The organism is Paraburkholderia lycopersici, from assembly GCF_900096975.1.
In the GTDB taxonomy this organism is placed as follows: Bacteria; Pseudomonadota; Gammaproteobacteria; order Burkholderiales; family Burkholderiaceae; genus Paraburkholderia; species Paraburkholderia lycopersici.
Map to the genome: position 1 here is coordinate 56,087 of NZ_FMYQ01000015.1, position 57,212 is coordinate 113,298.

Here is a 57,212-nt window from a genome sequence, read left to right on the forward strand (position 1 = left end):
GCGTCGTGCTGGCCGTCGCGCGCCAGCGTCGCCGCACCGATCGAGAGCAAGGTCCCGCCGAGGCAATATCCGACCGCGTGAACCGCCTCCCCGCAGCGCGCGCGCACGGCTTCGAGCGGCGCGAAGAAGCCGTCGCGCAAGTAGTCGTCGAGGCCGAGATCGCGCGCTTCGGGGCCCGGGTTGCGCCATGAGATCGCGAACACCGTATAGCCCTGTTCGACGAGGAAGCGGATCAGCGAATCGTGCGGCTGCAGATCCAGGATGTAGTACTTCATGATCCACGACGGCACGATCAGGATCGGCTCGCGCGCGACGTCGGGCGTCATGGGCGCGTACTGCAGCAGCTCGCACAGCGCGTTGCGCCACACGACCCTGCCCGGCGTCACTGCAACGTCGCGCCCCGGCACCCAGGGCTGCGCCACGCGCTGGCGCGCGCCGCGCATGGCGTCGCCGATGGTCTTCGCGTCGTCCAGCCAGTTGCGCATGCCCGCCAGGAGGTTGGTGCCGCCGCTGCTCCACGTGGCCTGCAGCACGACCGGATTGGTCGCGATGAAATTGCCGGGCGAACAGGCATCGAGCCACTGACGCGCCGCGAACCCGACCAGCTCCTCGTGATGCCGCTCGACGCCCGGAACGCCGCGGGTGGCATCGCGCCACCAGTGCTGGACCGCCAGAAACGCGTCGCGGTACGCGCAAAAGGGCCAGTTGGACCACGCATCGACGGCAAAACGGGGATCGGCATTGCCGGCGTACACCGTCGTCCCGCCTTCATCCGCGTTGTCGCCGGCACGGGACGATCCGGCCATGAACGAACTCGCAGCAAGCCATGCCTGCGTCGCAAGCTCGAGGCATTTGCCGGGCGAGATCGCGAGATTGCCGCCCCAGTCGATCGTGGCCAGCGCGAGCGCCAGCGGGGAAAGGCCGAATGTCGCCGCGGCCACGCTCGCGCGGGCCGCCAGGTTCCACTGATCGGCTGGCGAGCCGTGCGACCGCGCGCGCGCCGCGGCGCGCGCGGGCACGCCATGATGCGCATGGCTCGCATGCAAGGTTGCGGCATCGCTAACGGCGGAACTAACGGCAGAACTAACGGCAGAACTAACGGCGGTATCGGTCATGATGGACGCGCTCTTCATTCGATACGCCGTCCGTGCGCGGGATGGCCCGGCGGCGGTGTCAACCGCATCACTGTGCGTTGGCGGTACGGGGTCGCCATTGATCTGAGTCAAGCACGGCGGGGGCCTGCTTGTTCGACCGGGACAGCCGGAGGCGCCTTGCCCGCGCGGCTGGATCGGAAGTCGGCACGCACGGCGTCTTCTCCTGCATCCAGGCTCCCGGTGCCGCAAGGCGATGGCCTCGCGTTCAACGCGTCCCCAGTTGCCGTGCCGTGCCGCCTCCGCCCTGCGACTTGCCTCGCCTCGGCGCGAGCGCATCGCGCAGCCCTTCGAGCTCGCGATGCAGCGAGACGATTTCCGCGTGCAGCGTCTTGATGTCCCGATGCATCTCGCGCCTGAGCCGCCGCTCTTCCTTGCCGATGAACCACGCCGCGATCCCGGCGAATGCCAGCGAGAGCAGGCCGTAGCCGAGCAGCACGACGAACACGGCAAAAACGCGCGATGCGGGCGTCGTTGGCGCGATGTCGCCATAGCCGACCGTGGCGCTGCTTTCGAAGGCGAGCCACAGCCCCTCGGCGTAGCTGTGCACGCGCGGCTCCAGCACGTAAAACCCGGCGCCGCCGAGCAGCAGAACGGTCAGGCCCGCGAGCGGCAGCAGCGCGAGCCGGTTAGGCTCGAAATAGACGCGCAGCGCGACGACGATGCGCAGTGCGATCATTCCCATGAACGCGAGCCTGAGCACCCATTCGAGCGAAGACCACGGGTTCGCGCCGCCGATCACGCTGACGAGCGCGCCGCAGGCGATCGCCACATCGAACGCATTGCGGTCCAGAAACCGCGCGGGTTTGCGGCTCGACCAGGCGGTTCGCGCAACGGCGCCCATGCAGGCGACGGCCATGGCGCCATAGAGCGCCCTCGCGATCAGGAGCATCAGGCTCGATGTCGCGAGCAACTCGAGATAGAAGGCGGGGATTGCGATCAGGTACCCCGCCAGCAAGACCCAGCGGGCGCGAGCCCATGCATGCGAGGCGGCGGCTCCGTCATGCGGATCGACGCCACCGAGTCCTGCGTTGTGCCAGCCGATACTCATTTGCCGTACCCGTCATGATGCAAAACCCGGCCGGTCCTGATTTCGCGTTTGCGCGCCAGACCGGATTTGCCTGCAAGTCACGTCTGGAGCGCCGGACCGGGAGACACGCACAGCCTCTCACCCTGGCCGGACCTGGTCATGATTTGGATCAAGCAGGGTCACGGGCAGTGCGCATCGCCCCGGCGTCATGCTGAGGGCGTGAACCGCTTGACCTACGTCAATATGCGACTGACGGCCCGCCCTAGCCTTCTGGCTCATCGACTGCGGAATCGGCGCGCGGTCATCGCACCGCCCTCTTCCCGGCGCCGACCGCAGTCGCCGGAGATATCCCATGACCTACAAGACCGTCATGGTCCACCTGGACACGAGTGCGGGCGCCCATACGCGGCTCTCGTTCGCGCTCAAGCTCGCCCGCAAGTTCGACGCCCACCTGGACGGCGTGTTCGCCATGTTCGATCCGCATCCAGTCGGCTTCTACGCCATGACGGGCGCAGCCGAGCATTACGACGCGCATCGCAAATTTCTCGCGCAAAAGCGTGACGAGGCTGAACGGCTGTTCCGCGCCGAACTGTCTCGCGCGGGGGCGCCCGGCACGTGGGTCGCACCGGAAGGTTACGCCGTCGCCGCCGTCCTGCAGCGCAGTCGCACCGCCGACCTGATCATTCTCGGACAACCCAGGCCGAAAGACCCGGAGTCATTCGTCGCCGACAATTTTCTGGAAACCGTTCTGCTGGGTGCCGGCGGGCCCGTTCTGCTGGTGCCGGAAACCTGTGGTTTCGAGTCGGTCGGCGAACGAGTGCTGGTCGGCTGGAATGGCGGCCGCGAGGCGGCCCGCGCGGTGCACGACGCAATTCCCTTTATCGCGCGGGCGGCGCGTGTCACTATCGCTGCTGTCCCCTCGGCTTTCGCGCCCGGCTCGTCGGCGGCATCGTGCGCAGAGGTTGCAACCATGCTCGAGCGACACGTTACGACCCCAGTAGACGTTTCCCGCTTCGACCACCCCGTAGCCTTGTCGACGGGCGAAACGCTGCTCGAATACGCGACCGATGGCGGATACGACCTCCTGGTCGCGGGTGCTTACGGCCACGCGAGATTTCAAGAGTTCATTCTGGGCGGCGCGACGCGCTCGATTCTTTCTTCGATGACACTGCCGGTCCTGATGTCGCACTGAATGGCGGCGCGCGTCGTGCGCGGCCCCGTTGCGCCCATCATCGAGGTCAATGATGTGGTATGCCCTTGTCGAACAGCAGCGCCAATGGCTGAGCGCCTGGCGCGAGGCGGCGCGGTACGCGCGCGAGGCGTGCGACGCGTGGCCCGCGCCGGCGCTGGTCCGCGCCGCCTCGTCCTGCTACGCGGATCTGTTCGAGCCTCTTCTCGGCCTCGCCACGGCGCCGCCGTCGTTCGCGATCGGCAGCATCGCGAACGGTGGAAGCCCTTGCGGCGTCGACGAGCACATCGTCGCGACTATGCCGTTCTGCAACCTGCGACGCTTTTCCCGCGCCGGCGCGGCGCGCGACGTGCTGCTGTGCGCGCCGCTGGCGGGCCATGCGGCCGTCATGATGCGGGAGACCGTCGAGGCGCTGCTCGCCGACGGCGACGTCTACATCACCGACTGGGTCAACGCGCGCGACGTGTCCCTCGCCGCGGGCCGCTTCGGCCTTGCCGAATACGTGGCGATGCTCGACGGTTTCATCGACAGCCTCGTGCGCGACAAACGCGATGCACGCGGCACACGTCGCAAAAGGCCGTTGCACGTTGTCGCTGTCTGTCAGTCGACCTTTCCCGCGCTCGGCGCGCTGGCGCTGCGCGCGCAACGCGGATGCGCACCGCCCGCGAGCATCACGCTGATCGGCGGCCCGCTCGACGCGCGCATCAATCCGGGCACGCTCGGCCTCGCGGCCGCGTCGCATTCGCTCGACTGGTGCGAGCGCCATCTGATCGACGTCGTGCCGGCCGGATTCGCCGGGCGCGGCCGGCACGTCTTCCCGACGTGGCTGCAGCAAGCCGAGATCGCGATCGTCTATCCCCATCGCTACGTGTCGCTGGTCGAGCGCTATGCACAGGCAAGCTCGCGCGGCGATTGCGGCGCGCTCGCCGAGGCGCGGCGCGCAGTGCTCGAGTACACGGCGCTGCTCGACATGCCGGCCGAGTACTTTCTCGACACCGTCGATATCGTGTTCCAGCGCGTCTCGCTGGCAAACCGCACGTGGCGCGTGAACGGCAAGCTCGTCGAGCCGGCGGCGCTGCGAGACGTCGCGCTGCTGACCGTCGAGGGCACGCGCGATGCCGTCACGGGCGCCGGACAGACGCACGCGGCGCTGGAAATGTGCAGTGGCATAGCGGCGGCCGCGCGGCAGCACCTCGATGTCGACGGCTGCGATCATTACGGGCTGTTTACCGGCGACCGCTGGCGCGGCGAGGTGCATCCGGCGCTGCAGGCAACGTTCACACGCGCCGAAGCGTTCCGCCAGCAAGCGTACGTGCAGCCGCGCAGGTCAGGCGTCGCGTCAGGGTGAGGCGTCCGTCTCGCGAGGCGCACGGGCGGCGCGGCCGGTGCCGGTGCCGGCACATCGTTGAGCCAGATCAACCGGCGCGCAGGGGCGGCTGCCAACATGCAAACACCCCCGTCTTTCACCGCTCGACGCGCCAGGCCGCCATGTCCACTTCCGTCATCGAAACACACGCGCTTTGCCGCCGCTTCGGCGAGGTCACGGCGGTCGATTCGCTGACGCTCACCGTCGACGCCGGCGAAACGTTCGGGTTGCTCGGCCGCAACGGCGCCGGCAAATCGACCGTCATCAAGATGCTCACGACCTTGTTGCCGCCGAGCGGCGGCAGCGCAACCGTCTGCGGTTTCGACGTCGTGCGCGAATCCGCCCGCGTGCGGCAAATGATCGGCTATGTTCCGCAAGCCCTTTCCGCCGATGGCGATCTCACCGGCTACGAGAACCTGCTCGTCTTCGCCCAGCTCTACGACATTCCGCGCGCGGAACGCGCCGAGCGCATCGGCCGTGCCCTCGCTTTCATGGGGCTGAAGGACGCCGCGCACCGGCTCGTGAAAACCTACTCGGGCGGCATGATCCGCCGGCTCGAAATCGCGCAGTCCACGCTGCACCGTCCGCGCGTGCTGTTTCTCGACGAACCCACGGTCGGGCTCGATCCCGTCGCGCGCCAGTCGGTCTGGGAGCAGGTCGAGCGGCTGCAGTCGCGCTTTGACGCCGCGGTGCTGCTCACCACGCATTACCTCGAAGAAGCCGAGCATTTGTGCCAGCGCGTCGCCATCATGAGCCGCGGGCGCGTGGCCGCCATCGGTACGCCTGCCGCGCTGCGCGCGGCGATCGGTCCGGGTGCGAGCTTCGAGGACGTGTTCGAACACTACACACGCGACGAGGCCCCCCTCGCCGGAGCTTACGATGAAGTCTCCCAGACCCGCAGAACCAGTCAACGCCTCGGCTGACGCCGTGCAGGCCGGCATGGGCGGCCCGCGCCGCGCGCCGCTGGTCTCGTTCGTGGCGAAAACCCTGGCGATCGGCGCGATGGAAGTGCGCAAGCTGCGCCACGACCCAACCGAGCTCGCGACGCGCGCCGTACAGCCCGTCCTGTGGCTCCTCGTGTTCGGGCAGGTAATGAGCCGGGGCCGCGTGATCGACACTGGCGGCGCGCCTTATCTCGACTTCCTCACCCCCGGCATCCTCGCGCAAAGCGTGCTGTTCATCGCCATCTTCAACGGCATTTCTGTTATCTGGGAGCGCGATCTCGGCATCGTCCACAAACTGCTCGTGAGCCCCACGCCGCGCTCGGCGCTCGTGCTGGGCAAGTCACTGGGCGGCGGCGTGCGCGCGCTCGTGCAGGCTGCGGTCGTCATGCTGCTCGCGCTCGCGCTCGGCGTGCATCTGCGCATCGACCTGCTTTCGGTTGCAGGCGTCGCGTTCTTCGTGGTGCTGGGGGCGGCCGTCTTTTCGAGCTTTTCGCTGATCATCGCCTGCATCGTGAAGACGCGCGAGCGTTTCATGGGCGTAGGCCAGGTCCTCACCATGCCGCTCTTTTTCGCGAGCAATGCGATTTATCCGACCTCGCTGATGCCGCGCGCGCTGCAGCTCGTGGCCGCAGCGAACCCGCTCACGTATCAGGTGGATGCGTTGCGGCGGTTGCTGCTGCCGGGCTTCGCGAGCGCCGCGAGCCCGGGGCTTGCGCTCGACGCCGCCGTGCTGGCGACCACCCTTGTGGTGCTCGTTGCCGTGTGTGCGCGGCTTTATCCCGATCTGGCCCGATGACGCAGGCAGCCGGGCAACCGGCTGCAATCGTTCGAGTCATGGATTCTGTGCGTCGCGGGCGCCTTGGAAGTCTTTGAGGCGCGCCGCGACGCGTCTCATTCGACGCTCAGAAGATTGACGATCGCATGCACGCCCGGCGTCGATTTCGCCGCGCCGTAGACGAGCCGCCGCTCGGCGTGCGAGGCAACGTTGCCGGTCAGGGTGACCGTGCCGTCGTCGATCCTGATTTCGATGTGCCTCGCCTCGCGCTCACCGTGCCGCGCGATCGCGGCGCGAATCCCGCGAGCAATGTCCTCGGCCGAGGTTTGGCCGCGGATGCGGATCTTGTCGTTCACGCCCGTCACCCCGCGCAAATGCGCGATCGCGCGCCGGGCGGCGTGGCTCTGGTAGCCCCACTCGCACTCGCCGAGCAACGTGACGTAGCCGTTCTCGACCTCCACCTGCACGTCCTGATTGTTGACGCCGACGGTCCACTCGAGGATCGAGCGCGCCGTGTTCGCGATCGCTTCGTCGCTGCGCTCATCGTCTCGTGGCAGACGCACCTCCATCTCCACGACGATTGCGCGTACGCCCGCCACCCGGGCCGCCGCCTTCTGCGCGGCGAGCTTCGCCGGATAGCTCGCCGGATGGCCCGAGAGCGTCACCACGCCGTTCGATACCTCCACGCCGACAGTCGCGGGTTGAATCGACCGGTCGCACGCGAGCTCGGTTTCTACGTCATGTTTCAATTCGATATCGGATTTCATCGCAATCCACTCCTGATTGACGTCCTGCCGGGAACATGCAAAAGCGCCCCGCCGCGGATCCGTCCGGCACCCCCGAGATTCATGCCGCCGGCACCGAAGCGAAATGCCCGCGAACGAACTCGCGCACCCGGGCTAGATTGGCGAAGGCGGTGTCCGCAGGCATGGCCGGACCGACTTCGTCGAAATGCAGGTGCCCGACCAGATCGAAACCGGAGGCGCGGAACACGTGCGTATCCTGCAGCAACTGCATCGCCTGCCACCGGCCGTCGGCGACGAAGGAGGCCAACGGCGCCGCCGAGACGGTCACCACCACGGCGCGGCGTCCCGACAGCAAGCCGTGCACGCCGCCCGGCTGCGTGTCGTACGCGAATCCGCGGCTGAACACGCGGTCGATGTAGCCCTTCATCATCGCGGGCATCGCCATCCACCAGAGCGGATAGACGACCGTCACGACATCGGCCGCGAGCACGTCTTTCTGCGCGATCAACACGTCGGCCATGCGAACGCGCGCGTCGCTTCCCTCGGTCAGTTCCTGCGCGGAGAGCACGGGATCGAAACCCATCCGGTAGAGGTCGTGCACGCGCACGTCATGGCCAATGCGCACCAGTTCCCCAACGTAGGCACGCGTCACGCTCATGGTGAAACTCTCTTCCACCGGATGCGCGACGACGATCAGATGTTTTTGCATGACGCTGGCTCCTTTCCGAAAAACCGCTGCGCGGACAGGATCATCGTGCGCGTGCCCGCAGCCACCCGATTGACACACATCAACGATGCAAGCCTTGCGCTGCCCGTGCGGACAGCTAGTCCCCCGCGCGCTGCGCCGCCTCGCGTCCTGTGGTCAGTTCGACGATTTCCGAGGTGATCTCGTCCTGGCGCGTCGCGCGATACTGCTGCGAGAGGCCTGCCAGCCGCTCCTGCACGTTCGCGCGCGCGGCCAGCATCGCGCGCACGCGTGCTTCGTTTTCGGCGGCGAACGAAAGCATCAGCGCCTCGCACAGCTCGATGAAGACGTAGAGCTCGACGAGCTCCGCCAGCAGCCGCGCGGGGGCCACGTTGACGAGCGGCGGCAGCGCGCGCGGCGTCACGTGAAAGCGTGCGAAATCGAATGGAATGAGCGTGCGCCGCACAATGCGCAGCCGCGACTCGCCGGGCAGCGCGTGGGTGACCGTGACGCGCGTCACGCGCCCGCCGTCGACAAGCCTCGCGTAGAGCGCATCGGTCACGCGGGCGGCGAGATGGGGAACGCCTGCCGGATGCGCGGCCATCGGCGCGGACCATGCGTCGGCCACGCCGCGCTCGGCGCAAGCGCCCGCGAGCCGACCGCCGACCAGCAGCCAATGGCCGGCGCGGGCGCGACCGAGACGCAGCGCCTCGTCCGCGATACGGTCGTTGAGGCCGCCCACGAAACCCTGCTCCGCGCCGATGACGATGCACACCTCGGCGCCGTCGTGCGCGTCCGCCGCGCTTGTCGAAGCGCTCGAGGGGCCGAACGCAAGGATGTCGCCAATCGCGGCGCCGGCGGCCGTTGCGCACGCCCGGATGCCGGCGAGCCGCGCGTGCGCGTCGCGCGAGCGCGCCGCGGCAATCCCTCGCATCGCCCCGACCACGGCTTCGAGCTGATGGGTCGCGGCGATACGCGCTTCGATCTCGCTGAGCTTTCCGCTCATGCCGTTCCCTTTGCGGGCCCGTGGCTCCCGGCGTCCGCCGTGCCGGGCGCGACCGCCGCGATGCACTCGCGCACCCGCTCGCGCAGCGCGGCAACGCGTTGCGGCAGGTCGCCGTGCGAATCGTCGGGCAGCGCCTGCGCGTCGATTTGGGCGAACCGCTCGCGGATCTGCGCAACGGCATGGGCGGGCAGCGCGTCGAACTCGCCGTCGGCGAGCGCGCCGAGCAGCGCGATTTGCCCGGCGGTGCCGAGCGGGCTGAAGCGCGGCTGCGCGAACAAGGCGCGAATGCGCTCGCCGCGCGCGATCTGCGCACTCACGCGCGCATCTGTGAGGCCGCCGAAGCGCGCGAACATCTCCAGTTCGAGGAACTGCGCGTAGTCGATCCTCAACCGCCCCGCGACCTGGCGCAGCGCGCCCGCCTGCGCCTTGCCGCCCACGCGGCTCACGCTCAAGCCCACGTTGACGGCGGGCCGCTGGTTCGACGCGAACAGCGCCGCGTCCATCACGAGCTGGCCGTCGGTGATCGAGATCAGGTTGGTCGGGATGTAGGCGGCGAGATTGCCGGCGTCGGTCTCCGCGATCGGCAGCGCGGTGAGCGAGCCGCCTCCGAGTTCCGGGCTCAGCCGCGCCGCTCGCTCGAGCAGCCGTGCGTGCAGGTAGAAGATGTCGCCGGGATACGCCTCGCGGCCCGGCGGCTCGCCGGTGAGCAGCGCCAGCTCGCGGTGCGTGGCCGCGTGCTTCGAAAGATCGTCGATCACGACGAGCGCGTGCCGGCCACGGTCGCGAAAATACTCGGCGACCGAGAAGCCCGCGAACGGCGCGATCCATTGCATGCCCGGCGAAGCCGACGCAGGCGCCACCACGAATACGCACCGCTGCGGCGCGCCGCGCGTGCGCACGGCGTCGATCACGCGCTGCACCGCCGTGGCGCGTTGGCCCACCGCGACGTACACGCAGACCACGTCGCTCGTGCGCTGGTTGACGATCGCGTCCACGGCGAGCGAGGTCTTGCCCGTCGCCCGGTCGCCGATGATGAGCTCGCGCTGGCCGCGCCCGATCGCGAACAGCGCGTCGACGATCAGCACGCCGGTTTCGAGCGGCTCGCTCACGGCGGCCCGCTCGACGATGGCGGGCGCGGGGCGCTCCACCGGCAACCACGCCTCGGCGGCGGGCGGCTCGCCGCCGTCGAGCGGCCGGCCGAGCGGATCGATCACGCGCCCGAGCAGCCCCTCGCCCACGGGCACCTGGAGCACGGCGCCCGTGCGCTCCACGCGCTCGCCGGCCTCCACGCCCTCCGCGCCGTCCAGCAGCACGACGTTCGCGAGATCGGCGTCGAGCGTACGCACGTAGCCGGTCGCGCCGCTCGCGAAGCGCACCGTTTCGTCGAGCGCGACGTCGGCCAGCCCCGAAATGCGGGCCACGCCGTCGGCCACGCGCTCCACATTGCCGTTGGTCTGGGCGTCGGCGGCGAGGCGCACGCGCGCGAGCGTTTCTTGCGCTCGCGAAAGCCATGGCTGCATATCGGACTCAGCTGCGCACACCGCCATGCTCCAGTAGCGTCTCGCGTATGGCGTCGAGATCGTGACGCAGATGGTTGCGCACCGCCGCGTGCGCCCCCGTGAGTTCGAGCCCGGCGATCAGCGTGGGATCGGTGCGCACCTGCAGCGTGACGTTGCGCCCGAGCGCCGCGTCGAACGCCGCCTCGCAGGCCTGCTGTTCGGCGGCGCTCAGCGCGCGCGGCGCGGCGACCGCAAGCGGCTCGCCGTGCGCGCCGAACCCGGCGCGCGTTTCGGGCGGCAGCGTTGCCAGCGCCTCGGCCGCGCCGCGGATAAAGCCCTGCACGCGCGCCTCCGGCGGCATGCGGTCGAGAAGACGTCCCGCGATCTCGACGGCGAGACGCACGGCGTCGTCCTCGATGGCGCGCGCCTGCTCGGCGCGCTCGCGGGCGATCTCGCTTTCGGCTTGCGCGCGCAATTGCGCGGCTTCGGCCCGCGCGTGCGCGAGCAGCGCGGCCTTGTGCGCCTGCGCGTCCGCTTCGGCGTCCCGTAGCGCCGCCTCGCGCGAGGCCGCGAGCCGCGCGGTTTCGCCGCGCGCGGCGTCCTGCTCGGCCTGCGCCGCGCGGCGGCTCGCCTCGGCATCGCCGAGCAGCGCCTGCGCTGCTTTCTGACGCGCCGCGACGATATCCGCCACGGGCCGGAACAGGAAGCGCGCGAGCAACCAGACCAGCACGAGGGCGTTGACCGTCTGCAGCGCCAGCGTCGACCAGTCGATGTGCATGGCGCCGCCTGCCTACTTGACGAACGGATTGGCGAACAGCAGCAGGAGCGCGATGACGAGGCAGTAGATCGCCATCGTTTCGATCATCGCGAGGCCGACGAACAGCGTGCGCGAGACGGTGCCCGCGGAATCGGGCTGGCGCGCGATGGCGTCCATCGCGGCGGCGACGGCGCGGCCTTCGGCGAGCGCGGGGCCGATGGCGCCGAACGACACCGCGAGCGCGGCGGCCGCGATGCTGACGATTTCGATGAGATTCATGACTGTCCCTGTGCGCGATGGCCGGCGCCCGAGCGCGCGCCGCCCGCTGCGGCGCCGACGAACACCATCGCCAGCACCGCAAAGATATAGGCCTGCACGGCCCCGGTGAGAAGATCGAGCGCCATCAGCGGAATCGGCACGAGCAGCCCCGCGAGCGAGAGCACGATGCCGACCACGAACACGCCGCTCATGACATTGCCGAACAGACGCACGACGAGCGAAAAAGTGCGCGTGAGCTGCTCGACGACGTTCAGCGGGATCATCACCCACGTCGGCTCGGCGAAAGTCGCGAGGTAGCCGCGCAGCCCGCGCGTGCGCAGACCGTGAAAGACCGTTGCGGCGAGCACGATCAGCGCGAGCGCCGCGTCGGTCTCGATATGCGCGGTCGGCGGTTCCACGCCCGGCAGCAGCGACGACCAGTTCGCCGTCAGCACGAACACGAAGAGCGTGCCGATCAGCGCGCGGTACGGGGCGGGGTCGCCTTCGATGGTGTCGCGGATCTGGGCGTCGAGTGTCGTGACGAGCAGCTCCAGCACGGTCTGCGTCTTCGAGGGCGCGAGCGCGAGCCGCCGCGTAAGCAGTACCGCAGCGGCGGCCATGCAGGCCATGATGACCCATGTGACCACGACCGGCGCCGTGATCGAGAGCGGGCCGAGGTGCCAGAGCGGCGTGGTGGCGAGCGGGGACGCTTTCATTGTGTCCGCACCGCGATTCGCAGCGTGGCATGGCGCGCGATCAGCAGCCCGGCCATGCCGGCGAGCAGCGCCGGGCTGCCGGCTCGCGCGAGCGCGAACAACAGCAGCGCGGTCAGCACGCAGCGCACGGTCTGCGCGCCGAGCGCGACCGCCAACCGCCCCGCCGCGAAATACCGGGCGTTCCAGCGCAGCGCGGCGAAGTGAGCGGCTCCGGCCGCCATGCCGGCGGCAAGCCCTGTTGCGCACGTCCGCAAAAGCCAAAGATCAGTCATCCTCATGACTCCGTTCCTGTCGATGCATCCATTTCCACGCGAACCAGAGGCCCGCCGCGGCGCCGAGCATGAGCATCGGCGCCGAAAAGAACACGCGCGTACCGAACGCCCGGTCGAGCAGATGGCCGAGCGCGAGGCCCGCCAGCGTGGGCAGCACGATGGTCCAGCCGAGAATGCCGATCTGCCCGAGCCGGCTGCCGAGCGACGGCTCGGGCTGTGCGCGGCCGCGCGCCTCGCGCGCTGCGGCGTCGCGCGCGGCCCGCGCCACGTGATCGGACTCCCGAGACGGATCGCTCATCGCCCGCGCTCCTGCGCCGCCGGAATCTCCTCGTCGCCGTCCGGCATGACGGGATGGCGCAGATAGCGCAGCATCTGCCGCACCGCCTGCGCATGCAGACGCACGGTTTCGACACGCACGCGCCGTTCGGCGTCGAGCTGGGCCGCGCGCACGCGGGCGACTTCGCGCTCGAGCCGCTCGAGCGAATCGCCGACGATCGCCTCGCGGCAGGCGACGGCCACCGTCCGTCCGCCGGACACGGTCATGACGCCGCCGTCCACGGCGCAATAGCGCCGCGTGCCGTCCGGCGCGACCCAGCGCACCACAGAAGGCGCAAGCATCGTGATGAAGTCCGCGTGACCGGGCCGAATGCCGAACGAACCGCTCTCGTCCTCGGCGCGCAGCGAGCCGGCGGCCTCGTGATTCACCACCATGTCGAGCGGCGTGGCGATCGTCAGGTCGAGCGGCGTGGCAGCCATTCGTGTGCTCCTAAGCGAGTGCGGCCGGCACGGCCGCGGTTGCCGAGGCGCGCTCTTTCTCGCGCGCTTCGTCGAGCGTGCCGACCATGAAGAGCGACTGCTCCTGCCAATCGTCGCACTCGCCGGCGAGTATCGCCTTGCAGCCCGCCAGTGTGTCGGCGATCGAGACCGAGCGGCCCGGCTGTCCCGAGAACGCTTCCGTCACCGCGAACGGCTGCGTGAGAAAGCGCTGCAGGCGGCGCGCGCGCGCCACGAGCAGGCGGTCCTCGGCGCCCAGCTCCTCGACGCCGAGCAGCGCGATCACGTCCTGCAGTTCACGGTGATGCTCGATCAGCCGGCGCACTTCGATCGCCACCGCCGCGTGCTCCGCGCCCACCACGAGCGGATCGAGCAGCACCGACGACGAAGCGATCGGGTCGATGGCCGGATACATGCCCTCGGCCGCCATGCCGCGCGAGAGCACGACCATGCTGTCCACGTGCGCCGCGATGGTCGTCACGGCGGGATCGGTGAAATCGTCGGCGGGCACGTAGACGGCCTCGACCGCCGTCACGGCCGCGTCGCCCACCGAGACGATGCGCTCCTGCAGCGCGGCCACTTCGCTCGCGAGCGTCGGCTGATAGCCGACCCGCGACGGCATGCGCCCGAGCGACGCCGAGACTTCCGCGCCCGCCTGCACGAAGCGAAATACGTTGTCGATCATCAGCAGCACGTTTTGGTGCTTTTCGTCGCGAAAGTACTCGGCGATCGTGAGCGCGGTGAGCGGCACGCGCCAGCGCGCGCCCGGCGGCTCGTTCATCTGGCCGTACACGAGCACCGTGCGTGCGAGGACGTCCGAGCCGCGCATGTCCGAGAGCATTTCGTGCCCCTCGCGCGAACGCTCGCCCACCCCCGCGAAAACCGAAATGCCCTGGTAGCGCTCGACCGTCGCATGAATCAGCTCCATCACGAGCACGGTCTTGCCGACGCCGGCGCCGCCGAACATGGCGGCCTTGCCGCCCTGCGCGAGCGGCGCGAGCAGATCGATTGCCTTGATGCCGGTCGTGAAGATCTCGGTGGAGCCGCGCAACGCCGCGAGCGGCGGCGCCGCGCGATGAATGGGGCGGCGCGGGGCGCCGGCGTCCAGCGGCGCTCCGCCGTCACGCGCCGTGCCGCTCACGTCGAGCAGCCGGCCGAGCACCGCGTCGCCCACCGGCACCTCGAGCGGGCCGCCGTATGCCTCGACGCGGGCGCCGCGCCGCAATCCGGCGGTCGACTGCAAGGCCAGCGCCCGCAGCACCGTGGCGCCGAGATGTGCCTCGACCTCCGCGGTGAGACGCGAGCCGTCGTCGCGAACGATCGACAATGCGTCTTCGACGGGAGGCAGCGGCCCGTGCTCGATCACGACGTCCAGAACCGCGCCGCGCAACGCGCGCACGTGACCGACGGTGCGCGGGGCCGAAGCCGGGCGGTCGTTCGGGGCGTGGTCGATGGACACGGCGCTTCGCTGCGGCGTCACGCCAGCACGACTTCTTCGATGACCATGCGCGCGGGCGTCATAAACCGCATCGGGTTCCTGACGATCATGCGCTGGCGGGTACCGAACGGCTTTGGGGCATCGCCTCGCCGTCCGGGCGCCCGCCCACGAACTGGCCAAGGTACGTCATCCAGTCGGCCGCCTGCGGGACGGCGCCCGCCGGGTATGCAGCCTGAGCCCGCGCCTGCACCTGCGTGCAGGCCTTTTCGAAATCGAGAGCCGCCTCGCGAAGCAAGGCACCGAAGGCCGCCTGGCTTCGCGTGGCCAGATCCTGACTTTGCTCGCACAACGCCGCGCTGGCCGCGAAATAATCGCGCACCAAGGTTTGCCACGTCTGCAGGAACGCCGCCGGATCGTAGGCGCGCGCTTCGAGAAGCGCATGACAGGCGCGTTGTACCGCGACACGGTCGCGATCGATGCACTTTATCTGCAACCCGAGCGCGGACTGGAACTCGTCGAGGCCAAGCTGCATCAAGCGCGTGCCCATGCTCAACATGGATACCGACGCAAGCGGCACGTTCTGAGGAATGTCTTTCATTACAATCTCCTGATCGATCGGGTGCCATCACCAGATCCGCAACGCGCGGCGTCGCACAACAGGCCGCATTCCTCGAATCTAATGGGGGTGCTCTTCGCGCAATTGACCTGCATCAGAAGTTATTGCGCTCCGGGCGGTCGTGGCAAAGCGCGTGGACGCGCGGGCAGGCTCAACTTTCTTTTGATCAGACGCAGACGCGCCGACGCGCGCAAGCCGTTGCGTCGCACCGCCGGATTCAGGCGGGCACGCCGCGCACGAGCAACACCGGGCACTCCGCATTACGCGCGAACGCCTCCGCCACGCTACCGAGGAAGGCACGCCTGACGCCGCGCCGGCCATGCGTGCCGAGCACCACGAGCTGCGCCCCGAAACGCGATGCGCAGTCTTGCAGACAGTCCGCAACGCCTTGCGTGACGGTACTCAGTTCCAGCAGCTGCGTCTCGCACTTCACGCCCGCCGCCTTCGCCTCGGAGCGCGCCGCCTCGAGCTGCGCCTTGGCCTCGTCGCGATACGACGCGAGCAGTTCCGCCGGAACGTAGGTGAGCCCCATACCCAACGGCGCCACGACGTCGATCACGTGCGCCACGCAGAGCTGGCCCCCCGTCATCTTCGCCATGCGCACCGCCTCGGCGAGCGCCTGCTTCGAGGTCTCGCTGCCGTCGACCGCAACCAGAATCTTTTCGTACATGCTCTGCCTCCTGACACGCGGCCATCCTCGCCGCATTGGCTTACCTGCAACCATCATCGGATTGCGCTGCATCACACGGTTGATTTGTATCAAGAGACAAACATCTTCGAGGCGGCGGCATGGCTTGATTTGCATCAGAAGCAGCGCCGCTGGGCGCAGGATGCTGTCGGAATGGCAAAACCGGCCACGCATATGAGGAGAAACCCATGAAACTTGCGCATGGCTTTGCGCTCACCATCGCCCTGGTAGTTGCGATGGGTCCCGGCGCCAGCATTCGCGCGGCGCAGACCGTCGACGCGGGAACCGTCGCCGCCGCGACGCGGACCGTCCAGAACGGTGTCGCCTACATCACCGGCGGCGTAGGCAGCGACGAAGCCGCTGCGCTGCGCGGCGTCGCCGCTCAGTACAGTCTGCGGCTGACGTTCGTCATGCAGGACGGGCAATTCCTTTCGGATGTGGATGTCGAGATCGTCGGGCCTTCCGGAGCGTCGGTCCTCAAAACGCGCACGCTTGGACCATTCCTTTATGTGTCGCTGCCGGCCGGCAGGTACCAGATCGCCGCGTATGCGGCAGGAACAAGACAGACCCGCGTAGTGCTCGTGGGCGCCCGACAGGGCGCGAACGTCCAGTTCGCATTCCCCGCGCTCGATCACCGTGATGCACCCGCTTCCCGCGATACCGGTCAAGCGGGCAAGTCGTCCCCAACCTGAGCGCGATCCGCCGTTGGCGCAACGCCGCGAGAACGTCGTGCACAGGCGATCGATCTTCCTGGCCGTCCTTGCGCTACCCGATCCGTTCTTCGGGTTCCGTTGCACCAAGGCGGCCGGCTGATCGTTCATCGCGAAGGACGACCGGATTTATGAGACACCGTGGGCTGTGATATTAATTGGCCGGAGGCGCTTGCGGCTTTTCCTGCGGCGTGCGGCGATGGGGCGGCCTTTCGTTTCCATGGCGCATCACGCCGTTCGCGACGAAATGGTGCGCCGGACTCGCGTCGATATTGATTGAACGGTTGAAGGGGGAATTTTGGAAAGCGTCGGTATTGCTATTGCCATGCTGGTTGCCGTGCTGACGAGCGGCGCCATAGTTCGCGCGCTGCCGTGGACGATTCCGCTTCCGTTACTCCAGATTTCCCTCGGCTTTCTGATAGCAGGTGTTTTCAAGGGCGGCGTCAGGCTCGATCCCGACGTCTTTTTTCTGTTGTTCTTGCCGCCATTGTTGTTTCTGGACGGATGGCGGATCCCCAAGGACTTGCTGCGGCGTGACAAGCTGGGAATCTTCCAGTTGTCCGTTGGACTGGTAATCATGACCGTGGTCGGCGCCGGCTACGCCATTCACTGGATGATTCCGTCGATGCCGTTGGCCGTCGCGTTCGCACTCGCTGCCGTCATCTCGCCGACCGATCCGGTGGCGGTGGCCGGCATCACGCACCGACTGGTCGTTCCGCGACGTATCACGTCGATCCTGGAGGGCGAGGCGCTGTTCAACGACGCGAGCGGGCTGGTCGCATTCCGCATCGCCGTCGCCGCCGCGATGACCGGCGCTTTCTCTCTCTCGTCGGCGGCTGTCTCGTTTCTCTGGGTGGCCGGTGCGGGCCTTGCGTCCGGTGCGATCGTCACCTCGGCCATCACGTTGATTCGCGACGGTTTCACAAAACGCTTCGGGGAGGAGCCGCGCTCGGAGGTGCTCTTAAGTCTGCTGATTCCCTTTGCCGCGTACCTTCTGGCCGAACGTATCGGCGCCTCGGGCATTCTGGCCGCCGTGGCGGCTGGCTGGACCATGAGCCGCGCGGAATTGTCCGGACGTGTCAGCGCATTTGCCCGCACGCAGCGCCAGATCGTTTGGGACATGCTGCAATTCGCGCTCAACGGAATCATGTTCGTGCTCCTCGGCGAACAGTTGCCGGGCATTTTCAACGCAGCAGCCCGGTTGGTGACGCGGAGCGGAAGCCAGGACGCAGGGTTGCTGCTTGCCTATGCGATTCTGGTCTGGCTCATGCTGGCGGTCTTGCGCTTCGCCTGTATTTTCGGTTCAGTGTGGCTGGCCCGGATCGTACGCGGATTCACGCCGCCTCCCGAGGCGCGGGCCACGCCACGCATCATGGTGGCGCTGTCGCTGGGCGGAGTGCGCGGTGCGGTGACGTTGGCCGGCGTCATGACACTTCCGCTGATGCTGCCCAATGGCGGCGCGTTTCCCTCGCGCGACCTGGCCATTTTTCTTGCTGCTGCCGTGATTATCATTTCCCTGGTCGCCGCCACACTCGGCATGCCACGGTTGCTCAACGGTGTTGAGCCGTCGTCATCGTCACCGCACCAGAGGCAGCGCGAGGTCGCCCGACAGGCAGCTCACCGCGCAGCCGCAAACCGCGTTTCATCGATGCTCGCCGAGCGGCAAGCGAAGGATGCTTCGCAGGAGGCTCGCCTGTACATGGATGCGGTCGATCAGGTGCTGGCGGGACTGCATGAACTGCTCGCCCATTCGTCCGGTCTTTCGACCGACGACCGGACACCTGTTCGGCGCAATGTCGAACTGACGATGAGACGGGCTGCGATCGAGGCGTCTCGGGACGCCATTTACAAACTCGCGCTCGACCATGAAATTTCGGACGAGGTGGCGCGTGACATGGTCAGGTTGCTGGATCTTGAAGAGATGCGATTGCCCTGATCCGCCCTACGCAGGCTGGCGCGTGGCCCTCGCAGGCTTATGCCCGCACCTTCAGGCAAGTCATATTCCGTGAACCTCGGATCGTCGGAGTCAACGCGCGCCCACGACCCGGACAGGCCACGCGGCTCCGCCACCGAACGTGATCCAATGAGGCCGGGAACTGCTCCACGGCCATGCAGGTCCTCTTCGGATTGGCGGGACAGTGACCTGAATATGCCTGGAGACGCGCATTCCGAACACAGAAAACTGTGTTTCGTCCACTGATATCTCGCTAAATCCATTTTTCTTGCCGATAAAATTTAATGTGGAATTGAAATTACTATCTTCATTGGACGAGAATTAACTTGATTTCAAGCCATACATAAAATCATTGAAAATTCGGATTCATCCGATTGATGCGATTTCGCTTTCCGCCAAGACGCACAATTTAAACGTAACGTTCTGATATCTCAATTATTCTCCCGAGCAAACTACCTGGATATAAAGTTGACGGCACCCTGCCCCTCGCATTAAAGTTCGGCCAGCAAATAGTCAGCAACGAATGTCCGTAGTAATTCACCCCTTTTCCCATTGGGTATCACGCACAGCAGAATACGTTCTCTGGCGGTAACGGAGAACGTCAATACTGAGAAAGTAAACGACGATTCCGGAATAAATCCCCATGACGATTTCCCGTCATTCTCTGTTCGGCAAGCTCGACACAACACTCTTTAGGAGTGCAGAGTCCGCAACCACCTACTGCAAGCTGAGGGGCAATCCGCATGTCGAACTGGTGCACTGGCTGCATCAGATCCTGCAGCAACCCGACTCCGACCTGCATCGCGTGCTGCGTCATTGCGCAATTGAGCGGGACGTCCTGGATCGCGACATGGCGCGCGCCTTGTCAACGTTGCCGGCAGGCGCAAGCTCCATCATCGACTTCTCGCACCACATTGACACCGCCATCGAGCGGGCATGGGTCATCGCAACGCTGGGCATGAACGACCATCGAGTACGCAGCGCGTGGTTGTTCATCGCCCTTGTGACAACGCCCGAACTGCGGCGCGTCCTGCTTTCCATTTCACCGGCCTTCGCAAAGGCTCCTGTTGAAGGACTGGCCGATGTATTGCCGGCATGGATTGACGGCTCGCCTGAGTCGAGCGAAGCGGCACACGACAACAGCGACTATGCTTCGGCTCTTCCGGGCGAGGCATCCCAGGCCATGCCAGGCGCTTCGAACGGATCGACACTCGAACAGTACTGCACAGACCTGACCGCTCGCGCGCGAGCCGGCGAAATCGATCCCGTGGTGGGGCGCGAGCTCGAGATCCGGACGATGATCGACGTGCTGCTGCGCCGCAGGCAGAACAACCCGCTGCTCACCGGTGAGGCCGGTGTCGGCAAAACCGCCGTCATTGAAGGGCTCGCACTGGCGATCGCCGCTGGCGAAGTGCCGCCCAAACTGGTCAACGTGCGGCTGCTGGCCCTCGACATCGGCGCCCTCCTTGCCGGCGCCAGCATGAAGGGCGAGTTCGAGGCGCGCCTTAAGGGGGTGCTCGAAGCGGCTGCGAAATCGGCCGCGCCGGTCATCCTCTTCGTCGACGAAATCCATACGCTGGTGGGCGCCGGCGGTCCGGCGGGAACGGGCGATGCAGCCAACCTGCTCAAGCCGGCGCTTGCCCGCGGCACGATCCGCGCGATCGGTGCAACCACGTGGACGGAGTACAAGCGGCACATCGAGAAGGATCCGGCGCTGACGCGCCGCTTCCAGGTGTTGCAGGTGCCGCAGCCGGAGGAACCGGCGGCAATCGACATGGTGCGCGGGCTCGCGCAAACGTTCGCCCGGCATCACGGCGTCATTGTGCTCGACGAAGCAATCCGCGCCGCAGTGACCCTTTCACATCGCTACATCCCCTCCCGGCAGTTGCCCGACAAGGCGATCAGCCTGCTCGACACGGCCTGCGCGCGCGTGGCGCTTTCGCAGCACGCACCGCCGCGCGAACTCCAGAATCTTTCCGGGCGCCTGCGCGCGGCCGGTGTCGAGCGCGATCTGCTCCAGCAGGAGGCGCTTATCGGTCTGGATGCGGAGCAGGCCATTTCCTCGGCGAACCAGCGCATCGAAACGCTCACCCGTGAGATGACCGCCGTCGAAGGGCAATGGCGCGCGCAGCTCGACGCCGTGCAGGCACTGGCCGTTGCGCGCGAGGCGGCCATCTCCGGCGATCAGGGGTCTGCCAGCGCATTGCGCGACATCGAGGCACGGCTGGTCGAACTGCGTGGCGACACGCCCTATGTGTTCCCCGAGGTCGATGAAGCCATCGTCGCAGAAATCGTTTCGGACTGGACCGGCATTCCGGTCGGCCGCATGGTTCGCGACGAAGTCGCGGCCGTTCGCACCCTGCCCGCGACGCTCGAAGAGCGCGTTATCGGCCAGCGCGATGCACTGCATCAGATCGGCGAGCGAGTGCAGACGGCGCGCGCCGCTCTCTCGGACCCGAAAAAGCCGCTGGGCGTATTTCTGCTTGCCGGTCCGTCAGGCATCGGCAAGACCGAGACCGCGCTGGCCCTTGCCGAAGCGCTGTATGGAGGCGAGCAGAACCTGATTACCGTCAACATGAGCGAGTATCAGGAAGCCCATACCGTCTCGGGGCTGAAGGGCGCGCCGCCTGGCTACGTGGGGTATGGCGAGGGCGGCGTGCTGACTGAAGCCGTGCGCCGCCGTCCATACTCGGTCGTGCTCCTGGACGAAATCGAAAAGGCGCATCGCGACGTTCACGAAATGTTCTTCCAGGTGTTCGACAAGGGCTATATGGAAGACGGTGATGGCCGGTTCATCGATTTCCGCAACACCACGATTCTGCTCACCAGCAACGTGGGTTCCGAACTGACGGCGAGCCTCTGCGCCGACCCCGCGCTCGCGCCGCACGCGCAGGCACTGCGCGACGCGCTCACGCCCGAACTGCTCAAGGTGTTTCCGGCCGCGTTTCTCGGCCGCGTCACCGTCGTGCCGTACCGGCCACTCGCCAGCATGTCGCTCGCACGCATCGTGCGTCTGCATCTGGATCGTGTCGTGCGCCGCATGGCCGAGGCTCACCGGATTGCACTGACCTACGACGAAGCCGTCGTCGATTACATCGTCGGGCGATGCCTCGTGCAGGAAACCGGCGCCCGCGTGCTGATCGGCTTCATCGAGCAGCACGTCCTGCCTCGTCTTTCGACGCTGTGGCTCGATGCATTCTCGTCGAAGCAGACCCTCTCGCGCATCGATATCGTCCTCGGCGATGGTGACGCACCGCCGGCCACCGCCCTGCTGTTCCGGCTCCCCGCTACGCAGCGGTCCGGCCGCACCGATGACATCGGTGCCGACACCGAAGCACTTCTTACTGTCGCGCAGGCCCTCTGACGCTGCCGACACCTTACCACCGCTCACCGGAGTTTCCCCATGTCCGCTTCCAGCAGTTCGCAGAAGTTCATCGCGCGCAACCGCGCGCCGCGTGTGCAGATCGAGTATGACGTCGAAGTCTATGGTTCCGAGAAGAAGGTCGAGCTTCCGTTTGTGATGGGCGTGCTCGCCGATCTGTCGGGCAAGCCGGTCGAACCGCTGCCTGCGGTGGCAGATCGCCGCTTTCTCGACATCGACGTCGACAATTTCGATGAGCGCATGAAGGCTATCCGTCCGCGCGTCGTCTTTGCCGTCCCGAACACGCTCACGGGTGAAGGCCAGATGATGGTCGACATGGCTTTCGAGAGCATCGAAGACTTCTCGCCGGCCGCCATCGCACGCAAGGTCGAACCGCTGCGTCAACTGCTCGACGCACGCACGCAGCTCGCGAACCTGCAGACGTACATGGACGGCAAGTCGGGCGCGGAATCGCTCGTGAACCAGTTGCTCCAGGATCCCGCGCTCCTGCAGTCGCTGGCCGCAGCACCGAAGCCGAAAGTGGCCGCCGACACCAGCGAAGCCGCCAACGCGAACTGATCTTCAAGACACTCCGGGAAACAAGTCATGGCAAAACAGCAAGCACAGGCCGCAAGCGTCGGCGTCCAGACCGAGTCGGACTTCACCCAGTTGCTCAACCAGGAATTCCGGCCGAAGACGGAGCAGGCCCGCGAAGCCGTCGAACTCGCCGTTCAGACGCTCGCCGAGCAAGCGCTCAAACAGTCGGCCACCATCAGCGACGACGCGTACAAGAGCATCGCGGCCATCATCGCGCAGATCGATCACAAGCTCTCCGAGCAGATCAACCTGATCCTGCACCACGACGACTACCAGAAGCTCGAGTCGGCCTGGCGCGGCCTGCATCATCTCGTCTCCAATACGGAAACCGACGAGCGCCTGAAGATCCGCTTCATGGACGTTTCGAAGGACGAACTGCGCCGCTCGATGAAGCGCTACAAGGGCGTCGCATGGGATCAGAGCCCGCTCTTCAAGCAAATCTACGAAGAGGAATATGGCCAGCTCGGCGGTGAACCGTACGGCTGCCTCGTCGCGGACTACTACTTCGACCATACGCCGCCCGATGTCGACCTGCTCGGTTCGATCGCAAAGATTGCGGCATCGTCCCACACGCCGTTCATCTCGGGCGCATCGCCCTCGGTGCTGCAAATGGAATCGTGGCAGGAACTGGCCAACCCGCGCGACCTCACGAAAATCTTCACGCAAAACCTTGAATATGCTCCCTGGAATTTGCTGCGCAACACCGAGGATGCCCGCTATGTCGGTCTTGCGATGCCGCGCTTCCTGGCGCGCCTTCCCTATGGCGCGAAGACCAATCCGGTCGACGAGTTCGATTTCGAGGAAGACACGGCCGGCTCGGACCATCGCCGTTACGCGTGGTCGAATGCCGCCTACGCGATGGGCGTGAACATCAACCGTTCGTTCAAGCTGTATGGCTGGTGCTCGCTGATCCGTGGCGTCGAATCGGGCGGAACGGTCGAACATCTGCCGTGCCATACGTTTCCGACGGACGACGGCGGCATCGACATGAAGTGTCCGACCGAAATCGCCATCTCGGACCGCCGCGAAGCGGAACTTTCGAAGAACGGTTTCATTCCGCTTATTCACCGCAAGAACACCGGCCACGCGACCTTCATCGGCGCCCAGTCGCTGCAAAAGGCCGCCGAATACCACGACGCGGATGCCACCGCCAATGCGAATCTCTCCGCGAGGCTGCCGTACCTGTTCGCCTGCTCGCGCTTTGCGCACTACCTGAAATGCATCGTGCGCGACAAGATCGGCACGTTCCGCGAGCGCGAAGACATGCAGCGCTGGCTCAACGAATGGATCATGAATTACGTCGATGCGGACCCGGCCAACTCGTCGCAGGAAACGAAGGCACGCCGTCCGCTCGCCGCCGCCGAAGTACTCGTCGAGGACGTGGAGGGCAATCCTGGGTACTACCAGGCGAAGTTCTTCCTGCGTCCGCACTTCCAGCTCGAAGGCCTGACCGTGTCACTGCGCCTGGTCGCGAAGCTGCCGTCGATCAAGGAAGCCGCCTGATTTCGGCGGAAATCCTCGTTCGGCCGGGCTGAACGGCATGAGCCCGGCCTCTTTCATCATCAGCAACAACACGGAGCGAACAGATGGCACAGGATATTTTTCTGAAGATTGACGGCATCAATGGGGAGTCGCTCGACGACAAGCACAAGGACGAAATCGAAGTGCTGAACTGGAACTGGGAAATCCGCCAGGAGTCGTCGATGCACGCGGGCAGCGGCGGCGGCGCCGGCAAGGCGACCGTCGAGGACCTGTGGTTCCAGCACGGCATCGACCGTGCGAGCCCCAACCTCATGAAGTACGCGCTCACGGGCAAGCATATCGACCAGGCCGTGCTCGTCATGCGCAAGGCCGGCGGCAATCCGCTCGAGTACCTCAAGATCACGATGAACGACGTGCTGGTCACGCGCGTCAAGCCCTCGGGCAGCAAGAACGCCGAAGAGAAGAGCCTCGAAGAGGTGTCGCTCTCGTTCGCGAAGGTCAAGCAGGAATACGTTGTCCAGAACGCCCAGGGCGGCAGCGGCGGCGCCGTGACGGCCAGTTACGACATCAAGGGCAACAAGGAAGCGTAAGTCTCACACGGCTTTCGTAAGCAGTCTTGACGTAATCCGCCCGGCGAATGGCCGTATCGATCGCCGGGCGCCTCGATTCCCATACCGACGTGCCCCAACGCATGCGCCTGATTCCCTTCGTGACTGCCTGCGCATCCGCGCTGCTGGTTGCCGCCTGCGCAAGCAGCGACCCCAAACCGCACAAGCCGCTGCGGCTGGACCTGACGATCAGCGCCGCCACCACCGTCAACCCGGACGACCAGGGGCGCGCTGCGCCCATCGTGGTGCGCGTCTATGAACTGAGGACCGACAACGCTTTCAAGGCCGCGGACTATTTTTCGCTGCAGGACAAGGACAAGACCGTGCTTGCGGACGACCTCGTCAAACGCGACGAGTTCCAGTTGCGCCCGGGCGAGCAGAAGACCATCCGGCGAACCGCTGATGAGAACTCGAACGCGCTGGGCGTACTCGCCGAATACCGCGATTTGCCCCACGCCGTGTGGCGCGCCGTGTATCCGTTACCGGCGACGCCGGAGAAGGCGTGGTACCTGTTCCTGTCGCCGAAACTGAGCCTGACCATCGACCTTGATGCCGGTGCGATCAGGATTACCGACAACACAAAAAAGTAAATCGCAGGGCGGATACACAATCATGAGCTGGCACAACAAGGTCGTCTGGAGCGAAGGGCAGTTCATGCGCCCGCAGCTGTTCCAGCAGCAGGAGCGTTACGTCGAGCATTTCGCGCACAAACGCGCGGCGCCGCTTTCACCCTTCTTCTTTGGTTTCACGCACTACGGCCTCGATACCGAGGCACTCGCGCTCGGCAAGGTCATCGTGAAATCGGCCGCGGGCGTTTTCCCGGACGGCACACCATTCGATGCGCCGGGCAGCACCCCGCCGCCGGCGCCGCTCACGATCCGGCCGGAGCATCTGGAACAGCTCATCTATCTCGCCGTGCCCATCCGGGTGCCCAACGGGGAGGAGACGACATTTGACAACGCGTCGGACTCGCTCGCACGCTACGCGGTGTTCAACACCGATTTGCGCGACACCAACTCCATCGGTCAGGGATCGCAGACGATCCAGCTATCGAGCCTGCGACTGCGTCTCGTACCTCAGAAGGAAATGACCGACGCGTGGATCGGCCTCGCGCTCACGCGTGTCAGGACGATCCGCGCCGACAGCAGTATCGAACTCGACGACAGCCTCGTGCCGCCCGTGTCGGGTTATGGCGCGAGCAGTCTGCTCGCCGGCTGGCTCGCGAAGATCCACGATCTCACGCGGCTGCGGGCCGCGGCGCTCGCGCAGCGCCTGACCGGGGGTGACGGAAAGGCCGGCACGGCCGCCGAAGTGTCGGACTACCTGCTGCTGCAAACGCTCAACCGCTACGAGCCGCTCCTGCAGCATTTACGGCGCGTGCCCACCACCTCGCCGGCAAAGCTGTATGCGCTGCTCATCAGCATGGCGGGAGAACTGTCCACCTACGTGCGCACCACGACACGCCGGCCGCTCGACACGCACCCGGCGTATCAGCATACCGAGCCGCATTTGTGCCTGAGACCCATCGTTGACGACACCCATCAGTTGCTGAACGCCGTGCTGGTCCGCAGCGCACAAAGCATCGAGCTCAGTGACGTCGGCTACGGCATGCGCAACGCCGTTGTCGACCCAACGGAGATGCACGGCTTCGCTTCCGTCGTGCTCGCCGTCAGCGCGGCAATGCCGCCCGACACGCTGCAGCAACAGTTCGCGGCCCAGGCCAAGCTCGGTCCATCCGAGCGCCTGCCCGATCTGGTCCGCGCTCATCTGCCCGGCATTGCGCTGCAGGCCCTGCCCGTGCCGCCGCGGCAGATTCCGTTCAATGCGGGCTATATCTACTACGAACTCGCGCGCACGGGGGCGCTCTGGGAAGAAGTCGAGCGTCGTGGCGCACTGGCGCTGCACATCGCGGGGGACTTCCCGTCCTTGAAGCTCGAGTTGTGGGGCATTCGCGGATAAGGACACGCACCGGCCGCCCGCGTGCATGGGTAGCCGCCACGCAGACAAGGAAACGCAGTGACACCACACGCAACCACGACTCCGGAATGGCTGGCTCCGGAGTTCAACGCAAAACCGGCAACGCCCCGCCACGGACCGCCGCCCGGAGAACCCGCCGGCGCGCGACTTGCAGCCATCAAGGCTGCGGACAACCCCCTGCTCGAGGCAGCGCGTCCATTGCTGCGGGCACTGGCTGACATGCCGGCGCAGCTGGATCGTGAACGCGTGGAAGCGTTGCGCAACGTGCTGGAGCAGGAAGTCCGCATCTTCCAGAAATTGTGCGAGCAGGCCAGCATCCGGCGCGATCATATGTTGGGCGCGCGCTACTGCCTGTGTACGGCGATCGACGAAGCCGCCATGCAGACGGCGTGGGGCAAGAACAGCCAGAGCGGCAGCTACGGCCCTCACTCCGCGCAGTCCGCAATGGACGACGGCACATCAACCGTAAGCGGGAAGACGCGTGACACCGGTGTCGAGTGGATCACGCGGGGACTGGCGACGATCTTTCACGAAGACCGGCAGGGTGGCGACAAGGTCTACCTCCTCATCGGCCGGCTGATGGCCGACCCGCAGGAGCATCTCGACCTGCTGGAAGTGATCTATCGCATTCTGAGCCTGGGCTTCGAAGGCCGTTACCGCTTCGAGGCAGGCGGTCACCGCAAGCACGAAGCCGTGCGCCAGCGCATCTACAACGAGATCATGGCCGGACGCGGCATGGTGCCCGTCGCCCTTTCGCCGCACTGGCAGTCCGATGCGAAGGGCCGGCGCGCGTCGTTCCACGATTTTCCGGTCTGGATCACCGTCGCACTGCTTTCGCTCGTCCTGCTCGGTTGTTTTGGCTATTTCAAGTACAGGCTGCACAGTCGCAGCACCGAACTCCAGAAGCAGATCGCCGACATCGGGCACATGGCACCGCCGCCGGCTCCGGCGCCGCCGCTCCTGCGCCTCAAGACGCTGCTGACGGACGAAATTGCCGCGGGCACGGTCAGCGTCGACGAAGACACGCATCACAGTTCGGTGACGTTCCGCGGTGATTCGATGTTTCCGCCCGGCGGCGCTTCGGTGAACGCATCGATGGGGCCGCTCATCGCCAAGATCGCTGCCGAGATCGCCAGAGTACCGGGCAAGGTGACGGTGCGTGGCTATACCGACAACGTGCCGATCCGGAGCCGCCAGTTCGCTTCGAACGAGGCGCTGTCGGAAGAGCGCGCCACGCAGGTCATGCAGATGTTGCAAGCCGCGGGGGTGGCGGCTAACCGTCTGGAGGCGGTCGGCAAGGGCGACGCCGATCCGGTGGGGGACAACAGCACGCCACAGGGCCGCGCACAGAATCGCCGCGTCGAAATCGCGGTCGCGCAATAACGGAATCCAAACAGGCAGCCTCCTGGCATGAAAAAATTTCTGTCGTTTCTGGTATCGCGCCAGTTCCTCGCCTTCGTCGCGCTGATCGCAGTCGCGCTGGTGATCTGGTTTGTCGGGCCGTTCGTCGCGTTCGGCGGACTGAAGCCGCTCGCGGGTGCGGGCATCCGGGTGCTCGTCATCGCCCTGCTGCTCGCGGGCGTGCTGCTGTGGCTGATCGACTGCTCGACAAGCCCGGTCGTCGTAGCATTGCTCTGCCTGCTGATCTGGTACGCCGCGCCGTTGCTCACATTCGGCAACGCCCAGCCCTTTGCGCCGGAGTCGGCGCGCGTCATCGCCATCGCCGTCGTGCTGTTCGTCTTCGCGGCGTACTGGCTCTTCCGTCTCTGGCAGGAGATGAAGAGCAACCGGTCGCTGGTTGAGAGGATGCTGACGTTCGGCGGCAAAAAGGAGCCCTCGCCAGCCGAATCCCAACTGAAGGAAGTCAACGTCATCGTATCGGCCGCGCTCGGCCGTCTGAAGGCGATGCGAACGGGCGCGCGCGGTTTCGGACGGATCTTGCAAGGCAAGCGGTATCTGTACGAACTGCCGTGGTATATCGCGCTCGGTTCGAAGTCGTCGGGCAAGACGAGCACCCTGCTCAATGCGGGTCTTGCGTTTCCCGTCGCCGAACAGATGCAGCGTGCCGCCGTAGCAACCGGGCGGCCAACCGCAAACGTGGACTGGTGGCTAACGAACGATGCGGTACTCATCGACACGGCAGGCCGATATACGCGTCACGGCTCTGGCGGGGCCCATGTCTCCGCGACCGACGAAGCGCAAAAGACTGCGTCGAACGCCGCTGGCGTATCCGACGACACGGCGAACGGCGCCGCTCAAAAGGCCCCCTCCGCTGGAGAGGACGCAGGCAAAGCCGCACTGGCAACGACCGCAGCGACGAGCCAGGTCAGTGCGGACGAATCGCAGCGGCGTGCCGACGCAGCAGAATGGCTCGGCTTCCTCGCGATGCTGCGCAAACATCGTCCCCGCGCGCCAATCAACGGGGCGCTGCTCGCGGTCAACGTCGCCGAACTAACGAGCGAGGACGAAAGCCGCCGCCTTGCCGAAGCAGCCGCATTGCGTGCACGGCTGGCCGAACTGCGCAGCGAGCTCGGTATCCGGTTTCCGGTCTATCTGGTCATTACGGGAATGGACCAGCTCACCGGCTTCGTCGAATATTTCTCGTCGCTGACGGCCGAGGGTCGGGCGCAGACGTGGGGCTTCACGCTCCCCGGTGGCCAGGACGACATGGCGAAGGAAAGCGTTGCCGCCCGGTGCCGCTCGGAGCTGGGTCTGCTCGTGCAGCGCCTCGACAAGGGCGTCAATACCCGGCTGCAGGACGAATACGATCCGGGCCGCCGCCGCAAGCTGGCCGCGTTGTCGCAGGAGTTCGCGGCGCTGGCCGCCCCGCTTGTCGAGTTGATCGAGCGCGTATTCCTCGACTCGCGCTATGACGGCACGCAACTGTACTCGGCGCTACGCGGGGTGTACCTCACAAGTACGGAGCAGGCTGGCCGCGAAATCGTGGCCGAACGGCGCACCATCATGCAGCGGGTGATGGCGGGCATGACGGCACCGGCGACTTCGTTGCGGGAGTCGGCTCGTGAAGGCTTCTTTCTCCACGACCTCTTCACGAAGATCGTCATTCCCGAAGCGCATCTGGTACGCCCGAACCTGCGCTGGGAATTCCGCTTCCGCCTGCTGCGCTTGATCGGCCACGCGCTCGCCCTGCTGATCTTCGTGTGGCTCGCCGTTGGACTGCGAGTGAGCTTCGGCAACAACAGCGACTATCTCGGAGCGATCGCCGACAAGGTGGAGGCGCTCGCTGCACGCACGGCCCGGCTGCACCACACCCCGAACCCGGAAGCCGTACCGGATACGTTGAGCGCCGCGCGCTATCTGCCGACCTCTCAGGGACTTGACCTCTCGGCCCCCGACAGCACGTTCCGCTATGGCCTTTATACGGCCCCCGATATCGTCGCGGAAAGCCGCCGCACCTACGACGCGCTGGAAGACAACCTGCTGCTCCCGCAAATTGTGCACCGGATGGAAGACGCCATTTCGCAATCGATCGCGAACAAGGATTCGAAGGCGGCCTACGACGCGTTGCGTGCCTGGCTCATGCTCTACGACAAGGCAAGGTTCAATGCCGACGACGTCAAGGCCTGGGTACTCGACGACTGGGCGAAGACCGACAGCGCGTCCGTATTCGGCGGCCGCGCCTTGATGGTCGATCACGTCCAGCAGCTGTTCTCGGGCCGTCGCGTGATTCAGTCGCCGCTCATCCGTAACGACGCGCTGGTCCAGCGCGCTCGCGCCTTCCTCGACGGCAGCAATGCCACCGACCGTCTCTACGAACGGGCCAAGACCGCCATGATGAAAGAAGCGCCTGACGAGTTCACGCTGATCCGCGCGGTTGGCCCGCAGGCTGGCACGGTCTTCACGCGGGAGAGCGGCGCCCCGCTCTCTCGCGGCGTGCCGGGTCTCTTCACATCCGACGGATACCGCAATCTGTTCGACAGGCGTCTACCCGAGTTCGTACAGGCCGCGCGCGATGACGACGCGTGGGTGATGGGGCGCTCATACCTCGGAGGGCTCGCAGGCCAGGCTCAAAAAAAAACTGCTGAGATCGTCAGTACGGCCGCCGGCGCGGACGACCCGCTAACCGAAGCAATCCGCCGGGAATATCTGACGGAATACGCTCAACAATGGGATGCGTTCCTTGACGACATTCGCACGGTGACCGGAACGAGCCTTGCCTTCAACCTGCAGGTGCTGCGCAGCTTCGCCGCGCCCGACTCCCCACTCGCGCGCCTCGCCCGCGCCGCCGTGCACGAGACGACGCTGACACAGCCTGTCGCCGCAGCCGACGGCCCCCTGCTCCAGAAGGCGACCGACCAGATCATCCAGAAAGCCGACCCGGCGCGTGGAATCAGGGCGTCGGAACAGGTCGAGCGCGAACTGGTCGATAACCATTTCGCGGCGCTGCGAGAGGTCGTGACCGGCAACGCCGAAGTGCAAGCCGCGGGCGACACCGCGGCACAGGCCGGCAAGACCGGCCTTGACGGCGTGACCAGTCTGCTCAACGACTACTACACCGCGCTCACGGTGGCCGACAACGCGATCAGCAATAACAGCATGCCGCCGGCCAGCGACACGGCGGCAAAACTGAAGATGACGGCAAACACGATGCCCGCGCCTTTTCGCGCCGTGCTGCTGCAGCTTGCACAACAGGGATCGCGGGAGGTCAATCAAGGCATCGGGCAGTTGCTCTCACGCCAGATGGGTGCGGTCATCGGAGACATCTGCCGGCTCACGATCGAGGGCAATTACCCGTTCTCGCCTGACAGCACGCGAGACGTGAGCATCGACGACTTCACGCGGCTGTTCGCGCAGGGCGGCGTCATCGACGACTTCTTCAGCAAGACGCTGGCGCCATTCGTCGACATTGCCGCGAATCCGTGGCGCTATCGCACCTTGCCCGGCGCAACGGAGCCGGTACAGGGGCCGGACCTCGAGCCGTTCCGCCACGCAAAGGCGATCCGCGACACTTTCTTCGGCGGCCCGGGCCAGAACCAGATGACATGGAAAGCAGCCCTCCTGGTGCCGGAGCTCGATCCGGCCATCACGGGCCTGATGATCGACATCGACGGGCAGACGACGCTATACCAGCACGGACCGGTCGCGCCCTTCACGGTCAGCTGGCCGGGGCCGCGCGGCGGCGTGCACGCCGAGATCACGGCGAATCCGCGTATCCGGCCCGACACTTCGAGCGCTTCCGCCGAGGGTCCGTGGGCGTTGATGCGTCTGCTCGACAAAGGGCATGTCGTGGAAACCGCCACGCCGGGGCGCACGCGCGTCGCGTTCGACTTCGACGGGCGCAAGGCCGTTCTCGATATCGCCAGCGCGGGCAGCCTTGCGAATCCGCTCACCAGCGACGTGCTCAGGACGTTCCGTTGCCCGAGTTCGATGCCGATGATGAGCCTGCCGGACAGCGGCGCGCCTGTCGGCCTTCCGCCGGCGGCCCCCGTCGCGGCGCACCGAGGTTAGGCGATGAAACACACGGGACAAACCAGCGCATCTGCAAGCACTGCCAATGTTTTCCTTTCGTATGGCGAGCGCCTGCACGCCGCCGCGAATGCCGGATACCCGATGCTCGAAGCCGCCCAGCCCCTGCTGCAGGCGCTACGCGAGACGCCGGCCAAGCTGGGCGCGGACGCCGTGCTCGAGCGCCGCCAGCGGCTGCTGGACGAAGCAAGGATGTTCGAGCGCGTATGCAGCGGCCTCCAGTTGCCGCGCACCGAAGCCGATCATGCCCGGTACTGTCTGTGTTCGGCGCTCGACGAAGCCGCGATGCAGACGTCCTGGGGCAAAGGCGCGCTGACCGGCACCGAATGGAGTGCCAACGGTCTGGCGGCGACGCTCGGCTATGACCGGCAGGGCGGTGATCGCGTCTTCGCCCTGCTCGACAAAGCAATGCAGTATCCTGCCGCGCATGGCGAGCTGCTCGCCGTGCTGCACGAAATCATCGGGAGCGGATTCATGGGCCGTTATCGTCACACCCCGGATGGAGCGCACACGCTCAAGGCTATCCACAAGGATCTCGCATGGCTGGTCTTCGCCATGCAGAAGGTGTCACATATCACTGGACAGGACAGCCCGCGGGGAACGGGAGCGGTCAGGCGGCTCGTGGAGGACGATGACGCGTTCCTCGGCATGGCGTACAGGATCGCGTCGTACCGGTCGGGACTCGCCTATCTTTCCGGGCAGCGAAGGCAGGTCCGCATCGCATGGGTGCTGGTCGGGCTGCTCGCTTTCGCCCTGCTGGCAGGCGGCGGATACGTCCTGTACCGTCTGCACGAAGAACAAGCCGCACGAACTCACCCCGCGGCATTTCCGGCGATTGCCATGGCAATCCGGAACAGCCTGCCCCAGGAGATCGCAGCGCATACGGTTACGCTCGACGAGCCCGACGACCATTCCCGTCTCACCATCCGCGTCGATGGCATGTTTGCACCCGGGAAATACGTGCTGGACCCGGCGAGCGTTCCGGCGCTCGTCCAGATCGGGCAGGCGATCATGTCCGCGGGGCCAAACGTTCTGGTCCATCTTGCTGGCTATACCGACGACACACGGTTCGAAAATGCAGCGGGCCTGTCCAACCAGTCGCTTTCGGCGCTGCGCGCGCAGGCCGTGATGCAGGTCCTCGCGAATGCCGGCGTCTCGCCCGGACGCATCACGATCACCGGCAACGGCGAATCGTCGCCGCTCGATGACAACCGTACGCGCGAAGGACGCGCACGAAACCGGCGAGTCGAGATTGCAGTGGAGCCCTTGCGATGAATTCCCTCGGCGACCGCGTCCGCCGTCGCGCGGATGTACTTCGATCGTAGCGTTCCGGCAAGGGCACGCCCCGCTTGCGTGCGGCTCGGACCAAGACGCGCACGGATATCCGCAGGCGGATGTCCAGAACCCTTGTGCGGTTCCCGTGGGGTGTGCGGTCAGTAGTACGATCCGAACAGTGCGCGCGATATCTGCTGCGCTCATTTATGCGTCATCTGCTGCTTGAGGTGCCGACTGTAGCGCGATAAGGTCTGCGCTTCGTGTTCACCGGATGCCCGGCATTTCCGCAGCCAACATGTATCGCTACAACGACTTCGACAAGGCCTTCGTGGCGAACCGCGCCGCACAGTTTCGCGACCAGATCGGGCGCTGGCAAAACGGCAAGCTGAGCGACGCAGCATTTCTCCCGCTGCGCCTGCAGAACGGCTGGTACGTGCAGCGACACGCCCCCATGCTGCGTGTCGCCGTTCCCTACGGCGAGCTATCGAGCGCGCAGCTTCGCGTGCTCGCACGTATTGCCCGCGAGTATGACGACCCCGACGCCGGAATCTACCGCCGCGCACTCGAAGCCCAGCGCAAACTCGGCACCGTGCGCCTGCCTGCGCATCATGCGCACTTCACGACGCGCACCAATGTCCAGTTCAACTGGATACCGCTTTCGAAAGCCGCCGATGTGATGGATCTCCTCGCCTCCGTCGACATGCACGGCATCCAGACGAGCGGCAACTGCATCCGCAACATTTCATGCGACGAGCGCGCCGGCGTCGCGCCAGACGAAATTGCCGACCCGCGGCCGTTCGCTGAAATCATGCGCCAATGGACGACGCTGCATCCCGAGTTCGCCTTCCTGCCGCGCAAGTTCAAGATCGCGATAACAGGCGCGGAGGAAGACCGCGCCGCGACGGGCTGGCACGACGTCGGACTGCGCCTCGTTCACGACGAAAACGGCGAACTGGGTTTTCGCGTAGCCGTGGGCGGCGGCATGGGCCGGACTCCGGTGATCGGCGTCGTACTGCGCGAGTTCTTGCCGTGGCGGCACATCATGAATTACATCGAGGCCGTCGTGCGCGTGTACAACCAGTTCGGGCGACGGGACAACAAGTACAAGGCGCGCATCAAGATTCTCGTGAAGGCCGAAGGCCAGCGCTTCATCGACGAGGTCGAGGAAGAATTCCGGCAGATCGTGGAGTGCGACGGCGGTCCGCATACGATCCCGCAGACCGAATTCGACCGCATGAGCGCGTATTTCGTCGTGCCGCCGCAAGTGGCCGCGAGCCGCTCCCCCGATGCGGCAGCAGACGCCGCGCGCGAGGAAGCCGCCCGGCAAACACCGCTATTCCAGCGCTGGCTGGAGCGCAACGTCGCGCGGCACAAGGACCCGTCGCTGCGCATCGTCACGCTCTCGTTCAAGCGGCCGCTGCAGGCGCCTGGCGATGCATCGGCGGACCAGCTCGAGCGCGTGGCCGATCTCGTGGACCGCTTCTCGGCAGGCGAAGCCCGCGTCACGCACACGCAGAACATTGTCCTGCCCTGGGTTCACTCCGACGACCTGCTGCCGCTTTGGCACGCGGCCGTCGCCGCGCAGCTCGCGAGCGCCAACGTGCATCTGCTCACCGACATGATCTCCTGCCCCGGCGGCGACTTCTGCGCGCTTGCCAACGCACGCTCTCTGCCCATCGCACAAAGCATCATGGAGCGCTACCAGGATCTCGACGAACTGAACGACATCGGCGAAATCGATCTGCATATCAGCGGGTGTATCAATTCATGCGGCCACCATCACAGCGGGCATATCGGGATACTGGGCGTCGACAAGGACGGCGCGGAGTGGTACCAGGTCACGCTGGGCGGCGCGGACGGCTCCGCGCGCGGCAGCGGCGAAGCGCGGCCCGGCAAGGTCATCGGCCCGTCGTTTGCGGCGCACGAAGTGACCGATGCCGTCGAAGCGGTGCTCGGTTGCTATCTGACGCTGCGCGAGCCTCGCGGCGACCGCCGCGAGACGTTCATTGAAACCGTGCGACGGGTCGGTCTCGAACCGTTCAAGGCCGCTGCGGATGCGGTTCGCGCAACGGCGGAGGACCGCACATGACGACCGTTGCACGCATTCGCCTTCTCGACACGCAGGGCCATGCCGCCGATGCGGCCACCCCCGTCCTCGCCCTGCCGAACGATGCCGACCCGCTCGCCTACGCGGTCGAGATCGAAGGCGCCGCACGTGTCGAGCTCCATTTCCCGGCATTCACCGATGGACGCGCATATAGCCAGGCGTATCTCGTGCGCCGCCGGCTCGGCTTCAAAGGCGACTTGCGGGCGACCGGCGAGGTTCTCGTCGATCAGTTGCAGCAGATGGAGCGCATGGGCTTTTCGAGCGCGGTGCTGAAAGGAGGCACCGACGGCGAAGAGGCGCAGCGGCAACTCGAACGATTCGCGGCGTTCTACCAGGGTGATGCCGTGCGGTCGGCGCCTTATCTTGGTGGCGACCCGGCTGGCTGAGTGCGCGGCGCCGGCCCACGCTCCCTTTCCTGTCCGGTGCGTGCCGTGACAGCATCTTCGAAACGCACGTGGAGAATATACAAGTCGATCCAACGAGCCCCGGTTTTCTCCGGAAAACGATATGAGAGCGAGGCATGATGATAAGTTTTCTTATCATAAGGATCGCTTTTATACGGTAAACTCTGACGCATGAAAACGCGCCCCAGTTTGCCTGCCGCCGCTGCCGCCGCCTCCGAGCCGCCCGGCTTTCCCGACGCCGACGAACTCGCGGTCCTGCGCGCGTGGTACGCGGGCCTGCCGGTACGGCAGGCCGTGGCACGCTATCTGCCCGCGCGGCTGGGCGACGGCAAATCCGCACGCGGCGTGCTCGGGCACATCCGGCGCGCGCTCGTGGCAATCGCGCGCAAGGCGCATCGCGACGATCTCGCGGCCCTCCTCTCACATCCTGTCGAAGCGCGCGCGCAGCACGTGAAGGCCGTCGCGCAGGCCATCGAAATCTTGCGCACGGCACGCCCGCCCGAGCCGCGGATCGCCGACGAAGTCGCGCAGTGGTTCGCGCCGCGCGCCGTGCGCGCGCTGCATGCGCACGGCATCACCACCCTTGCCGATCTGACCGTGCGCATTCCGCGACGCCGCCAGTGGTGGAAGGCCGTGCCTGGACTGGGCGTGGCAAGCGCGCGCGCAATCGAGGCGTTCTTCGCCGCATGGCCCGCGCTCACGGAAAAAGCGCGCGCGCTCGTCGTCGCGAGCCAGCGCGGCGATATCGTTCCGTGGGAAGCGCTGAAGCTGCCGCACGAAGTGGACGGCTCCCAGGGCACGTTCCGCGCGCCGCGCGCGACCTGCACGCTGGATGCCTCGAACGACTACGAGGCCGTGCAGACCTGGCTCGCGCTGCACGAATCGCCCGCCACGCAGCGCACCTATCGCAAGGAGGCCGAGCGGCTCATCCTCTGGGCGATCGTCGAGCGCGGGCGCGCGCTTTCGTCGCTTATGACCGAGGACGCCATCGCGTACCGCACGTTCCTGCGCCATCCGGCGCCGCGTGGCCGCTGGGTCGGCCCGGTGAGGCCGCGCACGTCGCCCGAATGGCGTCCGTTCAACGGCAGCCTTTCCGCTCGCTCGGTCGCGCATGCGCTCTCGATTCTCGGCGCGCTGTTCCGCTGGCTCGTCGAGCAGCGTTACGTCCTCGCCAATCCGTTCGCGGGCGTGAAGGTGCGCGGCGGCAACGCGGCGTCGGCGCTCGACGCCTCGCATGCCTTTACCGAGGGCGAATGGACTTTGACTCGCACCATCGCCGACGGCCTGGAGTGGTCGAACGGCTGGACCGCGCCGGCCGCGCAGCGCCTGCGATTTCTGCTCGATTTCGGCTACGCAACGGGGTTGCGTGCGAACGAACTCATCAGCGCCACGCTCGGACATGTCGAAACCGACGCCCGCGGCGATCACTGGCTGCGCGTGACCGGCAAAGGCGGCAAGGTGGCGCGCGTGGCACTGCCGCCGCTCGCATGGGAAGCGCTGGCCCGCTATCTCGCCGAACGCGGCCTGCCGGTCACGCCTTCGCGCTGGCGCCCGGAAACGCCGGTAATCGGCAGCCTTGACGCGCAGGGCAACGAAGCGATCAGCAGCGTGCGGCTATGGGGCGTGCTCAGGCGTTTCTTCCGGATCGCCGCCGATGCGATCGAGTCCGATCATCCGCCGCTTGCGGAGAAACTGCGTCGCGCGAGCCCGCACTGGATGCGCCACACGCACGCCACGCACGCGCTCGGCCGCGGCGCGGAACTGACCACCGTCCGGGACAATCTGCGCCATGCATCCGTGTCCACCACCTCGATCTATCTGCACAGCGATGAGGTCAAACGGGCGAAGCAGATCGGCGCGGCTTTCGCAAAGGCGAAGTGAGCCCCTGACCGCGCGCATGCGCATGCGCATGCGTCTCGACGGCGCGTACCCGGAGGCGCGTGAGCCAGGTTGGCGAGCGTTTCCTGCGGTCTGACTCTTCTATCGTCCGCCCGGTGCGCCGTGCTTTGCCGCGGCGGCCGCGCCCGAGCGGCGCTCCACGCGCGCAACGACGTTCAGATAGTCGGCGGGCGTATCCATATCGACGCAATAGCGATCGTGTGCCGCCTCGTGGAGAAACACCTCGTCGCCGTGTTCGGCGATCAGCTTGCGGCAGCCCGGATTCACGCGGCCGCCCACGACCTCGGGGCAATAACCCGACGCAAACACCACGGGATTGCCTCGCACGCCCTCGAACATCGGCACGAGGATCGAACCGTAAGGCATCGACGCGTAAGCCTCGATCAATTCGCGGTAGTCGCCCGTTTCGATCAGCACCTGATCGGCGAGGCAGATCATCACGGCGTCGCACGGCGCCTGCAGCGCGGCGACGCCGCTCGCGACCGACGTCATCTGTCCTTCCCGGTAGCGGGGATTGCCCTGGAAGCGCACGTCGAGGCCGTCGAGCGCTTCGAACACGGCACGGCCATTGAATCCGGTCACCACGACAACCTCTTGCGGTTGCGCCCCCACGATCGCTCGCACGACCCGCCGCACGGCAGGCTCGCCGCACACCGGCAGCAGCAGCTTGTGGCGTCCTTCCATGCGGCTGGACAGGCCCGCCGCGAGCACGACGGCAGAAAACCGCACACTGCTCATCGCGCCTCCGCGGGGAGGCCGTCCGGGCGGTCGGTACCGCCCGGCGCAGCCGCCAGGTAGTGCTCGGGGGCGCGCTCGAACTCGATCTTGCAGCCGTCGCAGCAGAAGTACACCTTGCGGCCGCCATAGTCGACGACGTGTTTCGCCTTCGCGATCTCGACGCTCATGCCGCACACGGGGTTCACGTAATGCCCCGCCTCCGCGACTGGCGCACCGAGCGCCTCGCATGGCGGCAACGGCGGCACGGTTTCGGTGGCGATCGCGCCATGCGGAGCGGCGGCCTGCGCGCGCCCTGCCGCCTCGGCCATTTCATGCCGCAGCGCGACCAGTCCCGCCACGGCGCCAAGGGCAATTTCCTGCGGCGTGTGCGCATGGATCGCCGGCCCGGCCGGTGCGTGCAGCGCCGCAAGCCGGGCTTCGTCGATACCGCGCAGACGCATTGCGGCCCGCAGCCGCTCGGCCTTGCGGTAGCTCGCGATCAGCAGCACCGCCCTGGCGCCGCTGCGCAATGCCGCTTCGAGCGCGACCTCGTCACCGTCGCCTTGTGTCGCGACCAGCACGAACGCCGTCCCGGCGCGATCCAGCGCGGCGGCGTCGAAGCCCGGCTGCCCGGCTCTTGCGAGATCGGCGGCGATGCTCGCGCGAAATCCGACACGCCGCGCGAATGCACACGCTTCGTGGGCCGCGGGCGTGGCGCCGAGCACGGCCACGAGCGGCGCAGGCACGGTGGGCTGGATAAAGAGCTCCAGCGCGCCGTTGCTTGCGCAAGGCATGGCATGCGCCTCGACTTCGGCCTCGGCTGGCGTCGGCTCGTTGCTGATCCGCACGCGCCGTGGCTGCCCCGTGCGGATCGACTGGCGCGCCGCCTCGACGACGATCGTCTGTGAGCAGCCCCCGCCTACCCAGCCATGCAGCGCGCCGTTGGCCTCGACCAGTGCCTGCGCGCCGACGTGCGTCGAGGTCGGCGGAGCCGCGCGGATAACGGTGACGACGGCGAACGGCGCGCCCGCGTCGATGAGCCGCTGCTCGAGCTGCAATAGATCGGCGGCGTCCGAAAGGGTTTCGATGGAGTCGGCATAGGCATTCATTGCAGCGCCTCGAGAATTTGAGGAAAGATCCGTTCGAGCCCCGCGAGGTCGCGGGCGCCGGCAAACAGGTCGAGGTGCGGCAGCGCGGCCTGCATGCCCGCGCTGGCCGGCTCGAATCCGGGACGATCGGCGAGCGGATTGAGCCATACGAGCGAATGGCAGCGCCGCCGGATCGCGGCAAGCGCGTCGCCGAGCTGCGACACGTCGCCGGCGTCGTAACCGTCGCTGACGATCACGACCGCGGTGCGCGCGTGCAGCAGGCGCGGCGCGTAGCGCTCGCTGAAACCGGCAAGGCTTTCGCCGATGCGCGTGCCGCCGGCCCAGCCCTCGGAGATCAGGTGCAGGCGTTCCTGGGCGCGCCGCGGATCGGGATCGCGCAGCGCTTCGTCGACGCACACGAGCCGCGTATGGAAGACGAAACTGTGGATGTCGGGCAACCGTCCGCTCAGCACGCGCGCGAGGCGCAGGAAAAAGAAGCTGTAGAGGCTCATCGAGCGGCTCACGTCGAGCAGCAGAACGATACGCGGACGCTGCCTGCGCTTGCGCCGCCACCCGAGCTCGACCGGCAGCCCGCCGCGCGACACGCTGCGGCGCAAGGTCCAGCGCAGGTCGATGGTGCGCCCGAGACTGGCATGCTGCTCGCGGCGCGTTTCGATGCCGCGCAGACGCCGGGCGAAGCGGCGGATCGCGGCGTCGATGGCGAAGAGTTCGTCGCGATCGTTCAGGTGGCGCAAATCCGCGTGCGCGAGCGACTCGGCCCGCGTGGCGCCTTCGTTGGCGGCGGTGCCCTCGCCCGCCGCGCCGTCGCCGCGTCCCGCGAGCGAAATTGGTGTTCCCTCGCTCGCATCGCGCGGGCCGCGGGCCTCGTCGCCGCGCGAAAGCGGCCCGGCGCCGCCCACGCGGTTTTCAGCGAGCTTGCGCCGGTTCGGCGCGAAAAAATACGCGTCGAACAGATCGTCGAAGCGTCGCCATTCCTCGGCGCGCGAGCACAGCAGCGCACGCAGGCTCCAGCGCAGGACATCGCGGTCTGTCTGCCCCATGCGCTGTACGACCTCGAGCGTCGCGGCGACGTCCGCGCTCGTCACGCCGAATGCGTTCGCGCGCAGCCAGCCCGCGAAACCCGCATAGCGCGCGACGAGCGTATCGGCAAGATCGCGCGGCGCGGCGCCAGGCATGGTGCTCTCGGCGCCGCTCAGCATGACGCCACCAGTTTTTCGACGACCGGCCGCGTGAGGCTGGCCTGGTCCTCGCGCGTTTTCACGAGCGCGGCGAGCGTGTCCATCACGCGGTCTACGCCGTTTTCGTCGAGCGCGCTCACGCCGAGGCGCAGCAATGCGGCCACCCAGTCGAGCGTTTCCGCGAGGCCGGGCTTGCGGCGCAGCGCCATTTCGCGCACCGCATGCACGAATTCGACGATCTGACGCGCCAGCGCCTCCGGCACCTCGGGAACCTGGGTCCGCACGATCATGAGCTCGCGCTGGAACGACGGATAGTCAACGTACTGGTAGAGGCAGCGGCGGCGCAACGCATCGGAGATCTCGCGCGTGGCGTTCGACGTCAGGATCACGTACGGCCGCTCGGTCGCGCGGATCACGCCGAGTTCGGGAATCGAAAGCTGGAAATCCGAAAGCAGTTCGAGCAGGTAGGCCTCGAACGCCTCGTCGGTACGGTCGATTTCGTCGATCAGCAACACCGGCGCCGGCGTGGTCGTAATGGCTTCGAGCAGCGGGCGCTTGAGCAGATAACGCTCCGAAAAAATGTCCTGCTCCCTGTCGCGCAGCGGTCGCGCGTCCTGTTCGAAGAGCTTGATCGCCAGCAGTTGATGAACGTAGTTCCACTCGTAGAGCGCCGCGTGCGCGTCGAGCCCCTCGTAGCATTGCAGGCGGATCAACGGCACGTCGAGCAGACGCGCCAGCGCCTTCGCCACCTCGGTCTTGCCCACGCCCGCCTCGCCCTCCAGCAGCAGCGGGCGGCGCATCTCCATCGCGAGCAGCAGCGCAGCCGCGAAGCTGCGCTCGACAATGAACCGGTGGCTCGCGAGCTTTGCCTGCAGCGCGAGGACGTCCGGCATGCGGTCGGTCTGCGTCATGGCCCGCCTCAGCGGCCTTGCGCCTTGCGCGTGAAGTGCCCGCGCAGCCAGTCGCGGACGATGGCCCATAGAAACGCAAGCCCGTTGAGTTCGGCGGGCTGCGCGGGGGCCGCACGCGCGACCGGTTCCGGCGGCGTCGCGCCGGGCATGGTTCCACCGTCGGCGCGGGAAGCGGGCGCGGCGGGGTCAGGCGCGGCTTGCGGTGCCGCCATGGCATCGAGCCGCGCCGCGAAGTTCGCGACGAACTGCTTGAGCAACTGCTCCGACACGGGCCCCATGAGCCGGCCGCCGAGCGCGGCGGCCTTGCCGCTCATCGTCACCTCGCTTTTGCCGGCCAGCGTGCTGGTTTCGCCGCTGGGCTGTACGCTGGCCGTGAGATCCATGGTCGCCGCCGAGCCGCCCGTCGAATCCGTGCCCTTGCCGAGCAGATGCAGGCTGTGCGCCGCGGCGTCGAGCGCGAGCACCTCGATGTCGCCCTTGAACGACATGGTCGCCGGGCCGAGCCGCACCGTGATCGTGCCTTTGTAGTGCGTGTCGTCGACGCGTTCGGTAATCTTCGCGCCCGGCATGCAGCCGGCCACGGCTTCGATGTCCTGCATGAGCGCCCACGCGCGGTCCGCGCCCGCGTCGAGTGGAAACGCTTTGTCGAGTACGATTTTCATTCTGGACTCCTCATCCTCCCGCGATTCGCGTCAGGCAGGCCGCGTGAGACCGAGCTCGCGGCATTGCTGCCAGACGCGGTACGTGTTGTGCGGCATGTTCATGTGCGTGACGCCGAGATGAGCGAACGCATCGACCACGGCCGACGTGAAGCACGGGATCGAGCCGACGTGCGGCGATTCGGCCACGCCCTTCGCGCCGATCGGGTGGTGCGGCGACGGCGTCACCGTGAAGTCGGTCTCCCAATGCGGCGTTTCCATGGCCGTCGGCACGAAGTAGTCGAGCAGCGTGGCGCCGAGCAGGTTGCCCGCCTCGTCGTAGGGCAGCTCCTGGCCGAGCGCGACCGCGAAGCCTTCGGTCAGGCCGCCGTGGATCTGCCCTTCGATAATCATCGGATTGATGCGCGTGCCGCAGTCGTCGAGCGCATAGAAGCGGCGCACGCGGATCTCGCCGGTATAGCGGTTGACGTCGAGCACGCACACGTAGGCGCCGAACGGAAACGTGAAATTGGGCGGATCGTAGTAGTCGACCGCCTCGAGGCCCATCTCGAGCCCTTCGGGAACGTTGTTGTAGGCGGCCCACGCCACCTCCTTCACGGTCTTGAACTGTTCGGGCGAGCCCTTCAGCACGAAGCGGTCGAGATCGAATTCGACGTCCTCGGGACTCGCTTCGAGCAGATGCGCGGCGATCCGGCGCGCCTTCTCGCGGATCTTGCGCGAGGCGCGCGCGACCGCGGCGCCCGCAACGGGCGTCGAGCGCGAGCCGTAGGTGCCGAGCCCGTAGGGCGCCGTGGCGGTGTCGCCCTCTTCCACCGCGATCTTCGAGGCCGGAATGCCTGCCTCCGACGCAATGATTTGCGCGTACGTGGTCTGGTGCCCCTGGCCCTGCGTGATCGTGCCCATGCGTGCGATGGCCGAGCCGTCGGGGTGCACGCGAATCTCGCACGAGTCGAACATCCCGACCCCGAGGATGTCGCACATCTTCGAGGGCCCCGCCCCGACGATCTCGGTGAAGTTCACGACGCCGATGCCCATCAGCCACTCGGCGTTCGGGTCGGCGCGGCGCCGCACCTGCTCGGCGCGCAGCGCGTCGTAGTCGACGGCGGCCAGCACCTTTTTGAGCGCCGTTTCGTAGTCGCCCGAATCGTATTCGAGGCCGAGCGGCGTCGTGTAGGGAAACTGGTCCCTGCTGATGAAATTGCGCAAGCGGATCTCGGCCTTGTCTATGCCGAGCTTCTGGGCGAGCACGTCCACCATGCGCTCGATCAGGTAGACCGCCTCGGTCACGCGAAACGAGCAGCGGTAGGCGACGCCGCCCGGAAACTTGTTCGTGTACACGCCGTCGACGGACACGAACGCATTGGGGATCGCATACGAGCCCGTGCAGACATGGAACATGCCGGCGGGCCACTTCGTGGGGTCGGCGCACGCGTCGAACGCGCCGTGATCGGCCACCACGTTTACGCGCAGCGCCTTGATGCGGCCGTCCTTGTCGGCGGCCAGTTCGCCGGTCATGTGATAGTCACGCGCGAACGCGGTGCTGGAGAGGTTTTCGCTGCGCGACTCGATCCACTTGACCGGACGGCCGAGCACGATGGAAGCCACGATCGACGTCACGTAGCCCGGATACACGCCGACCTTGTTGCCGAAGCCGCCGCCGATATCGGGCGAAATGATGCGGATGTTCGATTCCGGGATCGTCGACAGGAGCCCGACCACGGTGCGCACGACGTGAGGCGCCTGCGACGTGATGTAGACCGTGAGATCGCCGCGCACCTTGTCGAACGACGCCACGCAGCCGCAGGTTTCGAGCGGGCACGGGTGCACGCGCGGATACACGATGTCCTGCCTGACCGTGACTTCGGCGGCCTCGAACATGCGGTCCGTCTTGTCGCGATCGCCCATCGTCCACGTGAAAATATGGTTAGGATGCCTGCGCGTGCCGTGGGCACCCGTATCCTTGTCGCGAATGTCCTCGCGAATCACGGGCGCGTCGGGTTCGAGCGCCTTCATCGGATCGACGAGGGCCGGCAGTTCCTCGTATTCGACTTCGACGAGTTCGGCCGCATCGGCGGCGACATAGCGGTCGTCGGCCACGACGAACGCGACTTCCTGATTCTGGAAGCAGACTTTCTCGTCGGCGAGCACCGCCTGCACGTCGCCCGCGAGCGTCGGCATCCAGTGCAGCTTGAGCGGCTTGAGGTCGTCGGCGCTCAGCACGGCGTGCACGCCGGGATGCGCGAGCGCGCGCGACTTGTCGATGCTTTTGATGCGCGCGTGCGCGTACGGACTGCGCACCATCACGCCGAACAGCATGCCCGGCATCTTGATGTCGTCCACGTAGCTGCCCTTGCCCTGGATGAAGCGCGGGTCCTCGCGGCGCTTGCGCGAGCAGCCCATGCCTTCGAGCGCGGCGAGACGGTCCAGATTGGCGTCGAGATTGCCCATGACGTGTCTCCCGGCGCTCAGTGCGCGTGCGCCGCGCCCGCCTCGATGAGCGGATGCGAGGTTTCGGCCGCTTCGCCGCGCAGCTTGCGCGCCGCGTATTGCACGGCCTTCACGATGTTCTGATAGCCCGTGCAGCGGCACAGGTTCCCCGCCATCCAGTAGCGGATTTCCGCTTCGGTGGGGTCCGGGTTCTCCTGGAGCAGGCGGTACGCGCGCATCAGCATGCCCGGCGTGCAAAAGCCGCATTGCAGACCATGCTCCTGCATGAAGCCCTCCTGCAGCGCATGCAAGGTGCCGCCTTCGGCGAGCCCTTCGACCGTGCGGACCTCGGCACCCTGCGCCTGCACGGTCAGCAGCGTGCAGGACTTGACGGACATGCCGTTGAAATCGACCGTGCAGGCGCCGCAATGCGACGTCTCGCAGCCGATATGCGGCCCGGTGTGCTGGCACTTTTCGCGCAGCGTGTGAATCAGCAACTCGCGCGGTTCGACGACGACGTCGACCTCGCTGCCGTTGAGGCTGAACGACACCATGGTTTTGCTGGCCATTTCGCGTTCTCCGTGAGTCAAGGACGAGCCGGGTTTGCGGCCCGTTCGTATGCCGTGCCGAGCGCCCTGCGGGTCATCTCGCCCGCCATCGCGCGCTTGTAGTCGACGTCGCCGCGCAGATCCGCGACGGGATTGCAGGCCGCCATCGCGAGCCGCGCCGCTTCGTCGAGCGCGCGCGCGTCGAACGGCTTGCCGACGAGCGCGTGTTCGGCGTCGGTCGCGCGGATCACCGTGTCGCCGACATTCGTCAGAGCAATGCGCGCATGCTCGACATTGCCGCCGGCAAGACGCAACGTGACGGCGGCGGCGGCGGTCGCGAAGTCGCCGGTCTTGCGCTTGAGCTTCGCGTAGCAGTAACCGGTGCCCGGCGGCGGCATCGGAATGCGGATGCCGGTCAAGATCTCGTCAGGCTCGAGCAGCGTTGCATAGGTGCCGACGAAGAAGCCGTCCGCGGGCACCACGCGCTCGCCCGCCGCGCCTTGCAGCACGAACGAAGCGTCGAGCGCGACCATCAGCGCCGGATGGTCGTTGCCGGGATCGCCGTGCGAAAGATCGCCGCCCAGCGTGCCGCGGTAGCGCACCTGCGGGTCGGCGATCTGCCGCGCGCCTTCGACGATGAGAGGGCAGCGCGTTTGCAGCAGCGCGGACCAGATCAGCTCGTTCTCGGTCGTCATCGCGCCGATCCATATTGCGCCGTTTTCCTCGCGGATGCCCTTGAGTTCCGCGAGCCGGCCGAGATCGATCAGGTGTTCGGGCTGCGCGAAGCGCAGCTTCATCATCGGCAGCAGGCTGTGGCCGCCCGCGAGCAGCTTCGCCGTATCGCCGTGCGCGCCGAGCAGCGCGAACGCCTCGGACAAGGTTTGGGGAGCGTGGTATTCGAATGGGCGGGGAATCACACTAGTCTCCTTGTTGTCATCGTCCTGAAGTTCAGGATTTCACAATGCAACGCAGCAATTCAACGGGTTTTCCCGAACGGCGGCCTGGCTGCGTCGAGCGCCGGAAAACTTGCGTGAAAGAAGGAAAGGACATAAAACGGAGGCAGCGTCCCGCCGCAGCAGAAGCCGCGCACCAAGCCGCGGCCGCATCGGGGAGAACCCTGGATGAAACCGTTCGAGCACGCCATGCCGACCACCGACGCGCGCCGCGCCGAGACCTTCCAGCACCGGCTGGAGCAGTTCAATCCGGGCGTGGTGTGGCTGGACGCGCACGGGCGCGTCAGCGCGTTCAACGACGTCGCGCTGCAGATTCTCGGGCCCGCCGGCGAGCAGTCGCTCGGCGTCGCGCAGGAGAAACTGTTCGGCATCGACGTCGTGCAGTTGCACCCCGCGAAAAGCCGCGACAAGCTGCGCTTCCTGCTGCAGTCGCGCGACGCCGGCGGCTGCCCGGTGAAATCGCCGCCGCCGGTCGCGATGATGATCAACATCCCCGACCGGATTCTCATGCTCAAGGTGTCGCGCATGTCGGACATGAACGGCGCATGCGGCACCTGCATGATCTTTTACGACCTCACCGACCTCACGACCGAGCCCTCGTCCGAGCCGCTTGCGGGCGCGCCCGCGTCACCGCGGCGGCTCTTCAAGATTCCGGTGTACCGCAAGAACCGCGTGATTCTCATCGATCTGAAGGACGTCGTGCGCTTTCAGGGCGACGGCCACTACACGACGATCGTCACGAAGGACGACCGCTACCTGTCGAACCTGTCGCTCGCGGACCTCGAACTGCGCCTCGACAGCAACACGTTTTTGCGCGTGCATCGCAGCCACATCGTGAACCTGCCGTACGCGGTCGAACTCGTCAAAGCCGACGACAGCATGAACCTCGTCATGGACGACAGCGAACGCAGCGTCGTCCCGGTGAGCCGGTCACGGGCCGCGCAGTTGAAGGAGTGGCTCGGCGTGGCGTGAGGGCGGGCGCCCGGCGCGCCTCGCGAGCCACGTCGCCGGGCATGTCATGGCGTCAATGCACCGGCCCTAGCCGTGCACGACCAGAACCGGACACGACGACAGGCGAAGAAGGCCCTCGGCAACGCTGCCCAGCACCGCCCTGCTCACGCCATGCCTGCCGTGCGTGCCCATCACGATCAAATCGGCTTCCTGCATTTTCGCGCAGCGCTGCAGACATTCCGCGATCGAGTCGGATTTGCCGAGCGTCTCGCAGATTTCGACCGAGCCCAGGACCTCGTGGTCGGCCATCGCGCGCCGCACCTCTTCGAGCGCGAGGCGACCGTCCTCGTTCAGCACCTTGCCAAGCGCATCGGGATCGAAGTAGCCGGAGTATGGCGCGAGGCCCCATTTATGCACGACGTACACGGCATGCACGCACGCGTGCGCAAGCGCCGCGAGCGCGACGGCTTCCCGTATGGCGCGGCGCGCGGAGTCGCCGCCGTCGACTGCGAGGAGAATCTTTCTATAAACGGGCTTTGTCATCGGACGGCCTCCCTGGCGCACGTCGTGTCGTGTCATGTCGACGCATCCACCCTACGCAACCGGCTCCCGTTTGGACTGATCTCCATCAATTGAGCACGAATCGAAGGCGTGATGAGGCCCAGGCCCTTTTCGCGCCCCCAATCCGAAGGCCTCGCCAGCGCCTCGCTCGTGCCTGGGCGAACGCGGCGTTGCCGGTGAGCGCGTCGTCCATGGCGGCGTCGATCGCCGGATCGCCCGGCTGCATACACCAGCCGTCACGCGCGCTCACTTCTTCGCGCCGGAATCCGCGCTGCTGTAGCCGCCGCGAGGCCGACCGGACCGCCGCCCGCCGAAAATCTATCCATTTTTGGATCGGCGCGACCTGGCCGCCGGCCTTGGGCAATCGCTGCGTCACTCGACGGTCAGATCGTCCACCACGGCGCGCACGCCCGGTGCAGCCCACGCCGCGCCGCGCGCCACGGCGCGTTCGGCGAACGAGTGAACCTTGCCGGAGAGCCGGACCGTGCCCTCCGTCACCGTGACCTGAATATGGCGCGCTTCGCGGTCCGCATGCCGCCGCATGGCGTCGAGAATGTCCTGGCTGATCTGTTCCGGCGCGACGGTATGGCGGACTTCGATGCGATCCGTCACGTCCGCGACGCCGCGCAACTGCGTAATGGCGCGCACGGCGGTTTGGCTCTGCCACGGCCAGTCGACCGCGCCCCGTAGCACGACGTGGCCCCGCTCGACCTGCACCTGCACCGCGCCGTCGCTGAGCCCGGCCGTCCAGCGCAATACGGAACGCGCGATGTGCGCGATGTCCTCGTCGGTGCGCACGTCCTGCCCCGGCAGACGCACCTCCAGTTCGACCACCAGCGCGCGTACGCCCCCCACGCGGCGCGCCGCCTGTTCCGCGGCGACCTTCTCGCCGAGACTCGAAAGATGACCGGCGAGCGTCACCACACCGTCTTTCACTTCCACGCCTACGTTCGAAGCGGTCACGGCGGGCTCCCACTCCAGTTCCGCCTCCACGTCGTGCTTGAGCTGCAAATCGGTCTTCATCGTCGCCTCCGTCGAATCGGTCCGAAGCGGACCATCGAAACGAGCCTCGCACGGGCAGCGCTCCTTCGGCTGATCTGCGTCAATTACGCGGCGGCCGGCGCGTCGGTGAAACCCCTGGCGCGTTCCGCGCCTGGTGCGAAACGTGCTGCGGGAAGCGCTGAAACCGCCGCGCGAGGTGAACGGCTCCGAAACATCTCGCGCCCGGCGCGCGTGCGCGCGCCCGGGCGAATCGGCGCTTTGGAGCAAGCGGCGCCCTTGACATCGACACGGACCGTTTCCGTAGAACATTCGCAACGCGAGGATCACGCATGTCGACGATTGCCCTCATTGCCCTGACGGTCGCGGTGACGCTCGTCGTCGTGCTGGTGATCGCGAACCTGACGAGCGGCGAGAAAAAGATCGAGCACAAGATCGAACGGCTGTACGCAAGCGACAATCCGCAGTTCATCCGCTCGATGGGGCTGCTGCTCGGGCTTCCCGTCGTCGGGGGCAACCGCTTCGAGGTGCTCGTGAACGGCGACGAAATCTTTCCGTTGATGCTGGAAGGCATCCGCTCGGCGCAATGCACGATCACCTTCGAGACCTTCATTTACTGGTCCGGCGCGATCGGCGAGGAAGTCGCGCGTGCGCTGTCCGACAAGGCTCGTGCCGGTATCGCGGTGCACGTGCTGCTCGACTGGGTGGGCTCGTCGAAAATGGACCGGCGCTATCTGCAAATGCTGCGCGACGCGGGCGCGCAGGTCATCAAGTATCACAAGCCGCACTGGACCGGACTCGGCCGCATGAACGACCGCACGCACCGCAAGCTGCTCGTGATCGACGGGCGCATCGGCTTCACGGGCGGCGTGGGCATCGCCGACGAATGGGCCGGGCACGCGCAGGACGAGAAGCACTGGCGCGACACGCACTTTCGCGTCGAAGGCCCGGCGGTCGGACAGATGCAGGCCGTCTTCATGGACAACTGGGTCAAGTCGACGGGAAATGTGCTGCACGGGCCGGAATACTTTCCGCGGATCGACGCGGCGGGCGGCGGCCTTGCGCACATGTTCAGCAGTTCGCCCTCGGGCGGCAGCGACGACATGCAGCTGATGTACCTCATGGCGATCACCGCCGCGACGCACTCCATCGACTTGTCGAGCGCGTACTTCGTCCCCGACAAGCTGACGATCAACGCCATCGTCGAGGCGGCGAAGCGCGGCGTGAACGTGCGCATCGTCACGCCCGGCAAGCGCATCGACACCCACACGGTGCGCGAGGCGTCGCGCGCGTGCTGGGGCGACCTGCTCGCGGCGGGCATTCGGATGTACGAGTATCAGCCGACGATGTTCCACTGCAAGCTGATCGTCGTCGACGAGTATCTCGTGTCGGTCGGCTCGACGAACTTCGACAGCCGCTCGTTCAAGCTCAACGACGAAGCCAATCTCAACATTTATGACCGCGATTTCGCGCGCCGGCAGACCGCGATATTCGACGGCGACATCGCCCACGCGAAGCGCATCACGCTTGACGGATGGCGCCGCCGTCCGCTCGCCGAAAAACTGCTGGAACGCGCCGTCGCGGTGCTCGATTCGCAGCTTTGACGCTTGTGCCGCCGCGGCGGGCGCCGTTCAGGGGTGTAGCCCGAACATACCGTGCCAGATCGCACTGAAGAAGCTCGAGTGGGGGCGCTCGCCGGAGGGTGGCGGCTCGCCGTTGCGCGTGCTTTCCGGGGCCGATGGAGGCACCACGGCGTCCGCTTGCCCGGCATCGTTTGAAGCGGAGTCGCCCGGCCGCCGCGTGTGGGACTTGCGCGTCTGGCGCGACAAGTGCAACTCGACCGCGCCATCGGCGATGCGGCCGGCCAGTTGTAATTCGCAATCGCTGCCGAGCAGCACGCCGAATACGACATCCCGGTTATAGCCCTGCCCGGCGAAGCGCATTGCGACGGATACATGCCGCGCATACGCTTCCTGGCGCGCAGCCTCCCGCACACGCGCCGCTTCTTCCTGCTCACGCGCGAGCCGCCCCATCTCCTCGGCATAGACCGCATCGTAGACACGACGCTGCGCCGCGTCGGAGAGGATCGCGTAAGCCTCCTTGATTTCCTGAAACTGCGCATGCGCGGAGGCTTCGCGTCCCATATTGCGGTCGGGATGCGCTTTCATCGCGGCCCGGCGGTAGGCCCGCTTGATTTCCTCGTCGCTCGCGTCGTCGCGTACACCCAGCAAGTCGTACAACGTCGCCATGGCTCGCACAGATTGAAGTGGAATCGCGTCGATCGTAGCACGGGTGCCTGACAAAGCGCCGGCCGCCCCTGTTTCGTCGAAAGCGCGTGACCGCGCGGCTCACGCCCGGGAATCGGGCACGCTCGCTTCTTTTTGACTTCCGGCCTCGGGCCTCGAGCCCTGGCCGACTCGCCAGAAATAAGCCGGCGCCCGGAGGCATCCTCGGCAACCTTCCCTAACCCATTCCCTCACGCCCCGGCCTCCGGTGACTTTCCGCGCGCCGCTGTCGCTGAAGCTTCCACGGCCCGGCGCTCTGCCTCGCGGCCCATTTGCCCTGCCCTTTTGGCGAGTTTGAGGTAGGCGTCGGCGATCCTTCGCAGATCTTCCTCAGACGCGTCTTCAATGCCGATCAGCGTATTGCTGGCCGAGCGGTTTGCCGCGAGCAGTTCGTTCAGCTTCAGATGCAAAGCCACGCTGTCCTTGTTCTGGCTTTGCTGGATGAGGAACACCATGAGGAACGTCACGATGGTCGTTCCCGTGTTGATGACGAGCTGCCAGCCCTCCGAATAACGAAAGACGGGCCCCGCGACGATCCAGAGCACAACGCTCGCCAGCGCGGCGCCGAACGCGAAAGGCGAGCCGGCCCATCGCGTCACGACCGCGGCGAACGAGTCGAACGCGCGACTCAGCGGGTGCTGGCCGGCGTATGCCGGACTGCTCGAGTCCGGCACTGCGGCTAGCCGGTCGGCGGTGGAATGCCTGTTAGACTGTTTGCCCATGGCGGCTTCCCCGGAAACTCAACGTCGTCCGAAGGCGCAATTGGCGTTCCAGACTGCGCGTACGCAACAGTGCAAATCGCGTTGCCTCGGGTCGCCGCCTTTAGCACGCGGTTCGCCGCGGCCTGCTTCCACGACTGCGCTCATGGACTCGCGCCCGGGAACGTCACCCTTGCCCGCAAGCGACACCGGCAGCCGTTCCGCGCGAGACGATCGGCCAAATCGGCCAGGATTGCACACGCTCATGCGGCGTGGCCCATGCTGCGAGCAAGCCGGGATCAATGGAGGCCGCGAGGCATCCCGGTGTCGAGACCCGTGGCGTCGCCGTCCTGCTTTCCGGATCGCGCGATGAGGCGGAGGATTTCCTCGACAGACGCCGGTTTGACGAGATGGTGGTCGAAGCCCGCCGCGCGCGTCTGCTCGCGGTCCTCCGGCTGACCATAGCCCGTGAGAGCCACGAGGACAGGGCGATGGGCGATCGACTGAGCCAGCAGTCGCGCCGCCACCTCCAGCCCCGACATGTCGGGCAACCCGAGATCGAGGAACACCATTTCGGGCTGAAAGTCCCTGGCGAGCGCCAGGGCTTGCGCAGCCGTGCCGGCCACCCGCACGTCGTGACTGTCGAGTATCTGCGCGAGGGACGTCGCCGCATCGTGGTTGTCGTCGACGATCAGCAGGCGGCGCGGGCTCGGGACCGACGCCTCGCCGGGCGGCCAGCCCTCGCCCGGCCCGTCGGCGGGGGTATCGCACGCGGGCAGGCTGATCGTGAAGCAACTGCCCTTGTCCGGCCCCTCGCTGCAGGCCTCGATGGTCCCGCCGTGCATGGCGATCAGCGATCGCGCAACCGACAACCCGATGCCGAGCCCGCTCCTCGCGCCGCGGCCGGACTCGGGCGCCTGCTCGAACATCTCGAACAACGTCGGGATGGTGGCGGGGTCCATGCCGATGCCGTCGTCGGTTACCGCCACGCAAACCTGGCCATTCGCGCTTCGGACGTCGATCTGGATATGACCGCCCTCGCGGGTGTACTTGTTGGCGTTATCGAGAAGATTGGACAGCACCTGGGTGATGCGGGTCAGGTCGCCGCGCACGAACGCGGGCGGTTCCGGCATTCCCGTCACCTCCAGCCGGTGCCCGCGCTCCGCAGCCGCTGGGGCGTTCATCTCGATGGCTCTTTCGATCGCGGTGCGCACGTCGAAGATTTCCTTGCGCAGGCGAATCTTTCCCGTCGAGATACGCGAGAGATCGAGCAGGTCGTCGATGAGGTGGGCGAGATGATTCGCGTGCCGTTCGACCATGCCCTGAATCCACGCCAGCTGCTGCGCGGAAAGCTCCCGCCGGTGCAGCAGATGGGCCGCGTTCAGAATCGGTGCAAGCGGGTTGCGCAGTTCATGGGCGAGCGTGGCGAGAAACGCGTCCTTGCGGCGGTCTGCCTCGCGCAGCGCATCCTCCGCGCGCACGCGGCTCGTTACGTCCGCCATCGTCCCCACGAGGACGCGCCGCAGACCGGTGGCTTCGTCCATGAATCGCCCGGAAATTTCGACGATGCAGTGCGCGCCGGACTGCACCTTCCGGATGCCGACGACAACATGCACGTCGGCCGGCGACGTTCTCCCGGCGTCGAGCAGTGTCTGCAGACGCGCCATGTCTTCCGCGAGTATGGCCGTCGCGAAGAACGCCGTAGCGCTCAACGCACCTCTTTCGCGTGGCTGCCCCGTGATCTCGAACATCCGCTCGTTCTCCCACACCGCGGCGCCCGTCGACGGGTCCCATTCGAAGATGCCCAGACCCGCGGCTTCGGCGGCCATGCGCAGCCGTTCCTCGCTCCTGCGCTGGGAGGCCAGCGCATGGTCGCGATCGTTCAGCGCGTCGTTCACACGACGATCCTGCTGGGCCGAGAACTGCGCAACGGCGCCCCGAATGGCGTCGCCGAAAAACGCCTCGATACATTCGTAGATTTCGGTCTGCCCTTCGCGAGACGGTGCATCGACGAAATATTCGCGCACGCTGATCTTGATGCACCGCTGCAACAGATCGAGCTCGAGAAACAGTTCGTCGAGTGCGAAGCCCTGGCGCCAGCGCACGCTGGCGTGCGCGCGCGCGTCGTCCAGCGCCCGCTTCGAGACGATCTCCGGCGGGTCGCCTGCGAGCACGGAACAGAGTTCGGCAAAGAGCGACGGAAGCTGGTTGATCAAGCCGGCGGCCGCCTCGCGGTTGAACGGCCGGATGCGCATGTACTGGCTGACCGCGCGCAGCCAGCGGCGCGTCAACAGCGCACGGTGGCGCACCAGATGATCGACCACCTGAGCGCCAACACGGGTCCCCTCATTCACGATGGACTCCATTCGCAAAAGAACGCCGCACGTCGGCCAGCCTGCGGGAAGCGCGCGGGCGCGCATCGGAGGACGACCAGGTCTGCCGGCAGGAATATGGCCTCCCTTCCGCCTTCAGCACTCCATTCTTACGCAAAACGCCATTGGCGGCGTAACGCGGGGCCCGGTATGGCGTTTGCTGTGAGGCGGCTCCCCAATCGAAGCCCCGGCAGGCAGCGCACCCGGTAAAGAATGCATATGGCAGGACTTGACCGGCTCCGAAGGCCGGGCGCCGGGCCTGCTCCGTCGCATGGCCGGCAGCCCCTTCAGCGGACACGAAGCCCGAAAGCGCTTGCAAGCGGGAATGACACGCGCCCGGCAAAGCCGCCTAGAATGCCTGATCGCCACCTGGCGCCCCACAGCGGAGACACAATGACAACGCGAGACGCAGATCCGTTGATGACCCCGCCCCCGGGGACCAGCACCGATCCTGCAACGCTGATTGCGCTGCTCAACGAGGACCTCTCCGACAGCAGATCGCTGCACGAACTTTCCCTGCACCTGCTGGTGGAGCACCAGCCGTCGGCGCTGTACAGCCGCATCGTGGAAGCGGCCCGCCAACTGCTCCGGTCCGATTTCGCGAGCCTGCAGATGTTGTCCGGCCCGGACGGCGGCCCGCAGCGGCTCGATCTGATCGCGTATTGCGGCTTCACGCTGGCCGCAGCCGAGCACTGGCGCACCGTCTTCATCGACTCGGCGACGAGCTGCGGCGCCGCCTGGGCGAAGGGCGAACGGGTGATCGTCCCCGACGCGGAAGCCTGCCCGGCCTTCGCCGGCACCACCGACCTCGCCGTCTACCGCGAGACGGGCATCCGCGGCATGCAGACCACGCCCCTGCGCGGCCGCGACGGCAAGCTGATCGGCATGCTTTCCACGCACTGGGGCACGCCTTACACGCCGGGCGCGCGGCAGCTACAGCTATTCGACATCCTGGCGAACCAGGCGGCCAGTCTGATCGAGCGAACGAAAGACGAAGCGCTGCTGCGCGAGCGCGAAGCGAAGCTCGAACAGATCGACCGCATGAAGGACCATTTTCTCGCGACGCTCGCGCACGAGCTGCGCAATCCGCTCGCGCCCATCCGCAACGGTCTGCAGATCCTGCGTGCCAGCCCAGCCCCGCGCGACGGCAAACGCGTGCTCGACATGCTCGATCGCCAGCTCGGTCATCTGGTGCGGCTCGTCGATGACCTGATGGAAGTGGCGCGCATCAACAACGGCGCCGTCCCGCTGCGCCGGCAGCGCATCGACATCAACGCCGTGCTGGAGACCGCGCTCGAACTGAGCCGCCCGGCGATCGACAACGCCCGCCATACGCTTGCGGTGAGCAAGGCGCCCGCGCCGCTGCATCTGGACGGCGACGACGTGCGGCTCGCCCAGGTCTTTGCCAATCTGCTCAACAATGCGGCGAAATATACGCCCGCGGGCGGCCGCATCGACATTGCCGTCGAACGCGCGCGGGACCGCGCGGTCGTTTCGGTGACCGACAACGGTGTGGGCTTCACGCCCGAAGAAGCGTCGCTGCTCTTCACGCTTTTCGGCCGCCTGCAGCCCGAACGGCACACGGATGGGCTGGGCGTCGGGCTCGCGCTGTCGAAGAAGCTCGTCGAACTGCATGGCGGCACGATCTCGGCCACCAGCGAGGGCAGGAACCTCGGAAGCCGCTTCGTCGTTTCGCTGCCTGTCGGCGACGCGCTCGAACAGGTCGAGCCCCATGGCGTGGCGGGCGCCGTCGCCGGACTGGAAGGCACGCGCGTGCTGATCGTCGACGACAACCGCGACGCCGCCGACAGCCTCGGCGAGCTGCTCGGCGTGCTCGGTTGCGAATGCGCCGTCTTCTATGACGGCGGACAAGCGCTCGATTCGCTGGAGCAGTGCGCGCCCGCGGTCGCCTTCGTCGACCTCGACATGCCGGGCATCGACGGCTGCCAGTTCGCGCAGCAGGTCCGCGCGCACGCCCGCTTGCGCGACCTGCATCTGGTGGCGCTGACCGGCTGGGCACAGGCCGGCGATGCGCTTCGCACCGCGCAAGCCGGCTTCGACCGGCACCTCGTCAAGCCCGTGAGTGTCGATCAACTCACCGCCGCATTGACGGCTGCGCGCGCGCACCGAAGCCGCTGAAGCGGCGCGGGTTTGCCGCTGGCAGCGGTTTCCGCCGCGCGCGCGGCCCTTGCATGCGCGGCACCGGCACAGCCCTTGCGCCTGAACACGGACCCCGGCGATTTCTGGAGACACCGTGAAAAGGCTCAACTTCCTCGCGGCCGTCGCGACCCTCTGCGCGTCGGTCGGCTGCCCGGTCGCACACGCACAAGGCACTGGCGCGTCGCCCTACGGCACCGGTCTCGGGCGCCAGGCCACTGCGCCCGGCTCCGGCAGCGATCAGCAGAAGCAGGGCGGATCGCGCGGCCGCGCCAAGGCGCTTCGGCGGCGAAAGAGGCGTCCGCGCCGCGCGCCAGCCCAGCCGAGGACACGGGCGCCCATAGACGCAAGACGCGCTCGTCAGACGATGGGCAGCGCGCTGTCGCCCGCGAGCAACTGTTGCGGCTGTTGCACGAACGACCAGCCGCGTGCAGCGCGATCGAACACCCACATCATGTCGAAGCGATCGTCGGGCCACGCCGAAGGAACGACGGGCGCGTCGGGAAGATGTGCGATCAGCGAAGGCAGGACCTTGTGCTCCCACGCAATGAGAACGACGCCGTTTTGCGCGAGGACATCGGCCATCAGCGCCGCGCCCTCGTCTTTCGCGTAAGCGGTCTCGTACCTTATGTGAGCGCTTTCGCGCAACAAGGCGACGAGCGGCTCGACCGTCTGCATCGAACGCTTGCTCGGGCTTGCCTGCCGAACGCCCGTTGCGAATACCGTCGAGGGCCGCAGCCGCCTGCTACGCGGGTGCCCGCCCGCCGACAACAACCGCGCGAGCGCACCGGCGCGCTGCCAGCCTCGCACGGCCAGGCTTTCTTCGTCGAGCCGGCCATCGGCGTCCACGCTGGCGCCAAGCGTTGCGCCGGGCTTCTCCCGCATGCCGGATGACAAGAATGCGATGCGGTCCCAT

Annotated in this window: 50 protein-coding genes (1 of these 50 cut by a window edge); 21 read left to right on the top strand and 29 right to left on the bottom strand. The window is 66.7% G+C overall.

All coding sequences use genetic code 11. The features are described 5' to 3' along the window. Together BLU17_RS17290 and BLU17_RS17295 are read right to left on the bottom strand one after the other, a co-directional pair. Positions 1-1,115, bottom strand: partial view of a PHA/PHB synthase family protein gene (locus BLU17_RS17290; RefSeq protein WP_091998944.1) — the 5' portion only. 730 nt of this gene lie to the left of the window's left edge; only the first 1,115 of its 1,845 coding nucleotides appear in the window; the start codon lies at positions 1,113-1,115; its stop codon lies off the left edge, out of view. 244 nt (positions 1,116-1,359) lie between these two features. Next, on the bottom strand, positions 1,360-2,202 hold the full coding sequence (locus BLU17_RS17295) for a potassium channel family protein (protein WP_091998687.1): 843 nt from the start codon (positions 2,200-2,202) through the stop codon (positions 1,360-1,362). A 331-nt stretch (positions 2,203-2,533) separates the two neighbouring features. On the opposite strand from BLU17_RS17295, the gene BLU17_RS17300 reads away from it, so the two are divergent. The 4 genes from BLU17_RS17300 (at position 2,534) to BLU17_RS17315 (ending at position 6,476) form a co-directional block, all read left to right on the top strand. After that, positions 2,534-3,373 carry a universal stress protein gene (locus BLU17_RS17300; RefSeq protein WP_091998690.1) on the top strand — a complete coding sequence of 280 codons (840 nt, stop codon included), beginning with the start codon at positions 2,534-2,536 and terminating at the stop codon, positions 3,371-3,373. 52 nt (positions 3,374-3,425) lie between these two features. Then, complete coding sequence (gene phaZ, locus BLU17_RS17305) at positions 3,426-4,718, top strand: polyhydroxyalkanoate depolymerase (protein ID WP_091998693.1); 1,293 nt, start codon at positions 3,426-3,428, stop codon at positions 4,716-4,718. Positions 4,719-4,858: 140 nt separating this feature from the next. Further along, positions 4,859-5,659 (top strand): ATP-binding cassette domain-containing protein, encoded by an 801-nt coding sequence (locus tag BLU17_RS17310; RefSeq protein WP_091998696.1) that lies wholly within the window; start codon positions 4,859-4,861, stop codon positions 5,657-5,659. Then, a complete protein-coding gene (locus BLU17_RS17315) occupies positions 5,616-6,476 on the top strand; it encodes an ABC transporter permease (RefSeq protein WP_091998699.1) in 861 nt (286 codons plus the stop codon). Before BLU17_RS17310 ends, BLU17_RS17315 begins: the two co-directional genes overlap by 44 nt. A gap of 95 nt (positions 6,477-6,571) precedes the next feature. On the opposite strand, the gene BLU17_RS17320 is transcribed toward BLU17_RS17315, so the two are convergent. The 13 genes from BLU17_RS17320 to BLU17_RS17380 all read right to left on the bottom strand — a co-directional run bounded on the left by BLU17_RS17320 (position 6,572) and on the right by BLU17_RS17380 (position 15,892). Continuing rightward, a complete protein-coding gene (locus BLU17_RS17320; protein ID WP_091998703.1) occupies positions 6,572-7,222 on the bottom strand; it encodes a BON domain-containing protein in 651 nt (216 codons plus the stop codon). Between the two features lie 79 nt (positions 7,223-7,301). Then, positions 7,302-7,910 carry an NAD(P)H-dependent oxidoreductase gene (locus tag BLU17_RS17325; RefSeq protein WP_091998705.1) on the bottom strand — a complete coding sequence of 203 codons (609 nt, stop codon included), beginning with the start codon at positions 7,908-7,910 and terminating at the stop codon, positions 7,302-7,304. Between the two features lie 115 nt (positions 7,911-8,025). Then, positions 8,026-8,892 carry a F0F1 ATP synthase subunit gamma gene (locus BLU17_RS17330; protein WP_091998708.1) on the bottom strand — a complete coding sequence of 289 codons (867 nt, stop codon included), beginning with the start codon at positions 8,890-8,892 and terminating at the stop codon, positions 8,026-8,028. Continuing rightward, entirely contained in the window at positions 8,889-10,412 is a 1,524-nt protein-coding gene (locus BLU17_RS17335) for a F0F1 ATP synthase subunit alpha (protein WP_245746902.1), read from the bottom strand. Before BLU17_RS17335 ends, BLU17_RS17330 begins: the two co-directional genes overlap by 4 nt. Before the next feature lie 7 nt (positions 10,413-10,419). Next, positions 10,420-11,169, bottom strand: coding sequence for a F0F1 ATP synthase subunit B family protein (locus BLU17_RS17340; RefSeq protein ID WP_091998713.1), 750 nt, complete (start codon positions 11,167-11,169; stop codon positions 10,420-10,422). 12 nt (positions 11,170-11,181) lie between these two features. After that, the gene (locus BLU17_RS17345) at positions 11,182-11,427 is read right to left on the bottom strand and encodes a F0F1 ATP synthase subunit C (RefSeq protein ID WP_017774099.1); all 246 of its coding nucleotides are present in this window, start codon (positions 11,425-11,427) and stop codon (positions 11,182-11,184) included. Continuing rightward, positions 11,424-12,122, bottom strand: coding sequence for a F0F1 ATP synthase subunit A (locus BLU17_RS17350; protein ID WP_091998716.1), 699 nt, complete (start codon positions 12,120-12,122; stop codon positions 11,424-11,426). The genes BLU17_RS17345 and BLU17_RS17350 overlap by 4 nt, the downstream gene beginning before the upstream one ends. After that, entirely contained in the window at positions 12,119-12,394 is a 276-nt protein-coding gene (locus BLU17_RS17355) for an N-ATPase subunit AtpR (RefSeq protein WP_245746903.1), read from the bottom strand. The genes BLU17_RS17350 and BLU17_RS17355 overlap by 4 nt, the downstream gene beginning before the upstream one ends. Then, entirely contained in the window at positions 12,387-12,692 is a 306-nt protein-coding gene (locus BLU17_RS34555) for an AtpZ/AtpI family protein (RefSeq protein ID WP_091998721.1), read from the bottom strand. The genes BLU17_RS17355 and BLU17_RS34555 overlap by 8 nt, the downstream gene beginning before the upstream one ends. Further along, positions 12,689-13,150 (bottom strand): F0F1 ATP synthase subunit epsilon, encoded by a 462-nt coding sequence (locus BLU17_RS17365; RefSeq protein WP_091998724.1) that lies wholly within the window; start codon positions 13,148-13,150, stop codon positions 12,689-12,691. The genes BLU17_RS34555 and BLU17_RS17365 overlap by 4 nt, the downstream gene beginning before the upstream one ends. Positions 13,151-13,160: 10 nt before the next feature. Then, positions 13,161-14,627, bottom strand: a complete 1,467-nt coding sequence (atpD, locus tag BLU17_RS17370) for a F0F1 ATP synthase subunit beta (protein ID WP_245746904.1) — start codon at positions 14,625-14,627, stop codon at positions 13,161-13,163. 85 nt (positions 14,628-14,712) lie between these two features. Next, complete coding sequence (locus tag BLU17_RS17375) at positions 14,713-15,204, bottom strand: hypothetical protein (protein WP_091998726.1); 492 nt, start codon at positions 15,202-15,204, stop codon at positions 14,713-14,715. A gap of 235 nt (positions 15,205-15,439) precedes the next feature. Continuing rightward, a complete protein-coding gene (locus BLU17_RS17380) occupies positions 15,440-15,892 on the bottom strand; it encodes a universal stress protein (RefSeq protein ID WP_091998729.1) in 453 nt (150 codons plus the stop codon). 206 nt (positions 15,893-16,098) lie between these two features. Between BLU17_RS17380 and BLU17_RS17385 the strand changes: the two genes are divergently transcribed. The 14 genes from BLU17_RS17385 to BLU17_RS17450 all read left to right on the top strand — a co-directional run bounded on the left by BLU17_RS17385 (position 16,099) and on the right by BLU17_RS17450 (position 37,753). After that, the gene (locus BLU17_RS17385) at positions 16,099-16,602 is read left to right on the top strand and encodes a hypothetical protein (protein ID WP_091998732.1); all 504 of its coding nucleotides are present in this window, start codon (positions 16,099-16,101) and stop codon (positions 16,600-16,602) included. A 316-nt stretch (positions 16,603-16,918) separates the two neighbouring features. Further along, positions 16,919-18,556, top strand: a complete 1,638-nt coding sequence (locus BLU17_RS17390) for a Na+/H+ antiporter (protein ID WP_091998735.1) — start codon at positions 16,919-16,921, stop codon at positions 18,554-18,556. A 661-nt stretch (positions 18,557-19,217) separates the two neighbouring features. After that, positions 19,218-21,938, top strand: coding sequence for a type VI secretion system ATPase TssH (gene tssH / locus BLU17_RS17395; protein WP_091998737.1), 2,721 nt, complete (start codon positions 19,218-19,220; stop codon positions 21,936-21,938). Between the two features lie 39 nt (positions 21,939-21,977). Further along, positions 21,978-22,514, top strand: coding sequence for a type VI secretion system contractile sheath small subunit (tssB, locus tag BLU17_RS17400; RefSeq protein WP_091998740.1), 537 nt, complete (start codon positions 21,978-21,980; stop codon positions 22,512-22,514). Positions 22,515-22,541: 27 nt separating this feature from the next. Beyond that, positions 22,542-24,035 (top strand): type VI secretion system contractile sheath large subunit, encoded by a 1,494-nt coding sequence (tssC, locus tag BLU17_RS17405; protein WP_091998743.1) that lies wholly within the window; start codon positions 22,542-22,544, stop codon positions 24,033-24,035. A gap of 83 nt (positions 24,036-24,118) precedes the next feature. Beyond that, positions 24,119-24,604, top strand: a complete 486-nt coding sequence (locus tag BLU17_RS17410) for an Hcp family type VI secretion system effector (protein WP_091998745.1) — start codon at positions 24,119-24,121, stop codon at positions 24,602-24,604. Positions 24,605-24,705: 101 nt separating this feature from the next. Then, positions 24,706-25,212: a type VI secretion system lipoprotein TssJ gene (tssJ, locus tag BLU17_RS17415; protein ID WP_091998950.1), complete on the top strand. Its 507-nt coding sequence runs from the start codon at positions 24,706-24,708 to the stop codon at positions 25,210-25,212. Positions 25,213-25,234: 22 nt separating this feature from the next. Beyond that, on the top strand, positions 25,235-26,581 hold the full coding sequence (gene tssK, locus BLU17_RS17420; protein WP_091998748.1) for a type VI secretion system baseplate subunit TssK: 1,347 nt from the start codon (positions 25,235-25,237) through the stop codon (positions 26,579-26,581). A 90-nt stretch (positions 26,582-26,671) separates the two neighbouring features. Continuing rightward, positions 26,672-27,982, top strand: coding sequence for a type VI secretion system protein TssL, long form (tssL, locus tag BLU17_RS17425; RefSeq protein ID WP_281247838.1), 1,311 nt, complete (start codon positions 26,672-26,674; stop codon positions 27,980-27,982). A 27-nt stretch (positions 27,983-28,009) separates the two neighbouring features. Continuing rightward, complete coding sequence (gene tssM / locus BLU17_RS17430; RefSeq protein WP_091998754.1) at positions 28,010-32,068, top strand: type VI secretion system membrane subunit TssM; 4,059 nt, start codon at positions 28,010-28,012, stop codon at positions 32,066-32,068. 3 nt (positions 32,069-32,071) lie between these two features. Further along, positions 32,072-33,361 carry a type IVB secretion system protein IcmH/DotU gene (icmH, locus tag BLU17_RS17435; protein ID WP_091998757.1) on the top strand — a complete coding sequence of 430 codons (1,290 nt, stop codon included), beginning with the start codon at positions 32,072-32,074 and terminating at the stop codon, positions 33,359-33,361. Between the two features lie 295 nt (positions 33,362-33,656). Further along, positions 33,657-35,450 carry a nitrite/sulfite reductase gene (locus BLU17_RS17440; protein ID WP_091998952.1) on the top strand — a complete coding sequence of 598 codons (1,794 nt, stop codon included), beginning with the start codon at positions 33,657-33,659 and terminating at the stop codon, positions 35,448-35,450. Then, positions 35,447-35,854 (top strand): DUF934 domain-containing protein, encoded by a 408-nt coding sequence (locus tag BLU17_RS17445; protein WP_091998761.1) that lies wholly within the window; start codon positions 35,447-35,449, stop codon positions 35,852-35,854. Before BLU17_RS17440 ends, BLU17_RS17445 begins: the two co-directional genes overlap by 4 nt. Positions 35,855-36,043: 189 nt before the next feature. Then, on the top strand, positions 36,044-37,753 hold the full coding sequence (locus tag BLU17_RS17450) for a site-specific integrase (protein ID WP_091998764.1): 1,710 nt from the start codon (positions 36,044-36,046) through the stop codon (positions 37,751-37,753). A gap of 99 nt (positions 37,754-37,852) precedes the next feature. On the opposite strand, the gene BLU17_RS17455 is transcribed toward BLU17_RS17450, so the two are convergent. The 8 genes from BLU17_RS17455 to BLU17_RS17490 are packed head-to-tail and all read right to left on the bottom strand — an operon-like array spanning position 37,853 to position 46,237. Next, on the bottom strand, positions 37,853-38,509 hold the full coding sequence (locus BLU17_RS17455) for a nucleotidyltransferase family protein (protein ID WP_091998767.1): 657 nt from the start codon (positions 38,507-38,509) through the stop codon (positions 37,853-37,855). Beyond that, entirely contained in the window at positions 38,506-39,597 is a 1,092-nt protein-coding gene (locus BLU17_RS17460) for an XdhC family protein (RefSeq protein ID WP_091998770.1), read from the bottom strand. The genes BLU17_RS17455 and BLU17_RS17460 overlap by 4 nt, the downstream gene beginning before the upstream one ends. Continuing rightward, positions 39,594-40,796, bottom strand: coding sequence for a vWA domain-containing protein (locus BLU17_RS17465; protein WP_091998772.1), 1,203 nt, complete (start codon positions 40,794-40,796; stop codon positions 39,594-39,596). Before BLU17_RS17465 ends, BLU17_RS17460 begins: the two co-directional genes overlap by 4 nt. After that, on the bottom strand, positions 40,790-41,686 hold the full coding sequence (locus BLU17_RS17470; protein ID WP_091998774.1) for an AAA family ATPase: 897 nt from the start codon (positions 41,684-41,686) through the stop codon (positions 40,790-40,792). Before BLU17_RS17470 ends, BLU17_RS17465 begins: the two co-directional genes overlap by 7 nt. A gap of 8 nt (positions 41,687-41,694) precedes the next feature. Continuing rightward, a complete protein-coding gene (locus BLU17_RS17475) occupies positions 41,695-42,348 on the bottom strand; it encodes an SRPBCC family protein (RefSeq protein ID WP_091998777.1) in 654 nt (217 codons plus the stop codon). A 30-nt stretch (positions 42,349-42,378) separates the two neighbouring features. Continuing rightward, positions 42,379-44,793 carry an aerobic carbon-monoxide dehydrogenase large subunit gene (locus BLU17_RS17480; protein WP_091998780.1) on the bottom strand — a complete coding sequence of 805 codons (2,415 nt, stop codon included), beginning with the start codon at positions 44,791-44,793 and terminating at the stop codon, positions 42,379-42,381. Positions 44,794-44,810: 17 nt separating this feature from the next. Then, positions 44,811-45,341, bottom strand: coding sequence for a (2Fe-2S)-binding protein (locus tag BLU17_RS17485; RefSeq protein WP_091998783.1), 531 nt, complete (start codon positions 45,339-45,341; stop codon positions 44,811-44,813). A gap of 17 nt (positions 45,342-45,358) precedes the next feature. After that, positions 45,359-46,237, bottom strand: coding sequence for an FAD binding domain-containing protein (locus BLU17_RS17490; protein ID WP_091998786.1), 879 nt, complete (start codon positions 46,235-46,237; stop codon positions 45,359-45,361). Between the two features lie 204 nt (positions 46,238-46,441). On the opposite strand from BLU17_RS17490, the gene BLU17_RS17495 reads away from it, so the two are divergent. Then, positions 46,442-47,245, top strand: coding sequence for a LytTR family DNA-binding domain-containing protein (locus BLU17_RS17495; RefSeq protein ID WP_091998788.1), 804 nt, complete (start codon positions 46,442-46,444; stop codon positions 47,243-47,245). Positions 47,246-47,311: 66 nt separating this feature from the next. Here BLU17_RS17495 and BLU17_RS17500 read toward each other — a convergent pair whose 3' ends face one another. After that, complete coding sequence (locus tag BLU17_RS17500) at positions 47,312-47,767, bottom strand: universal stress protein (RefSeq protein ID WP_091998791.1); 456 nt, start codon at positions 47,765-47,767, stop codon at positions 47,312-47,314. Positions 47,768-48,157: 390 nt separating this feature from the next. Next, on the bottom strand, positions 48,158-48,808 hold the full coding sequence (locus tag BLU17_RS17510) for a BON domain-containing protein (protein WP_091998797.1): 651 nt from the start codon (positions 48,806-48,808) through the stop codon (positions 48,158-48,160). A 308-nt stretch (positions 48,809-49,116) separates the two neighbouring features. Here BLU17_RS17510 and cls point away from each other — a divergent pair, with 308 nt between their 5' ends. After that, positions 49,117-50,388: a cardiolipin synthase gene (cls, locus tag BLU17_RS17515; RefSeq protein WP_091998799.1), complete on the top strand. Its 1,272-nt coding sequence runs from the start codon at positions 49,117-49,119 to the stop codon at positions 50,386-50,388. Between the two features lie 27 nt (positions 50,389-50,415). On the opposite strand, the gene BLU17_RS17520 is transcribed toward cls, so the two are convergent. From BLU17_RS17520 to BLU17_RS17530, 3 genes are all read right to left on the bottom strand, one after another. Further along, on the bottom strand, positions 50,416-51,033 hold the full coding sequence (locus BLU17_RS17520; protein WP_091998802.1) for a J domain-containing protein: 618 nt from the start codon (positions 51,031-51,033) through the stop codon (positions 50,416-50,418). A 227-nt stretch (positions 51,034-51,260) separates the two neighbouring features. Beyond that, positions 51,261-51,791: a low affinity iron permease family protein gene (locus BLU17_RS17525; protein WP_091998805.1), complete on the bottom strand. Its 531-nt coding sequence runs from the start codon at positions 51,789-51,791 to the stop codon at positions 51,261-51,263. 275 nt (positions 51,792-52,066) lie between these two features. Continuing rightward, a complete protein-coding gene (locus tag BLU17_RS17530; protein ID WP_176929124.1) occupies positions 52,067-54,121 on the bottom strand; it encodes a hybrid sensor histidine kinase/response regulator in 2,055 nt (684 codons plus the stop codon). A 438-nt stretch (positions 54,122-54,559) separates the two neighbouring features. On the opposite strand from BLU17_RS17530, the gene BLU17_RS17535 reads away from it, so the two are divergent. Beyond that, positions 54,560-56,278: a hybrid sensor histidine kinase/response regulator gene (locus tag BLU17_RS17535; protein ID WP_176929125.1), complete on the top strand. Its 1,719-nt coding sequence runs from the start codon at positions 54,560-54,562 to the stop codon at positions 56,276-56,278. Between the two features lie 378 nt (positions 56,279-56,656). Here the strand turns inward: BLU17_RS17535 and BLU17_RS17540 are convergent, their stop codons facing one another. After that, positions 56,657-57,193: a phosphoglycerate mutase family protein gene (locus tag BLU17_RS17540; protein ID WP_245746905.1), complete on the bottom strand. Its 537-nt coding sequence runs from the start codon at positions 57,191-57,193 to the stop codon at positions 56,657-56,659. Positions 57,194-57,212 lie beyond the last annotated feature (19 nt).

Bases quoted from the DNA above. Each gene is read 5' to 3' on its own strand.
- BLU17_RS17295 (WP_091998687.1), bottom strand. From the start codon at position 2,202: ATGAGTATCGGCTGGCACAACGCAGGACTCGGTGGCGTCGATCCGCAT.
- BLU17_RS17300 (WP_091998690.1), top strand. From the start codon at position 2,534: ATGACCTACAAGACCGTCATGGTCCACCTGGACACGAGTGCGGGCGCC.
- phaZ (WP_091998693.1), top strand. From the start codon at position 3,426: ATGTGGTATGCCCTTGTCGAACAGCAGCGCCAATGGCTGAGCGCCTGG.
- BLU17_RS17310 (WP_091998696.1), top strand. From the start codon at position 4,859: ATGTCCACTTCCGTCATCGAAACACACGCGCTTTGCCGCCGCTTCGGC.
- BLU17_RS17315 (WP_091998699.1), top strand. From the start codon at position 5,616: ATGAAGTCTCCCAGACCCGCAGAACCAGTCAACGCCTCGGCTGACGCC.
- BLU17_RS17320 (WP_091998703.1), bottom strand. From the start codon at position 7,222: ATGAAATCCGATATCGAATTGAAACATGACGTAGAAACCGAGCTCGCG.
- BLU17_RS17325 (WP_091998705.1), bottom strand. From the start codon at position 7,910: ATGCAAAAACATCTGATCGTCGTCGCGCATCCGGTGGAAGAGAGTTTC.
- BLU17_RS17330 (WP_091998708.1), bottom strand. From the start codon at position 8,892: ATGAGCGGAAAGCTCAGCGAGATCGAAGCGCGTATCGCCGCGACCCAT.
- BLU17_RS17335 (WP_245746902.1), bottom strand. From the start codon at position 10,412: ATGCAGCCATGGCTTTCGCGAGCGCAAGAAACGCTCGCGCGCGTGCGC.
- BLU17_RS17340 (WP_091998713.1), bottom strand. From the start codon at position 11,169: ATGCACATCGACTGGTCGACGCTGGCGCTGCAGACGGTCAACGCCCTC.
- BLU17_RS17345 (WP_017774099.1), bottom strand. From the start codon at position 11,427: ATGAATCTCATCGAAATCGTCAGCATCGCGGCCGCCGCGCTCGCGGTG.
- BLU17_RS17350 (WP_091998716.1), bottom strand. From the start codon at position 12,122: ATGAAAGCGTCCCCGCTCGCCACCACGCCGCTCTGGCACCTCGGCCCG.
- BLU17_RS17355 (WP_245746903.1), bottom strand. From the start codon at position 12,394: ATGACTGATCTTTGGCTTTTGCGGACGTGCGCAACAGGGCTTGCCGCC.
- BLU17_RS34555 (WP_091998721.1), bottom strand. From the start codon at position 12,692: ATGAGCGATCCGTCTCGGGAGTCCGATCACGTGGCGCGGGCCGCGCGC.
- BLU17_RS17365 (WP_091998724.1), bottom strand. From the start codon at position 13,150: ATGGCTGCCACGCCGCTCGACCTGACGATCGCCACGCCGCTCGACATG.
- BLU17_RS17375 (WP_091998726.1), bottom strand. From the start codon at position 15,204: ATGAAAGACATTCCTCAGAACGTGCCGCTTGCGTCGGTATCCATGTTG.
- BLU17_RS17380 (WP_091998729.1), bottom strand. From the start codon at position 15,892: ATGTACGAAAAGATTCTGGTTGCGGTCGACGGCAGCGAGACCTCGAAG.
- BLU17_RS17385 (WP_091998732.1), top strand. From the start codon at position 16,099: ATGAAACTTGCGCATGGCTTTGCGCTCACCATCGCCCTGGTAGTTGCG.
- tssH (WP_091998737.1), top strand. From the start codon at position 19,218: ATGACGATTTCCCGTCATTCTCTGTTCGGCAAGCTCGACACAACACTC.
- tssB (WP_091998740.1), top strand. From the start codon at position 21,978: ATGTCCGCTTCCAGCAGTTCGCAGAAGTTCATCGCGCGCAACCGCGCG.
- tssC (WP_091998743.1), top strand. From the start codon at position 22,542: ATGGCAAAACAGCAAGCACAGGCCGCAAGCGTCGGCGTCCAGACCGAG.
- BLU17_RS17410 (WP_091998745.1), top strand. From the start codon at position 24,119: ATGGCACAGGATATTTTTCTGAAGATTGACGGCATCAATGGGGAGTCG.
- tssJ (WP_091998950.1), top strand. From the start codon at position 24,706: ATGCGCCTGATTCCCTTCGTGACTGCCTGCGCATCCGCGCTGCTGGTT.
- tssK (WP_091998748.1), top strand. From the start codon at position 25,235: ATGAGCTGGCACAACAAGGTCGTCTGGAGCGAAGGGCAGTTCATGCGC.
- tssM (WP_091998754.1), top strand. From the start codon at position 28,010: ATGAAAAAATTTCTGTCGTTTCTGGTATCGCGCCAGTTCCTCGCCTTC.
- icmH (WP_091998757.1), top strand. From the start codon at position 32,072: ATGAAACACACGGGACAAACCAGCGCATCTGCAAGCACTGCCAATGTT.
- BLU17_RS17440 (WP_091998952.1), top strand. From the start codon at position 33,657: ATGTATCGCTACAACGACTTCGACAAGGCCTTCGTGGCGAACCGCGCC.
- BLU17_RS17445 (WP_091998761.1), top strand. From the start codon at position 35,447: ATGACGACCGTTGCACGCATTCGCCTTCTCGACACGCAGGGCCATGCC.
- BLU17_RS17450 (WP_091998764.1), top strand. From the start codon at position 36,044: ATGAAAACGCGCCCCAGTTTGCCTGCCGCCGCTGCCGCCGCCTCCGAG.
- BLU17_RS17455 (WP_091998767.1), bottom strand. From the start codon at position 38,509: ATGAGCAGTGTGCGGTTTTCTGCCGTCGTGCTCGCGGCGGGCCTGTCC.
- BLU17_RS17460 (WP_091998770.1), bottom strand. From the start codon at position 39,597: ATGAATGCCTATGCCGACTCCATCGAAACCCTTTCGGACGCCGCCGAT.
- BLU17_RS17465 (WP_091998772.1), bottom strand. From the start codon at position 40,796: ATGCTGAGCGGCGCCGAGAGCACCATGCCTGGCGCCGCGCCGCGCGAT.
- BLU17_RS17470 (WP_091998774.1), bottom strand. From the start codon at position 41,686: ATGACGCAGACCGACCGCATGCCGGACGTCCTCGCGCTGCAGGCAAAG.
- BLU17_RS17475 (WP_091998777.1), bottom strand. From the start codon at position 42,348: ATGAAAATCGTACTCGACAAAGCGTTTCCACTCGACGCGGGCGCGGAC.
- BLU17_RS17480 (WP_091998780.1), bottom strand. From the start codon at position 44,793: ATGGGCAATCTCGACGCCAATCTGGACCGTCTCGCCGCGCTCGAAGGC.
- BLU17_RS17485 (WP_091998783.1), bottom strand. From the start codon at position 45,341: ATGGCCAGCAAAACCATGGTGTCGTTCAGCCTCAACGGCAGCGAGGTC.
- BLU17_RS17495 (WP_091998788.1), top strand. From the start codon at position 46,442: ATGAAACCGTTCGAGCACGCCATGCCGACCACCGACGCGCGCCGCGCC.
- BLU17_RS17500 (WP_091998791.1), bottom strand. From the start codon at position 47,767: ATGACAAAGCCCGTTTATAGAAAGATTCTCCTCGCAGTCGACGGCGGC.
- BLU17_RS17510 (WP_091998797.1), bottom strand. From the start codon at position 48,808: ATGAAGACCGATTTGCAGCTCAAGCACGACGTGGAGGCGGAACTGGAG.
- cls (WP_091998799.1), top strand. From the start codon at position 49,117: ATGTCGACGATTGCCCTCATTGCCCTGACGGTCGCGGTGACGCTCGTC.
- BLU17_RS17520 (WP_091998802.1), bottom strand. From the start codon at position 51,033: ATGGCGACGTTGTACGACTTGCTGGGTGTACGCGACGACGCGAGCGAC.
- BLU17_RS17525 (WP_091998805.1), bottom strand. From the start codon at position 51,791: ATGGGCAAACAGTCTAACAGGCATTCCACCGCCGACCGGCTAGCCGCA.
- BLU17_RS17535 (WP_176929125.1), top strand. From the start codon at position 54,560: ATGACCCCGCCCCCGGGGACCAGCACCGATCCTGCAACGCTGATTGCG.